The following is a 57,671-nucleotide window of genomic DNA, read 5'->3' as shown; positions in this document are numbered from 1 at the left end:
ATCTCGCGGTTACGCCATCGCCAGCAAAGACAAGCAAGTCATACGCTCTGTGGCAGACGTTAGCAAAGATGATAAAATTGCCATCCGAGTAGAAGACGGCACCATCACTGCGAGCGTTAGCTCTAAAAGAAGAAACAGAAAAGCCCTTTAAATGCCTTTAAACAAGCTCACTTTGGCTTTTAATTGTGTCATTTCATTCCCAATAGCTTCCGTTGCAATTCGGCTCTGGTTGAATAACGCTGTCGTATGCTGGCTCTGCTCCGACAGCATAGACAAGTGATTATTAATATCTTGCACCGCCACACTTTGATTGTCCGCTCGTTCGAGCACTTGCTCGTTCATATCAAACAACTGCTGCAAACAGTGATCCAATGACGATACCTTTTCATAGACTTTTTGTTGGCTCAAAAGGGTTTCCTCGCTGCGCTCGCAGGCGGTATCAATCTGATTCGTCACAAGGGAAGAGGCACTGCGTAATTGTGTAATAATCTCTTGAATTTCTGTGGTGGACTGACTGGTACGCTGAGACAACAAACGCACTTCGTCGGAAACAACGGCAAAGCCACGGCCATGCTCACCAGCACGCGCTGCTTCTATAGCGGCATTCAACGCTAACAAGTTTGTCTGCTCGGAGATCGAGGTAATAACATCCAAAACGGATAAAATTTTCTCGATATGCACATTCAACTCATTCAGGCTGCTCTTGCTTTCAGTCATATCCGTTTTGAGTGTCTGTAAATATTCAAGGCTGTGCTCTACTTCGCTATTGGCTTGTTTTAGTTCTTCATTCCCCTGATGGGATAGCTCGCCCGCTTTGGCCGCCAATTCCGATACCCCGGCACTTTGTTCCGTAATATTTTGCGTCGCTGTGTAGATTTGCTCAACGGACTTCTGCTCCTCTTCAGACGCCAAGGACAGTTCGTCCACCTGTTTATTTAACCCCTCAACCGAATCATCCGTTGTCTCGACGGCATGGTTTACCGTCGTCAACGAACTCTTAAGAGTGTTAAGTAAAGAATTAACAGCGTTGGCTAGCTCACCGACTTCTGCCTGGTCCTTGGTAAGCACTTTATGACTAAGGTTCAAGCTTTTCGACACCGCATGAATTTCTTTACTTATCAGTACTATCGGCTTAGTTAAAGAGCCGACGACGAAGTATAATGCCACTAAAGAAATGGCAATAAGCCCAATAACCAACAACAGCGCCGTGATAAGTTGTTGATAGATGGGGGATAATATTTGCTCAGAAGGCACTTCAATAACGATAAAACGATCCAGCATCGGCACCCACAACGCCCCCAGATAGTAATCTTTTCCTGAAATGCTTTTCTCGACTATTTGAACTTGGTTTTTATCCTGTAACAGGGAGGCAATATCAGTTTGTTTGATCAAGTCGATTGCAGGAGACTCGCCTTTAGCCTGAATAACACCTTGATCCGTCACTAGCATGGCTCGGCCGCTTTTCCCAATGGTCAGTTGTTTGACCATATCAATCAGCTTATCGACTTTAATCGCCAATCCTGCCACGACAAGGGGTTTGCCCGTTGTGGGATCCATTTCACGACTGCGATAGTTGATGTACAGTTTTTGATCGGCATACTGCAGATTCAGTTCGTAGTCTTTATTTTTTGCTAAGAAGTTAGGATAGAATTCTTTGTAAGGGTAATCAGCTAGAGGCGTGCGGAAAAATTTTTGATCGTAACCTAAGAATTCCAAGCCACTTTTCATATTGACCACATAAAATGTCGAGTCACTGCCGGATAACTGTTTAATACTATTCAGCTCTTCCGCTACTAAAGGTAATCTTGATTCGTCTGCTCCTTTTTTTACCCAGTCGGCAATAAAACGGTCATTCGTCATTAACTTAGAGGCATTAATCAATGGAGAAATTTGTTCACTTATACGAGAAGAGAGACTGTGCAGTCGATTGGGCAGCAACTCTTCTTTTAGTTGCTTAAGATCTGACTCCATTGTGGAACTGGCCCAAAGCCCTAATAACAGAGCCCCGATGGCAACCAACAATACAGATAACGCGATAAACATTCGACTTCGAATAGAAAGAACTTGCCAACTCATACACTATCCTTAAATACCTATATCCCTTAAACCTATTGAACCAAGTGATCACCCATTGATGAAACATCATCAGAGAGACTTGTTTTAACGATGTGATACAAACCATTACTCAGACCTATATGGTAATAGCAAAGAAATGTTCATTCGTCACCTAACTTAAAGAAATTAAGATAAAATCCAGTGTCCTATAAAATAAACGTTGCCACCACCTTAAACAGGCAAACTATTGACGTGGAACGGAACAAATAGTGACCACCTTCATACTCGAAGACTTTAGCAACACTCTCTGCAATAAAACGCCCCAAATATAGCCACAGCTCATTTCTAAAAAAAGCAAAGATATCTTAATAAATGAATAATTGTGTAAACCTTGATGACTCCCTACTATCAAGACTTAGCTAAATTAATTATAAAAATACTGCGGAGCCATATCCATGATGAATACGCATGTGGACGTTGATACCCCCCTCTCGAATAGAACAATCTCAGATAAGAAACTCGTCAAGTTGGTTGTTGCCTCTTCCATTGGTAATGCGTTGGAATGGTTTGATCTTATCGCTTATGCTTTTTTTGCACGTACCATTTCTAAGCTCTTCTTCCCCACAGACAATGCCACCCTATCATTGATGTTGGCCTTGTTTGCCTTTGCCATGTCGTATTTAATTCGCCCTCTTGGTGCCGTTGTCATTGGTAACTATGCCGATAAAGTTGGTCGTAAATCCGCGATGTTACTCACCATTTGGCTGATGATGGCAGGCACATTTTTGATCGCGGTAATGCCGACGTATCAAACCATTGGCCTGCTTGCACCAATCGGTATATTAGTCGCTCGTTTACTACAAGGTTTTTCCGCTGGGGGTGAGTTTGGTAGTGCAACGGCGATGTTGGTAGAACATTATCCTGAACGCAAAGGCTTTATTTCGAGCTTTATGTTTGCGAGCCAAGGGTTGAGTGGATTGTTAGGTGCAGGATTTGGGTTGCTATTAACCACCACACTGACCACAGATCAACTTGAAAGCTGGGGGTGGCGTGTTCCTTTTATTTTTGGCCTTTTAATCGGTCCAATTGGCTTGTATATTCGCCGACATATTGAAGAAGCTGGAGAGTTTTCACAAAGCAAAGAAGAGAAAATCCCTCTCGTTGAACTGTTTGCCTCCAACAAGCTTGGCATATTACTCAACATTGGTGCCATGGTTCTGTCTACATCCGTGACTTACTCCATCATTTTCATGCCGACTTATGCGACAAAATACCTTGGTCTAAGCAATTCTATTGGCTATGGTGGCACGCTAATCAGTTATACCGTACTTATGGTACTCACCCCTTTTGTGGGGATTTTATCAGACCGTATTGGCCGCACTCGCTTAATGATGGTCGCAGGCTTACTCTTTTTTGTTAGTGTTTGTCCTGTGTTTTTCTTACTGTCCCATCACCCAACATTGATTATGCTCGCAAGTGTTTTATTCTGGTTGAGTATTTTAAAGTCCCTGTATTTTGGCGGCTTGCCTGCCTTGATGTCAGAGCTTTTCCCTACTCGCGTTCGCGCGACGGGTATGTCGCTTAGCTATAACATCAGCACCACGATATTTGGCAGCTTTACGCCCTTTCTATTGGTCTGGACGATCAGCGCAACTGGAGATGAGCTAGCCCCCAGTTATTACTTGCTCTTCACCAGTTTTATTAGCTTGATGTCGCTTATGGCAATCCGTAAGTACTTTACAATACGCTAAGCCCATCATAAGGCGCCATAAAATAGGCGACGTCATAGTGAGGTCGCCTATTTTATGATGGTGCAGATATTGATATTTGTTATCTCTAATTAGGCCAGTGCTCACCAAGATCCCAAAACACCCCAGCGGCTGATAACAGCCCTTGTTTTACAATACTCTCCAGAAGATGTTCATCTGGCGCGTGCTGCTTACAGGAAGGATAAGAATGAGGCATCCAAACCGTCGGCAATGCTAATACATCGGCAAAGCAGTGATTCGGAATCGTGCCGCCCAAGTTGGGTAATACCGTGACCGTTTGCCCCAACGATGTCTCCATCGATGTTTTCACAAATCCGACCCAAGGATGAGCTGGGTCCAACCGTGTTGCATTGTAGCCTCCTTCATAAAGGACTTTCACATCCCCTAAGCCCTGCTCTTCAAGAAAAGCCGTCAAATTAGCCACCAAGTTTTGCCAATCGGTTCCGGGAACAATACGTAAATGACACACGGCTTCGGCGACATTTGGAATAACACCAATAGGCTTATTAATATCACCCGCCCCCAAAGCAATCACTTCAAGTGTATTGCAACCAAATAAACGCTCGCCGTCGCTTAATTGAGCCTCCCCCCATTGATCATTCAAAACAGGATCATTCGCACCACCACCAATGGTTAACTCGCGCATCATCTCTGCGGCAACACCATCAGGCAAAGGCGCCCGTAAACAGGTAGCGGTGAGGCGACCATCAGCGGTTGTTAAGCTGGCTAACGCATGCTGTAAACGTATGGCAGGGTTGGTAATAACACCACCCCAGTTTCCAGAATGACGATCACCGTTGCCCGTTTCACAACGCAATCGAAACTGACAAACACCACGGGAACCTAAAAATATCGTTGGTGTGTAGGCATTAAGACGGGGGCCATCAGACGCCAAAAACACATCGGCTTGCAACGCGTCTTTGTGCTCCCGACAAAAATGTTCCAATCCTTTTGAGCCAATTTCTTCGCTCATTTCGAACAGCACTTTGATGTTGTAACCCAGTTTACCTTGGCGCGCCTCAAGAACAGACGCTAGCGCCATAAGATTAATGGTATGCTGGCCTTTATTGTCCGCCGTGCCGCGACCAAAGATTTGCTCACCAATCTGCGACAATGTCCACGGATGCGTACCTGCTTGCCACAATTCCGCCTGCCCATTCGTGACGTCTCCGTGCCCGTAAGTTAATAGTGTTGGTAACGCATCGTCTTCGATACGCTTGGCAATCAATAAAGGCGGGCAAGATTCGATAGGATTCGGGTAAATCTCACAGTCAAAGCCCAGCGTCTCTAAAGTGGGTTGAATCTCTTCAATAAGGTAGCGATGCAAGTGACTACTGGCCTCAGGGTTTTGGCTTTCAGTAGGAAAACGAACACGGCGTGTTAACGTGTCGATAAAAAGCCCCTCTTCTAGCGTCTGTGCAGCGAGTTGCAATGCCAATTGTCGGCCTTGACTGGAAACATCACTCATTTTTTCTCCCAAAATATCGCTTTAAATACGACATTTAGCTTAAGATGGGAGAAGCTTTACAACAATTATTAATTATATAACCGAGGCTTCGATAAAGTAGAAAGCTGATGCACGATATATCACTCAAGTACTTTCATGCCGTCGCTAAAGCGGGCTCTCTGTCGGCCGCATCAGAAGAACTGCATGTGGCCGTTTCGGCCATTAGTCGCCAAATAACCCAGTTAGAAGAAAAGCTACAACTGCCACTTTTTGAACGCAAAGCCAGAGGTATGTCACTCACCACAGCAGGTGACATTCTATATACTTACTCGCTGCGTAATGCCTTGGAATTTAAAAACGTCTTGGCAGAAATGAAAGGTATTAATAATATTCAACAGCAGTCCATTGCGCTGGCATGCCCTGAAGGCATGGCATGGGACTTTTTACCCCATGCGGTTGCCCAGTTTCGCCATGCCTACCCAAGCGCTCGTTTTTCGATCCAAGTCGTCGGTTCCAGTAAAGCCACGCAACTGGTCAAAGAGGGGAAAGTGGATGCCGCCCTAACCTTCAGTTTACAACCTGAGCAGGGGGTAGAAGTCACATTACAATGCCCTTCCCCCGTGGTGGCATTATTATCGAACAATCATCCTTTGGCTGAAAAAGCCTTTCTTAACATCAAAGATTTAACCGAATATCCTTTGGCATCTTCAGAGCCCGGCACAACTTTAAGCTACTTACTGGATATAGCCTGTCACGTTGAAGGCATCCAAATGGCACCTGCACTTACCAGTAGCACAGTAGGAACAATTTATACCTTTGTCGCAGAAAGTAGCGACGCCATTGCCTTATGTGGTGAACTCACAGTGGCTCGTCGAGCCAAACACGATAACCTTGTTATTCGCCCCATACATGCTCCCTCACTAATGCAGAGGAGCTTACAGGTGCAAGTAATGTCACGCCGCAAACACTCTATCATTGTGCGCTACTTTTTAACCTATTTAAGTGATCTACTAACACAACAAACACAGTGATATAAATACACTACAAGCCATAGCGTTCAATTTTTTTTAGCAACCCTTGCCGTGATAATCCTAGCTGACGAGCAGCTTGACTGCGATTGTCATCACTCGCGTCTAGTGCTTGACGTATTAAACGAATTTCCAGTTCACGAACCTGCTCTTCTAACGTTTTGTCGTCCGGCAATAAATTATTGGCGATCGCTAATTGCTCCATGCTTTGCTGTGCAGACGCATCAGGATAAAGCAGTTGAATATCCTCTAAGGTAATGCGGCCTTGTGGACAGATGGATACCACGCTGTCTAATGTGTTTTTTAGCTCTCGTACGTTGCCGGGCCATTGTTGACGACGAAACCACTGCATCGCCTCGGTTGTAAGTTGTAACGCTTTTGACTGCTGGGACTGTAGGCGTTGTAAAAAAGCTTGCAACAGGATGGGGACATCTTCCAGCCGTTCCGCCAATGCCTGTGTTTCGATATTCACGCCCTTGATTCGATAATACAAATCCTCTCGAAAGGAGCCATCACGAACTTTTTCAACCAAATCCGCATTGGTTGCCGAGATCACTCGCACATCGATGTGTTTTTGTTCACGACCACCGACGGGGAAGAACGTCCCTTCTTGCAAGACTCGTAACAGTTTCACCTGCATAGGAAGCGGCATTTCACCAATTTCATCTAAGAACAAAGTGCCCTTATCCGCCAGCGCTAATAATCCCACCTTGTCTTTCTCCGCACCGGTAAAAGCCCCTTTCACATAGCCGAATAATTCACTTTCTAACAATTCAGCCGGGATCGCCCCACAATGCACTGAGATAAAAGCATGATTGGCTCGCAGGCTAGCATCGTGCAGCGCGCGGGAGATCACTTCTTTCCCAGTGCCAGAAGGCCCTGTCACCAAGACTCTTACATTGGTCGGTGCAATACGTTCAATCAAAGCCCGAACTTTCTGCGCGTTTGGGGAGAGGCCTAAATAACTGGCCGCTCCCGTCGGCTGCTGAGTAGACTGTTTAAGCTGGCTAATTTCACGTTCCAATGTGGTTTTCGTAATGGCTCGACGTACCACCACCGCCAGCATCTCAGGATCAATTGGCTTAGCGATAAAATCCCATGCACCAAGGGACACCGCTTTCAAAGCCAGCTCGCGATCCGCATTGCCAGTAATGATAATCACTGGGCGACCCTCAAAATCCGCCATGGACTCCAAAGTAAGTTGCGGATCAAAGTGTGGCGGCATGGAAAGATCCAACAGCACTAAATCGGCATCAAACGAGGCCAGCACCACACGGGCTTCATCCAACGTCCCCGCACCTTGAACCTCATAATCTTGCCTAGTCAACCAACGACCCGCTAATTCACGAAAAGCTGGTTCATCATCCACTAAAAGTATTTTATTGGTTGCCATAGATTCCATCCGTTGTTGATAGTGATTGTTTATTAGATTGGGAACAGGGAAGGCTGAGTTCAAATGTCACTGGCCAGCCGAGATCGTTTCTGTGTTGAATCTCACCATGATGCGCATCAATTATCCGTCGAACAATGGCGAGCCCCAGCCCACTCCCCCCCGCTCGTTTCGTCACAAATGGCTGAAATAAAGACGTTTGTAACGACGTATCTATCCCAGGCCCATTATTATGTACTCGTATCTGTACAAACTGCGCGTTCATCGTTTTCGCGGTAATCCGCAAGCGCGGATCCGGTTGGTTGCGCAAAAAAGACACCGCATTATCAATTAAATTGTTGAACACTTGTTGCAGCCGCTGGGGATCGGCTTCTAACACTAGGTTCTCTTCAATCTCCATATCCCATTGGATCCCTCCCAACTCGGTTTGCGCCAACATATCTTGGATCAAATTTCCTAGTGATATCGAAACGGGTTGCAGTGACAGTCCACCTGAATACACCAACATATCACTGACCAAACGGTCTGCACGTTTTAACTGCGTCTGGATATGTTGACGAATGTCGGAAGGCGTATCGTAAGCCGCCATGGCAATAATATTGAGGGGATTACGCAACTCATGGGCCATGGCTGCCGACAAGCCCCCAAGCTCCACTAAATGCTTCTCGTCTGAACGTTTTCGCTCGGCTTCGGCCAGAGCCAGTGAGCGCTCCAATAAGCCACAACTGGTCGAAAATAAAGAGCCAAACACCTCGGCGCTCAAGCGCATTCCTGGACTGGTATCACTCCATCCAACAAGGCTATAGTGCCAACTGTTCTCTCCTCGAGAGACAGCCAAAGCGAGCTCCCCTTCCGTCTGTGCATTGAGTTCAAGGAGAGAAGGAGTGTTTAAACGAATTAATACACGATGTCTTATTTGCATAGAGAGTAAGTGTTCACCAATTTTCACCAACTCATGCCAACCTTGGGCTTTGTTTAACTGGGTAGACCAAGTTTCTAAGACGGTTTCATTAAGCGCCGCACCTGGGTAAATCAAACGGGAGATAAGTTGACTCAGTGGTTGATAAAGCAGTGTGGCAAGCAGCACAACCACCAACGAATAGAGCCAAAGTTGCCAGCTAGGTACATTGGCTAACGCCTGTAATCCAAGGCGTCCGGACACTACACTGATGACGGCAATCAAGCATAAAATGACCAACATCATCGCGACCCAAAGCAAGGCTCGATTAGCAAAGGCATTCACGGCCAAAATTTGATAACGCACCACTGCATAGACTAGCAAGAGCAAATAAGTCGGCAGTAAGAGCATTGGGTAAGGAAACCAGCCAATACCAAACGAGGGGAAAACAAAACTGGTCGCAAGTAATAACCCCCAGGCACCAACGCCAAACATAGCTAAAATCGAGCGGCGCTTATTGCCTTTATGTCGATACCAGCCATATAACAAGACCCCATGGGCCAATACCCCCAATAACACAGTGTACACCAAGTTTCCAATGCCACTGCGGGTAAAAATGAAGAATGAATCCACTTGCAAGGTTTTGGTCGACGCACCGCCTTGTATCCACCAGCTCCATAGCACCACGACAACACTCGCCACATAAAACCACGGAATAGACTGCGACAAGCGCGTTAACCAAGGGGTTTGTGCTGGCCCTGAGTTCACAAAACGAATAGCAAAGTGCAAAAAGAAAGTCGGCATAAAGGGGTTGGCTAGGATGATACTCACCCCCAGCACGTCATAGCCTTGCAACATGGCCACATGACCAAAGCACCAAATGGCCATCATAATGGCAAATCCGGCTAGGGCTTGCAGATCGTGTTGCTTTCGAGCCCGCCATAATAACCATGCTCCGACCAAGAGGCCGCATACGCTGCATAACAACATGGCAATTTCGAGCATCAAAGAAAATGTCATTGTAAACCTCGTTTACACCCAAACAGAACAAAAATCGTAAACATTGTTTACACCCATATCAAGCATAAAATTTTTCTTCTTATATTTCATAAGGTTAAAGGCAATTCACAGACTGGCATGGGCTTTGCTCTATGCAGAACAAATAAATTGATTTATCTCAATACTTCTTTAACTAATAGGATAGCCACCATGAATAATGCTTCTTGTATGACCGAAATCATCGCTTTTTCCATCATCATTTGCTTGGCAATTGCGCCGCTTGCGATCAAAGAATTGTCTAATAAAAAGTCTTAATTCACCGTTCACATCCTAACGGATAAGCCAAGGCTTTAAGGGGCTTATCCTCCAGTTCACTGTTTTATTAGGTCAACATATGGAACATCTAAACACTGAGATGCTATCGCGAGTGCAGTTCGCCTTTACCGTTAGCTTCCATATTATATTTCCCAGCATCACCATAGGGTTAGCGACCTTGATTGCGATCTGGGAAGGGTTATGGCTTAAAACCCACGACCCTCGCTATTTGCAACTTGCCAAGTTTTGGATTAAGCCTTTCGCCATTACCTTTGGTATGGGCGTGGTTGGCGGCATTGTTATGTCTTACGAATTTGGTACCAACTTTTCCAAATTCTCTGAGATAGCGGGGCCGGTGCTTGGTCCACTCTTGGTATACGAAGTAATGACGGCCTTCTTCCTTGAAGCCGGTTTCTTAGGTGTCATGCTGTTTGGCTGGCAACGGGTTGGACCAAAAGTACATTTCATCTCGACCCTTGTTGTGGCAATTGGTACCTGGATATCCGCTACTTGGATCATGGCTGCCAATTCCTGGATGCAAACCCCAGCGGGCTATAAAATCGTCAATGGCGTGTTTCATGTAGATAGCTGGATGGATGTTATTTTCAATCCATCCTTCCCTTATCGCGTTACCCACATGTTGTTGGCTTCGTTTATCACCGCCTGCCTATTGGTTGCTGGTGTGAGTGCTTTTTACTTATTGAAAAAGCAACACACGAACTTCGCCAAAAAAGGCCTATCCATGACCATGTGGATGTTGCTGGTGTTGACACTGGTTCAAGTAGAAGTGGGCGACCAATCAGGGCTTGAAGTCAAAGAACATCAGCCTGCCAAACTCGCCGCTATAGAGGGAATTTGGGAAGCAAAAGAGAGCAACGTTCCTTTACTGCTCTTTGCCATCCCTAATATGAAAACCGAACAAAATGATTACCAAGTCGGCATCCCGCATTTGGGCAGTCTCATTCTAACGCACTCTTTTGACGGCGCCGTCACAGGTCTTAAAGCCTTCCCTAAAGAAGACCGACCATACGCCCCCTTGGTATTCTGGTCGTTCCGCGTCATGGTTGGTTTGGGCATTGGTATGGTATTGATTGCATTAGCGGCTTTGGTATTGCGTCGCAAAGGCAGATTGTATGAAAACAAATGGTTTCTACGTGCCGTGGCGTTTTTCACGCCAATGGGGGTCGTTTCTACCATTGCTGGCTGGTATGTTGCCGAAGTGGGACGTCAGCCCTGGGTGGTTTATAACCTAGTTCGTACCGTCGATGTGGTATCTCCATTGCCCGCACAGCGTGTCCTTTTTACCTTGATCGCCTTTGTTATTATCTACGGTTTATTGGGGCTTGTTTACTTGTACTTCATGCGCAAACTCATCCGCAAAGGGCCACCCAAAATGGCCACGCTTGAAAAGCAACTTATTGGTATGAATGCGCCAGGTTACGCCCTTGCTTGGGTAAAAAACCTTAAACATGAAGATCATCATCCGGAAGGAGAGAAATGATGGATTTACCCTTATTTTATTTCTTGGTTCTAGGCTTTGCTATCTTCATGTATGTCTCTCTAGATGGCTTTGATTTAGGCATTGGCATCTTATACCCCTGGTTCGATAAACCAGGGGAGAGGGATCATCTAATGCAGTCCATCTCACATGTCTGGGATGGCAACGAAACCTGGATGGTGATGGGCGGTGCGCTGTTATACGGCGTCTTTCCAGCAGTGTATGGCACATTACTATCAACCTTGTACATCCCTTTGATGTTGATGTTGTTTGCCTTGATCTTCCGGGGTGTCGCCTTTGAATATCGCTTCAAATCCGATCGTTCTCGTGCCTATTGGGATCTTTCCTTTAGCGCCGGTTCTGCGATTGCCGCTTTCTGCCAAGGACTCATACTGGGCACCGTGGTACAGGGTATTCCAGCAGACTCCAGTGCCTTTTCCAGTCTCCATTGGATCACGCCCTTTACGGTCTTCACAGGCTTTGCGGTCATGGCAGGCTACGCCATGTTAGCAGCCTGTTACTTATTTATGAAAAGTCGCCACGACATCCAAGCCCATGCGGCCAATATTGCCAAAACGCTATTGATCACCGTACTGATTGCCATGGTTGTTGTCAGTGTTTGGACTGTCCTTACCCAGCCTTATATTTATCAGCGCTGGTTCTCGGGTATGAACTTTGTTTATCTTGCACCTTTGCCTTTGCTCTGCCTTGTTGCTGGGGTGATCTCATGGAAAGACCTTCACAGTCATCGCCATGAGTCCCGCCCTTTCTGGTGTGGCATCTTGCTCTTCTTGCTTGGTTTAGCAGGCTTAGTTATTAGTATTTTCCCATACATGATTCCGCAGCAACTGACCTTATGGCAGGCGGTTTCTCCTCACTCAAGCTTGATGTTTATCTTACCTGGGGTGTGTATTTTTATTCCGATCATTTGCCTCTACACCCTGTGGGGATACCGCATCTTTTCAGGCAAAGTAGAGGATTATCAGGAGGGTTATTAATATGTTAAAAGCATTAAAAGCCAAAACCGATAAGCTAAAGCCTTGGCAGTGGTTTTGCCTGCTGTATTTAGGTGGTTTTATCGGCGTCGCCATACTGTCTCAAGTGATGAACTTGGCTATATTATTGTTTATTTAAAGATTTCGAAGGACGTAATGTATCGTTCGTTTTCAACCGCAAAGGCTGCCACTGGTAGCCTTTTTTATGATGAAGCCTTAATCTGTCTGTCACATTATTCGCCAATCTGTACATAGGCAAGTTCGTGGAAACATCGTAGAATCCCCCTCTATTTCTCATACCTGCTAAAGGGATTTACCGCATGACCCGTAAAGATATGCTGTTGGCACTGGCAATTATCGTTGCATGGGGCTTAAATTTCGTCGTCATCGCTTGGGGGCTAGATGGCCTGCCTCCCATGTTACTGGGCGGGTTGCGTTTTTTGATTGTCGCTGTGGTCGGCTCTTTCTTCTTCAAACGCCCCAAGACACCACTAAAATGGTGGTTTTGGTACGCTTTACCGATCAGTTTCGGACAATTTGCTCTATTGTTTACCGGTATGAAACTTGGCATGCCAGCAGGTCTCGCCTCTTTGGTTTTACAATCTCAGGCCATTTTCACCCTACTCTTTGCCGTGCTTTTCTTAAAAGAATCCGTTCGCCCCTATCAATTATTCGCCATTGCTATCTCTGCGGGTGGTTTGGCTTTTATCGCCCTATCGAACAGTCATCATGAAATGACGGCCATCGGTTTTGGTTTAACCATAGCTGCCGCCAGCTCTTGGGCGTTGGGCAATATCAGCACCAAGATCATTGGTCAAAAAGGCTATCACGCCAACGTTAACTTGGTCATTTGGAGTTGTTGGATTCCGCCCATCCCCTTCTTTCTCTGCTCTTGGTTTATCGACGGTCCAGAGGTGATCACACACAGCTTACTGAATATTAACTGGTCGACTGCAGCAACCTTAGCCTATTTGTCTATCTTCGCCACAGTGGGAGGTTATGGTTTATGGAGTTATTTGATGTCCCGTTATTCGGCAGCCACCATCGCACCACTCAGCTTAGGCGTGCCAATCGTTGGCTTAACGTCTTCGGCGATTTTATTAGGCGAAACCATTAGCCCCATGCAATGGATTGGCATCACCCTCGTACTATTTGGTTTGCTGATGAACACATTCGGTGGACGCTGGCTAAAGAAAATCAGTCAGCGTACCGCTTAAACGTCCTTTTGAAACAAAAGAGAAATCAACTCTTTCTAACTTGTTGCACGTCGATTTTATCCTTAAGGCGTGCAACGTAAGCCTGCCAATCGGCAATCTGAGTCACTAGGCTATTAAGCTACCGAACCACCCCAAGCTAAGGTCTACATAGAGGACATATCGAGTATATCCTTTAGTAACATCCCATCAGCTTTATAGTAGTGGTCGAGTACACTATAGTGATCTACATTAGGTACACTTGCATACTCAACGTCAAACCCCTTGCTCGATAAATGACTAGCATAAACCTTAGATTGACGATGAAACTCTTCAGACTCCAACGCCCCCACTCTGATTTTTACTGGAATAGGATAATTCGCTTCTAGATGAATAGGGCTTAAATCCTGTATGTCACGTTCAGACAATTGCAACACTGGCTGCAACCATGAGTACGGAAAAGGTCTTAAATCAAATAGCCCGCTGACCGCAAGCGCCCCTTTAATCACATCCCTTGGTAAGCCATACTCACCTTCCCAATCTGTCGCCAATAGCATCCCGACCAAATGTCCACCAGCCGAATGCCCAGAGATCGAAATGCGATTTCGATCAATATCCAGTCGGTCAGCGTTATGCCATGCCCAAGCCACTGCGGATCTCACCTGGCGAACAATCTCGGACATGCTCACTTTAGGACAAAGGGAATAATTAACGACCAGTGTCGTGACACCCGCCGGCACCAACTGACGAGCAACCAAGGCAAACTCTTTACTACTACAGGCTCTCCAGTACCCTCCATGGATAAAAATATGCAAACGAGCTTTTGACTCTTTTGCTTTAAATACCTCTAGGTGCTCATCTAAAGTAGGACCAAATGCTAGCGTTTCCGGTGCTCCCAATACATCACATGTGTCATCACTTTTTTTCGCAACACCGGCTAAAATAGAAGCGGCATCCTTACCTAACATAGGGTTATATTGCTCGTCTATTTCATGCTGACTGTTAAACTTTTGATACAACATTTGTCACTCCGAATATCGAACTAGGACATAAACTCAGTTCAACATTACCACTTAAAAATACGGAATCAGAGTCAAAGAAAGTGAAGGTATAAAGGTTATTAATAACAATCCATTCAGCTGACCACAGCGAAAGCCTGAATCCAAGTCCGCAGTGTGACACTTTTATTAGACGGAACCACCCGCTTGTACAATGGATTGGTATTATCCTCGTACTGCTTGGTCTACTGATGAACACATTGGGTGGGCATTGAATGACTCGTCGTCGAGCCAACCAACTATAAAACGATCTTTCTTTACTCTAACTCTGTGCTTTGCAAGCGGAGATAAGCGACGCTATCTTCTGTTGATGGGCTTGCTGCCATTCGGCTAAAGATTGCTCACTTTCTTTCGCCGTTTTGGCCTCAACTTTCGCTAATATCGCGTCCATCTCATCAGCTTTAATCACGACAATCCCCTCTTCGTCAGCGACGATGATGTCATCGTTATTGACGGTGATGCCACCGCACTGGATGGGTGTTTTCAGTTCCCCTAACTTGGCTTTTTTACCCGGCTTTGGAACGTTACCCCGAGCATAGACAGGGAACCCCATCTCACGAATCTCTGCCACATCGCGAATCACACCATCGATAATAAAACCGCTAATACCGCGCTCAGCCGCCGTCGCACAGACATTACCACCAGCAACCGCAAAGCGACTGACTGTCACCAGCGTCAACCACCAGTACCGAACCAGGCGGTGCTTGATAAATAGCGGCATGCACCATCAGATTATCACCAGGCTCACATTTGACAGTGAAAGCTCTGCCGACTAATCGTGGTGCCCCAGACCATAGCGGTTTTATGCCAAAGTCCATAAACGCATCGTCCGCAAGAAAATCAGCGTAGCTACAGGTAGAGAATGCCATTAACTTAGAGAGATCATCTATCATTTTATACGTCACCTTCTTCATAATTCGAGAGGTTTACAGGCCCTTCGTTACTTGTGCTCATCATTACCTTGCTGCGCGTCTAGCTTATCGGCTAGGCGTGATACTTGGGCTTGCAGTTGAGAGATCTGTTCCACCAGGGCTTGGTGGTTATTTTCTTGATTTTCCTGATCCTGTGCGGCGGTTTCTCGCGTCATGACATCCAAAACCACACCCACCATCATGTTTAAAAACACAAACGCGGTCAGAAAGATAAAGACAATATAGAAAATCCAGCTCAGTGGATAAACTTCCATTGTCTCGTACATGACATCCGTCCAGTCTTCGAACGTGGCAATACGAAATAAGGTCAGCATGGAGATCGCAATGTTCCCCCAAAGCTTATCATTCACTCCTTGAAAAAAGATCGACCCCACAGCACCGAATATATAAAAAATAATAAACATCAGCAATGCAATGTAGCCCATCTTCGGAATGGCTTTAAACAGAGCGTTAATAAGAAAACGCAGATCAGGAATGATGGAGACTAAACGTAATACCCGAAAGACTCTCAGCAACCGTGCAACCAACACCATGTCCGTGTCTGATATCGGTACCAAACTACCGACCACAATCACTATATCAAAAATATTCCAAGGCTCTTTGAAAAAGCGCACTTTGGATTCGCTAGCCAAAAAACGCAAACTGATTTCCAATAGGAAAAAGACGGTAATAAAGGTATCAAGATAGTTAATGGCTTTATCAATGCCATAGGGTAACGGGTAGGTTTTGGCGCCCACCGTCAACGCGGCAACAACAATAACACTGATGATAAAACCTTGAAAAACAACACTTCGTTCGACGCGTTTTATTGCGTCAAACCAGGAATGAGTACGACTGATTTCCATTGAATGCTCTACCTACTAGGCCCAAGAATACCTGTCTTAAAGACAAGCAAGGCCAGTGTAAGTTCATCAACATAAGAAGAAAAGAAGCGCTAGATAAAAAAAGCCCACCGTAGAGATGGGCCAAACCGCCGAGGGAGGAAACTGCATGCTTGAGTAGTGATTTTTTCAGTGCTTAGCCCCAACCCGCTGTCGATTTAATTTCAAGATAGTCGTGCAGTCCCCATTTACCATGCTCTCGACCATTACCTGATTGTTTATAGCCACCAAAAGGCGCTCTCGCATCCCAGGCTGCATTATTGATCCAAATTGATCCGACTCTTAAACGTCGTGCAATATAGCGTGCTTTTTCTAAGTCAGGACACTGAATGTAGCCAGACAGTCCGTATACCGTATCGTTGGCGATACGAATCGCCTCATCAGTATCTTGATACGAGATTAGCGTTATTACTGGCCCAAAGATTTCCTCACGCTCTATTAACATGCCGGGAACCACATCAGCAAAAACGGTGGGCTTGATATAGTAACCTGAATCCAAACCATCAGGTCGGCCCAGTCCTCCACTAACTAAGGTCGCACCTTCTTCAATGCCAGACTGAATCAAAGACTGTATGCGAGTAAACTGCAGTAGGTTAACAACGGGGCCAAGGCTCACATCTTGTTCTGGATGACCAACCGTATGCGCTTCAGCGGCTTCTTTGGCGTATAGCTTAGCTTGTTCCATTTTGTCAGCCGGGACCAATAAACGCCCCGGCGAACGACAAGCCTGACCACAGTTCACAAAACAAGCCCCGACCCCTTCGAATATCGCCGTTTTTAGGTCGGCTTCTGGGGTGACAATATTAGCCGATTTCCCCCCTAACTCCTGTGCAACTCGTTTTACTGTTTGTGCGGCGGTTGTCGCCACCGCAATACCTGCTCGGGTCGAGCCCGTAATAGAGATCATGTCGACATCAGGGTGCGCGGACAAGGCTTCACCAGCGACTTCTCCATAGCCTGTTATGTGGTTATAAACCCCAGCAGGGAATCCCGCTTCTTCAATAAGTTGGGCAAACAAAAGCGAGGATAACGGTGAATACTCCGATGGCTTTGCCACCACTGTACAACCGGCTGCCAAGGCCGGAGCGACCTTGACCACCAACTGATTCATCGGCCAGTTCCAAGGTGTGATCAAACCACATACACCAATTGCCTCGTAAGAGAACTGAGTATCGCCTTGCATAGTTTCCAGTTCTAATTCATCCAATGCATCAATCGCAGCTTCAAGATGAGCACGCCCCACCCAAGCCTGAGCATCTTTAGAAAAAGACAATACCGTCCCCATTTCTTTGGTCATCAGCGCAGCAATGTCGTCGTATCGCTCGTTATAGAGTGCTAATAATCGACGCAGAAGCGTCAGTCGTTCTGCTTTACTGGTTAATTGCCATGCATCAAACGCCTGTCGTGCGGCTTGAACAGCGGCATTCACATCCTGTTGATTAGCCATCGGAATGTCATAGAGAAAGCTTTCGTCTGCAGGATTAATGAGTTTATGCTTTTCCGTGCCATGCGGTGCTACCCAGTGACCATTAATATAAAATTTGTCGATATTGTTCATAGCAGTTTCCTTTTCAACGCAAAGACGTGGGTTTTAAGCCGAAACGCATCGACTCTTGCTGTAATTGCTCATAGGCATCAGGCATAGCATCTGGCCCCACCAATTTAAAGGTCAAGGCTGTCACCGGATGATCATTAATCAGTGTTGCCACTTGTTCAGAGACTTTTCCTTCAGGGTCGGAACCATTCAGGCGAGCAAACTTAATCGTCTGCACGTGTTGATATAAATCTTTACCTTTCGAGCTCACACTGTCTTTGCAAGCGTAACGGAGGCTCTCTTCATCTTGAGGATTCAATCCACTCCAACTGTAGGCAAGATATCTGGCCTGCTGTTCAAGCACAGGTAAGTAAGGGCCAATTTGCCCCCATAGGCCCATGAATGCTAAGTTCGGCACATCGGGATGGAAGGTATGGTTTGCTAAGGTAATGTGTTTACTGGACAGTTCTAGCTGCTGCCGTAATTCCATACTTAGAAATGGCAAGTTCAACTTATAACCCGTGCCAAAAATAATGCCGTCAAACTCTGCTTGACTGCCGTCCGTGAAATGGACGACTCGTCCTTCCACCTTGGCGATCCAAGGTTTGCAGGTAATCCTATTTTCTGCGATCAAATGCAAAAAATGCTGACTGCCCGTGGTACCTGCAACACGAACATCTTCATCAGGTTCTGGCGCACCATACCAAGCAGGGTTGCCAGAGTATTTCAGTATGAATTCACGGGTCTCTGCGGCCCACTCTTCAGCGCTTGCCTGTTCTTGCCAAAGTGCCGCACGACGAGTAAAGGCAAAACACTCAGTAGGTGTCCCCGTAATCAACTTAGGCATGACATAGCGCTGGCGGCGCATGGTCGTTGTCACACTTTCAGTTCCCAGCATGGCTAAATCTGAGGCAATTTCTAACGAAGAAATATTGCCACCAGCCACCAGTACTTTTTTCCCTCGGTAGCGCTCTGGATTGTCATAATGAAACGCGTGAATCACACCACAATCCCCTGAAAATTCAGCTAATCCCTCAATATTAGGGATGTCTGGATTGTTATAAGCCCCTGTTGCAATCACCACTTTATCAAAGGTCTTCTGTTCCACTTCACCATCATGATTGAGTTCAAGATGCCATGTACCATTCACTCGAAATAACGATGTAAGGCGCGTATTGATGTGAACCACGCCGGCTAAATCAAATACGTCCAAATACTCTTTTAAGTATTGCTGGATATCAGTGTTTTTCGGAAACAGGGAAATATCGTCTCCATGATCAAGATCAGAAAAACGCGTCACCATTCTCGCTGTATTAGTACGCATTTGAGGCCACACACCAGAATTAGGATTCATACAGGCCCACTGCCCACCAACTTCACTATGGCTTTCATAAATCACCGGGACGAAACCTTGAGATTTCAAATAGCGAGCAGCCACGATGCCACTTGGGCCTCCCCCAATAATTGCTACCGATTCCATAATGATCTCCTTAGTGAAAGTAAATCCCACCGCAAACATTCAGTGCTTGCCCGGTCACAAAAGAGCTTAGGTCAGAGGCAAAAAATACCACTGGGCCAACAATATCACTTGGCTCACCAAGGCGTTTAAGTGCTGCGACCTCCTTCCAATGATTAATCGCCTCCTCAGACCCCAGATTATTCTTACCCATTTCCGTTAAAATGATACCTGGGCAAATAGCATTGACGGTTATACCGTCCATGCCCGTTTCTTGAGCATAAACACGAGTTAAGGTGACCGCTGTCGCTTTCGTTGCAGCATAATGCCCTTGTGTTGGCACACCTTGTCGAGCCGCAATCGACGCAATATTGATAATCCGTCCATTCTTCCGTTGTCGCATCTGAGGCAAAACCGCATTGGTCACAAACAATAGGCCTTTGCCGTTAACAGCAAAATGCGCATCCCAATCGCTTTCGCTAAGCTCTTCCAACAATGACGGTTTAAGAATGCCAGCATTATTCACCAACACATCAATATGCCCTGCCTGCTTCGTCGCTTGGGCCACCATGTTCTCCACTGCACTCTTATCAGTAATATCAACGCCAAATAGACAACATTTACGACCTAGCTTTTCGATCGCAGACTGGACTTCACTTAAGCCTTTTGATTCACGCGGCAAATCGCAAATAATCACATCTGCCCCATGCTGAGCGACCCCTTCCGCAAGCGCTCGGCCTATTCCTCGACTGGCCCCTGTCACCAAAACGACTTTATTTGTTAAATCAGACATAACGAACCTCTTATTTTTGTTTTAAAAGTAGTCAACATTTAGTGCGATTCTGGTATTGCTAACACGGCGCTTTAAGCGTTTTTAATGGCCAGCTATTCATTGCATGCAAAGTATCATCAAAGGATATCAGCTTGCCATCAGACCCCAGCCCCATAGCCACTTTGGCCGCTACAGCACCAGCAAAACGGACACTCTCTTGCAGCGTCCAGCCTTTGGCTAATCCCACGATGACACCTGCGGAAAAACTATCGCCACACCCCGTGGTATCCACAACCTCAATGTCATGAGCCGCTAAGGAAAAGGGCAAACCTTGGTCTGGATCGACATATACGCCTTCCGACCCCATAGTTAAAATGACATTCTTCACGCCTCGTTCTTTAAACCACCTAGCAACCTCAATAGGCGATGCCAAGCCAGCCATAGCCGAGGCTTCTTCTATAGAAGGAATGAAATAATCAATATAAGAAAGTAAGGGGAGAACCAGTGCGGTGGTTTCCGGTGTCGCTTGGATTAAATCGAATGTGGTGATACGGCCAAGTGCTTTCGCTTTTTGCATAAAATTCAACGTGTTGACGCCATCGAATGTTTGCAGTAACCCTGTACCACCAATATGAATAATGTTAGCGTCCAGCGCCGCTTCCATATCTTCTTCAGCCACATCAAACGTTGCCGCAGTTCCAGGTACATGTAATGCTGGACGCTCACCATTCGGCCGAACCGGTAAAATGGTTGCGGATGTTTGTACGCTGTCGTCACGTCTAACCAATGCTGTATCAAGACCAAACAGGTTCATCTTATTGATCAAGAAATCGCCCATTTCGTCGGTACCAACGGTACTCACCATGCGCGTATTTAACCCCAAAATGGCACAGTCAACAGCGGTCGCGGCGGCGGTCCCCGCCACGGTCATTCGTATTTGCTCGATAAAATCAGCGTGTCCACCTTCGGGAATACGACTCACTGGGTAACCTAAAATATCAAGAACAGCAAAACCCACAGAACTCACGTCAAAACTTGGCATTTTATTCCCCTTATTCCGTACGTTTACGAAGACCAAAAGACAGACCCAACACGATGAATACCAGTACACCGATGCCCACTTGTTGCCAGAAGAAATTCCAGCCAACCAGTAACAACCCATTTCTCAACATCGCTAAAAGCAACACACCTAAAATCGTTCCGAAGACAGAAGGCTTGCGCTCTTTACTAATCGCAGTTCCGATGAAGGTAGCCCCAATGGCATCAAGCAAAAACGCGCCGCCAGCCAACGGGACGTAAGAACGAACCGTCGAAGAGAGCAAAATCCCTGCAATACCGCAAAGTACAGAGCATGAGACAAACACTAAGGTAAGTTGCAGCGGCACACGAATACCGGAATATTTAGCCACACCGGCTTGAGCTCCTAAGGCATTCACATAACGACCAAATTTCCCTCTGTGTAACGCTAAATACACTGCCACAATACAGACGACAAGCACCCAAACAGGTGTAGGAATACCAAACAAAGATGTGCCAGTAATCGCATCAAACGGTGCCGAAAAAGCGCCTGTTGTCAGATAGATGGGGGATCCGCCATGCGTGGCTAGTTGCTGTACGGACTTACCAATAAACAACACACCTAATGTTGCTAAGAAAGGGTCGATTTTGAGTTTATTTATCAACAGGGAGTTGGTTAGCCCGACACAAGCCGCTACCAAAATGCCGACAATGACAGCCAAGACGGCGTTAAAACCAGCTCCAATCATCATGATAAATGCCATTGAAGCAAGGTCAATGGAAACGCCCACCGACAAGTCAATGCCACCAGAAGCAATCACAATAGTCATTCCCAATGATACGATAGCTAGCAGTACCACTTTATTTGCGATCAAATTCGCAAAGTTATCAATGCTTAAAAAACCATTAGCCACCACTGAAAACACAACAAATATACAAATAAAAGCGACATAAACAGAATAATTTGAAAGCAACTCTACTGAGAGTTTTGGGGCAAAATTCTTATTATTAACAGTCATATTGTTTCCCCTATGATTTTTTAGCAAATGAAGTCATGGCGACCACCACCAGAATAAGGGCACCCTGAACGCCGCTCACCCAATAGGAAGAAATCCCCAAAAGTTGGAAGCCATTCGATAAAGCACCAATGAAAAGCACCGCTAATAAAGTACCGCCAATGGTAGGTACAAAGCGTCTTGAAAAGACTGTGCCCAACAATGCGGCAGCCAATACAGGAAGCAATAACAAACCAGTCCCTGGCGTTGAGGAACTTAATCGCGAGACAATTAATATCGAGGCGGCACCAGCCGCAAACCCAGAGAACAAATAACTTCCATATATGTAGCGACCAGTATGAATTCCCACGGATTTTGCGGCTTCGAGGTTTCCCCCAACCGAGTAGAGTCGCAACCCCAAAGGACTAAAATGAATAATGCAAACCATCAAAATGGAGCCAATAATGAGACACCAAGCTAACGCACTAATCCCCAGAAATTTATCAAAAGCAAGCATATCTAAAACAGGAGAAGAGGCTCCAATAACGGTATTTTGCGTGACGACCAGCTCTAAACCTGCGGCGATATTCATAACTGCAAGCGTACTTAATAACGGCATAATACGCAGTGTCACCACCGCAAAACCATTCAGAAAGCCGATGCCCAGGCCTGTTACAATGGCTGCCGGAATCGCGACACTATCACCATATCCCCCTTCTAATAGCACGGAGTAAACAGCAGTACACAACCCAGCATTAGCAGCGATAGAAAGATCAATACCTCCTTTTTGTACATCCGTACCCGTACCAATAAACACCACGGTAATACCAAAAGCTAAAAAGCCTAGAATCGCAGATTGCTCAACAATGTTTAGAATGTTGTAACTAGACGTAAAACCTCTCGCCGTTGCGGCAAAAAAGATCATGATGCCTAGAAAGGCGGCAAATGCGCCCAACCGTATCGCCATTTTTTGTAGGGTATATCCATTTGAACTCGTGTCAGTTTTATCGGTTTGGAGTTTCATAGGGCACTCCTATTTATGGTTATTTTTTTACCGGATACAGCGGCAAGTAGTTGCTCAGCATCAATCTCTCCACCCTTGTATTCACCAATCATTTCACCTTTATAAATCACCAAAATGCGATCACACATTTCAGCCACTTCTTCAAAGTCTGATGAGACAAAAACAATGGCTTTTCCCTCTGAAGCTAAACGATTAATCAAACCATAAATTTCAATCTTAGAACCAACATCAACGGCTACAGTCGGCTCATCTAATAAGTAGACTCGGCTATCACAAGATAACCATTTTGCTACAACCACTTTCTGTTGATTCCCACCAGAAAGATTACTCACCAACATATTTCCACTTGGCGTTTTGATACCCAATTCTTCAATTAAAGCATTAACCGACTGAGCCTCTTGCCGTCGATTAATAAAACCACCCTTAGAGATGTTGTTCACTGAGGCTAATGAGATGTTTTCAGCAATGGAAAGACTAACCGCAACACCGTGAGCTCGCCGATCTTCAGGTATCATAGCAATGCCATTTTCAACAGCATTAACCGAGCTATTTAACTGATGAGTCGTTCCATCTATAGCGATTGAACCACTGTCAGGAGGTGTTAAGCCAAATAAGCTCTGTAAAACTTCTTTATCACCAGAACCTAATAATCCTGCAATGCCAACAATTTCCCCAGCGCCCACGTTAAAAGACACATCTTGATAATGATTTTTGAGGCATAAGTTGTTCACTTCCAAGACAGGAGACCCTACTTTAATGCTTCGTTTAGGGTACATTTCTGAAGTATCCCGATTAGTCATCATAGTAACGATTCTTTCAATGCCCACTTGTTTAGGAGAGACTTGTCCCACATTTTCACCATTACGTAGCACGGTCACCGTGTCACAAATATTTTCAATCTCTGACATGTAGTGGGAAATGAAAACAATGGCGATACCCTCTTCTTTAAGACGACGTAATACCGTAAATAAGCGATCCACTTCTTTCGTCACCAACGCGGCGGTTGGCTCATCAAGCACCAGTACTTTGGCCTGTTGGCTCAATGATCGGGTAATCTGCACAATTTTTTGTTGTGCTGTAGAAAGGTCAGCAATCAACGTACTAGGATCGAGATCCAAATCGAAATACTGCTTTAACAGCTCAGCGGCTTGAGCATTCATTTTGCGATGATTGATGAAAGGACCAAATCTTGGTTCGTTACGCAAGAAAATCGCTTCTGCAACTGTGGCGGTGCTTACTAATAAACGATCTTGGTGGATAAAATGAACGCCGCACTCTTCAATCGATTTCGGTGTAATACTTTTTAGTTCTTTCCCACCAACAAACACGGAACCCTCATCGTGACGATAGATCCCCGCCAACACTTTAATAATAGTGGACTTACCCGCGCCATTCTGCCCAACAATGCCATGGATAGTGCCATACTCAATAATCAGTGATGCCTGATTTAGCGCTTTGACTGGCCCAAATACCTTGGATACACTTCGCATTTCTACTGCGATTGAATTCATGTGCTTCCCCCTAGAAATCAGCGATTAAACATGACTCGATATCCTCCAGGCATGTTTAATCAAACGGCTATTCTGTTGCGGACTCAGTCACGCTATTTTTTGCCAGCTTTTGTAATTAATACGGATGGCACCAAAGTGAATGAAGGGACTGAGCCACCATTCAGATAGGTGGCAACGTTTTTAGCGGCTTGCTTACCGATTTCATAGGGTTGTTGAGCGACCACGGCTGCTGCGGGTGATTTTGGATTGCGCACCATGGCCACATACTCAGGACTGCCATCTATTCCATAAGTTTTTACATCCGTGCGTTTAGCCGCTTCAATTGCCTGAGTGGCACCAATCATAGGCACATCCCAGCAAGCAACAACCGCTTTTAGTCCAGAGCCAGGGCCATACTTAGTCAGCATATCCGACATATCAGAATAAGCTTGCTGCACTGTGTTTGGGATAACATCGCGTAACTCTGGCTTGATAATTTTGATGCCAGGATACGACTTAAATACATAACGAATTTCATCTAAACGAATCTTGCAAACAGGTACAGACGAAAAACCATTGAACATCACAACCTTACCGACGCCATGCATGTCCTTCACCATTTGCAGAGCCAGTTCAGAACCAATACTGTAATTATTCGAAGTCGTATTATTGATCGCATAAGGCGTTTCCGTATCGATAGTAAACAACGGAATACCGGCTTGCTTAATTCGCTTCAACCATGGATTAAGCACCTTCAGATTACCCAATTGTTCAATAATTGCATCGGGGCGTTGCGCAATCAGAGTTTGAATCTGACTGACCTGAGTCTGGTCGTTACGATTCGCATCCAATGCAATCACCTTTGCTCCTAATGCTTTTAATTCATTGATCTGACCTTGATAGGCTTTTAGATCAAAGTCATGATCAGTACCAATAATCGTAACGCCCACGGTTTTACCAGATAACGGCAGCTTATCTGCCGCCATTGCGTAGAAGCTTGCTGCTAAAGCAAGGGAGAAAATAGCAGTGGTTATCATTGTGCGATTTTTGTTTTTATTTGATTGCATCTTGATTGTCCTATGTTGTGGATAAATGCTGGTTCAGCAACAAATGCGACTCAGCCAATTTCACTATCATCAGTCCGCATGACCATAACCAGACATACGATTGATGACAGTCTGAATTTCTTCTTCTGATAACAAAGGCGGCTCCCCCATGGGCAAGCAACCTAAATACTGTTTCGCGAGCGTCTCTACTTCTACGGCCAACCACATGGCTTTATCTAATGATGTCGCCGTGGCAATCATTCCATGGTGGGCAAGTAAGCAAGCGGAACGCCCTTCTAAGGCTTTCAATGCATTTTTTGATAACTGGCTTACTCCATAGGTTGCATATGGCGCGCAGCGAATGTCATGGCCACCACAGACAGCAACCATGTAATGAATGGCCGGAATGCCTTTTTCCATAATGGATAAGGTTGTGCAGGCGGTAGGATGAGCATGGACGACCGCGTTGGATTCCGTCTTATGTCTCATGATTTCCATATGGAAATTCCACTCAGAGGAAGGCGTTCTGGTGCCAATAATTTGTCCGTCGAATCCCATCCAGACAATGTCTTCAGGTGTCATTTTGTTATATGGCATCGACGTCGGTGTGATCAGAATCCCTTCACCGAAACGCACCGAAATATTACCCGACGTTCCTTGGTTAATTTGCGAAGCATTCATGGCAATACACGCATCAATAATACTTTGACGTATTTCGATTTCCGTTTGTTCTGTTATGTTTTTCATTATGTCCCTCATGTTTAAAGACAGGTATCAGCGTCGATAAACACGACGGCCCCTGTTAAATAAGTAGATGCATCTGATCCAAGAAATAGAGTCAGCTCAGCGATTTCTGAATAGGATGTAATTCTGATTGAGTATTGATCAAGAAGGGGATGCTTTAGCGATTCTAGAGATGAGTCATTGAGATCCATGAACGCCAAATTAGCACCGCAAGCAGCAAAAGCTGAGGATTCAAGTCTAATACCACTGGCAGCACCGGTAATAGCAACGACTTTTTTTGATAGATCAAAAATATCTGGATAGTTCATGTCGATCTCATTTTTCTATTTATTATTATCAACGAATCACCAATTGAGTCTGAGTTCAGACTGTCTAAAACCACTATAGTGTATAAAATTCGACCGTGTCAATCTGGTAATGACCAGAAATTGAATTATTTTTGGTTATTACTAGAAATTAGCTAATATATGAAGAGTAAAAGGCCCGGTTAATCAGCTAAAAATAAAAGTTTAGGCTTGGTAGGAGAGGGAAAGACGCTCTTATATGGAAGTCTAAAATAGTGCTTTTAAGGAATAAAAAAACCTTTGTTTTTCGCTAAAACAAAGGTCATAGATGAGTATGGTAAGACACAGCCATTGTGGTGGAGTATTTAACTAACGTCAGAAGCAGTATTGTTTGTCGACACATGGATACGAGCCACAGCAGAGTTATAGTAAGCTCGATAGAACTCCAATGGCATATCATTCGTGTCATAGGCAATAGATTCGATAGCAATCACTGGTTGATCGCCACTTAAAGCTAGCCTTTCACATACTTCCACCGACGGCATCGCTGCGGTGAACCAACGCTCAGCCCGCTTAGCCACTAAACCATAACGGTCTTTTAAAAGCTGAAACATAGATTTATCTTCTATGTCTAAATTTTCAAAATCAGGCACCTTGTAGCCAGGCAAAGAAATAATGGTATGAGTAATGGGTGCCCCATCCGAATAATAAATTCGCCCAATACGCACCACGGTGCCATCTTTTGGAAGATTAAACACGCGTATTTCAGCATCATCAGCCTGTACTCGATTAAATTCAAATGTCTTCGAGGTAACCTTGTAACCACGGGCTTCTAAATCGGCGTGAACAGACATATTGGACGTCAGGAAGTTCGTTTCCATACGTGGCTGAGCAACAAAAACGCCCGTTCTCGCCACTTTGTAAAGCAACCCTTCTGTCGCTAAGCTTCCTAACGCCATTCTAACCACAGAACGAGAAACACTAAAAATCTCACAAATGGTTTGCTCAGAAGGAAGACGCATATCAGGTAATAAAACCTGACAATGAATTCTGTCTGCTAGCGCGTTTTTAAACTGCACCCACAGAGGAGTATGGGATTTCCGATCAAAAAAAGCACGGTCTTCTGCCATGTGGCGTAATGCTTTCGCTGCGGGACTATTATTGTCATCATTTTTAGGTCGCCCTCTGCTTCGCCGATCCACTTCACTGCCATTCATCTATTTTACTGTCCTTATAACCTATTGAGTTCTTCAATATTTCATTATGCCTGTTTGTTACAATCCAGTAAAAATATGCTTTATATTTTTTATTCAATGCTTTTTACTTAGCTCCTGCCGCTAATCTTCCCGCATCTGGTAGTGTCCGTAATAACCCCATTGCGACAATACCAATCATTGGTCCCGGAACTAATATCAAAAAGACCCATTGCCAACTGCCTAATGCATTCGCCAGAATGGGTAATATGGAAATAGCGACTACGGTAAGAGCAAAGCCAACGCCTAGCTGCAATGCCAATGCGGTACCGACAAAATCCTTATCCGCTAATTCGGTTACGGCAGCCGAAAACTGCGCACTGTCACCAATGATGCTAATTCCCCAAACCACTGCAACGATGGCCAATAGCCAACCTGGGCCATCGAAAACGAACCCCATTAGCAGAGCACAACAACCAGAAACCAACATCATGCCTATCGTGGTATAACAACGACCAAAACGATCTGACAACACTCCACCTAAAACGCACCCAATACTGCCTGATGCCACCACAGTAAAACAAAACATGGATGGCGAACCAAAAGGAAAAGATATCAAATGATGGGATGCAGCATTAGCATAGGCTAACAGCCAAGCCCACATGGCATAAAGCTCCCACATGTGACCAAAATACCCCATATTAACCAAAAATAAAGGCTTAGATGTGAAGACTTTCAGACATTGCTTAGGGTCGAATAACGCTTTACCAAACGCATAAGGGCCTTCCCTGACCTTCCAAACAAACAATGTCGCCGCCAATAGCGAGGTTGTCGACGATACTAATACCACCCACTGCCATTGAATATGGTCGGTAACAGCACGAAATAAATGAGGAGCAGATGAACCGATAGTCAGGGCACCAATCAAAAAACCCAGCGCTAACCCTCTGCCTTTAGTAAACCAAGTTGCCATTAACTTAAGCGCTGCGGGATAAACACCAGCCAAAAACATGCCCGTTAAAAAACGCAATAGGATCGCTATTTCTATCGACGGGTTGGCCAACAACAAACCATTCGCTACCGCCGCCAATAACGCTGATAAGGCCATTAATCGATTCAGGCGAATAATATCCGGCAAATTCACTAAAGAAGCAGATAAGGCTCCTATGACAAACCCCAATTGCACAGCATTGGTTAACCAAGACGCGTCACCATTGGATAAGTGCCACACCTTGACTAATTCAGGAATGATGGCCGTTGCAGAGAACCAAGTTGCCAACACCCCTACCACACCAATACATATCACCATCAGGGCGGACCATCGGCCTGCAGCTTGGTCTGACATTATTAAAGATCCTTCAATGGCATAGTATAAGTCGTAGCGGTTCCTTCAATGCACACATCGCCTTCACTATCCAAGACCGTAGTTTTCAACTGACAGATAGGTTTATCGTCTCGAACGCTCGTCACCTCAATACGACCTGTAATCGTTTCATTGACACCCACTGCTTTCTTAAAGTTCCATTGAACACCTAGAAACACGGTTCCCGGCCCAGGTAAGCGTTCTGCGACCACCGCGTTCAATATGCCGGAAGACACGCCACCTTGCACAATAATTTTGCCAAATGGCGTTTTTTCCGCAAGCGCTTTGTCATAATGAACTGGGTTATGATCGCCTGTCATTTGGGTAAAGGCAGTAATGTCCTCCGCACAAGTCGTTCTGCTGATTTCGGCAATGTCTCCCACTGCTGGCTGAGCATGCATCGTATTGGTCCAAGCGTTATTTTTATTTGTCATGGTATTGATCCTCAGGGATGGTAAAGGCAGGCATCATTTGACCGCCCAAATTTATGGTTTTAAAACTCACAGGCAAACCAATTTCTAATTGCTCTCGCTCTAATAACAATAACGCCAGCATACTTGGTCCTTCTGCTAATTGAATGACCCCCACAGTGTAAGGTGTCACTGCTGCCCAACTGGGATGGCCTGGCTTCCAGATGGTGGTGTAAGTTTTTATCTTTGCCTGTCCAGACAGCTGACACCAGGTCAGTTGGTTACTCCAGCAAAAGGGGCACACTTCTCGCGGATAAAACACATACGAATGACAACGTTCACAATATTGTGTGTGTAACTCACCTTTTGCCGCCGCTTGCCAAAACGGTTCCGTAAGGGGAGTTTTAGTCGGCCCAGGCACTTTTAAGTTTGCGAAATGGGTATATTTCATCGGCCCACTCCAGGCTTTCCTAGTACGACACTTGCACTACCGAGTACCAGCGCCACCGCTTCCGATAAGGTGGCACCATTTCCTGTAACAAGGGCGTATTTGGCTGAAGGTATCTGCCGCCCCGTTGCAGACTCTCTCAGCTGATGAACAGCTTCGACCACATGAGTCATGCCTCCCGCTAAATCTGGCTGCCCGAATCCAAGCTGACCACCGTGCGTATTCAAAGGACAGCTACCATCGTATCCAAGGGTGTTGCTACGTATGAAGTCACCAAATTTTCCAGCAGGACAAATGCCACTGTCTTCTAAGGTAAGCGCCACCATGATGGTGTAGCAGTCATACAGCGACAGTAAACTCATATCAAAAACCGAAGTATTGGATTGCTTGAAAGCGTGCGCCATAGCAGGCTTCAACGGACCAGAAGTCAGATCAGGTGCTTGTGATAATGCTCGATGCGTTACTTTTTCCCCCGCCCCTAATAAATACGCAGCGGGGTTATTTATGGTTTGTGCCCGCGTCACCGATGTTACAATTACCGCCTCGGCTCCCGCCACTGGCATGACGATCTCGTACAAATGCAAGGGTTCAGCTATGAGGGGGGACTGTAACACGTCGTTGGCATCACACGGTTTGCCATTAAAAATAGCATGGTGGTGATGCTGAGCATTATGGCGAGCCCACTGGGTAATTAAAGCAAAGTCTTCATCTTTCGATTGATACTTTGCCATATGCGCTTGCTTTAATTGTGCATAGGTCGCATTAGCGCCTGACGCGCCAAACGGAACATCAAATTCACGAATGGGGTTACGATTAGGGCTTCTTAGTGCATCTTGATTACGATGGTTCCCTAACACACACAGTACGGTGTGACACATTCCCGCTTCAATAGCGGCCGCTGCGCGCCAAATCATACCCGGACCAGAAGCCCCTCCTAAATCTACAACATTTGCCATGCTAGGTTGTAGACCAAGATATTCGGCTACGGTAGCTGGAACATGCTGGGGCGTCTCTCCTACTTGAGGACCAACTAATAATCCGTCAATATCCGCTTTATCGATGCCCGCATCGTGCAATGCTAAAACAGATGCCTGCGCCAACATACCTAACGTACTTGCACCGTCAGTTACTCGACAAGGTTTTAATTCTCCCACACCAATAATGGCTGCCTTTGGACGGCTCATAAGGCACTCTCCTGGGCAAGGTGTTTATATTGCTCAAGGCATTGGGGATTTTGCAACGAAGCTACATTAGTAACAGGCTTACCCAATAAGGAAGACTGAGCGGCACCCTCAACACGCTTACCATTTAATGTATAAGGTACCTCATCCACTAAATAGATGGCAGCCGGGACATGGCGGGGAGAACAAGCGGTTCGAATGCTTTTGCGTATGAAATGAACCAAATCATTATTGAATAACGCGCCTTCTCTTAACTGAATGCACAGTACAATCTCTTCATCTCCCTCAATCGGACGACCAAACACGACACAGTCTTCGATCTCTTTTATGCCATCACACGCATTATAAATATCAGCGGTACCTATTCTGACGCCACCGGGATTTAAAGTATTATCGGAACGACCGTATATTACCGCCGTGCCATCTGCATTCAATTGGGCATGATCCCCATGAACCCAAATTTCCTGTCTATCAGCGAAATAAGTTTTTTTATAACGCGCTAAACCATCATCGCCCCAGAAAGATATGGGCATGGAAGGAAAAGGTTCAGTGCACACAAGGTCCCCTTGGCGACCAATCACCGGTGCTCCCCGATTATCAAGAACATTAACGGCCATACCGAGAGCTTTTGTTGTCAAGGTGCCTTTTCGCAAAACGTGCCAAGGCGAGCCAAGCAAGAAGCAACCCATCAATTCCGTACCACCAGAAATGGACGCAAAGCCAACTTGCTTTGAAACGGCACCATAGATCCAATCATATTGATTCGGCGCAACAGGACTGCCAGCTGACAACAGCCAACGTAAAGAAGTTAGGTTAAAATTCTGCTTTGGCTCAAAGCCTGCCTCTGTAAGCGTTCCAAGATATTTTGGTGAAATCCCCAAATGAGTGAGTTTTTCTTGCTCGACAACGCGCCATAAAGGTGCGCAATCCAGTCTGTCCTTTTGCTTTAAAATAGGCGCTCCATCATAGAGAACTAACACCGCATGACAGCCAAGTGCCGCAACGATCCAGTGGTACATCATCCAAGCGGTATTGGTATACCACAATACACGATCGTCCTCGCGAACATCATTATGCAGAAGATGCTCTTTCAATTGTTGTAGCAATACCCCACCGGTACGATGAATGATCGCCTTCGGAGCCCCCGTTGTGCCTGATGTATACAGAATATAGGCTGGGTCATTAAATCCAACACGAGTGAAATGCAGGTCCGCTTGTCTGCCAAAATCGGTCCAATGTATGAAATTATCTTGTGTCGTTAAACTGTGTTCACCGACAATAATCAGTTGCTCAACGCTGTCGATACGCTGCGCTAGTATGAGAGCCGATTGAGAAATGTCGTGCTGTTTACCAGCATATTGAAAGCTTGTTTCTACGAAAAGTAATATGGGGTTTACCTGACCGATACGGTCAATAATGGCTTCTACACCAAAATCTGGGGAGCAAGAAGTCCACACTCCACCGACCGCTAATGTAGCCAAATGTGTAACTAAACACGACAATTTATTGGGCATTACGACTGCCACACGGTCACCCGGTTTAATGCCTGCTTGTCTCAAGCCTTGCGCAACACGGGCTACTTCTTCGCGCACGTCATCAGCGCTATAGACATGGCGTTCGCCTGATTCATTGGTTTCAATAACAAGAGGAGCGCTACCCGTTCTTCTCAGTAGGTTCTCTGCCAGATTCAGTCGAGCGGAAGGAAAAAACTGCGATTCCGTCATCCATTGTTCAGTATTAGGAATAAATACGTCGTGGCCCTTTTCGCCAATAACACCTGCGAAGTCCCATAGCTGAGACCAAAAGCCCGTTAGATCACTGATTGACCAACGATGCAACGCATCATAATCCTGTGTTGGTATGCCTGCCTGCTGAGCAAAACGCGTTAAAGCACAATCTTCTTTCATTGATTGTGTCGGTGACCACAGTGGCTTTTTCACATGCCATACCTCTTAGCAATGTGCTTAATACGCACGATTTATTGTTATTTTTGTATTTACCTCATAATTAAGATTATTCTAAGTATACCTAGAAATCAACATTCTGGTTATACTTAGATATTAAATAAAACAATAACAATCAATATATACAGGTTGATATTATGAAAGAGGTCTACATTGTGGCGGGTAAACGATCTCCTATAGCCAAGCTTTCAGGAGGATTAGCAAGCATGAACGCGGCGGAAATCGGTGCCCAGGTTATCGCGCACTTAATAAGGGATGTAGACCTAGATCCAACCCTGCTGGATGAGGTCATCATCGGCCAAGTGTTGGCTGGCGGAGCAGGTCAGAATCCCGCTAGACAAGCCACACTGCTCGCAGGACTGCCAAGCAATACCTGTGCATTCACTGTCAACAAAGTCTGTGGTGCCGGTCAAAAATCTATCCACCTTGCTGCTCAAGCAATTAAAGCGGGAGATGCCAACCTCATTATCGCTGGTGGACAAGATTCCATGAGTAATGCGCCTCAACTGATTTTGACTAATCAGATTGCGGCAAGACAACGTCCGCTAACCGTTCAGGACAGCATGATCACAGACGGCTTATGGGATGCTTTTCATAATATTCACATGGGAGAGACAGTCGAACACATTATTACACGGTGGAAAATATCACGAGAAGAACAGGATCAGTTCGCCCATCAATCACAAATAAAAGCCAATAATGCTCTATTATCCAATCGCTTTAACTCTGAGCTAACCTCGATCAGACTCCCGTCCAAACGGGAAGAGGCCTACTTCACTAAAGATGAGCATCCTTATCTTTCTTCGTTGGAAAAGCTGGCTAAGCTTAAGCCCGCTTTTTCGGAAACAGGAACCATCACCGTAGGCAATGCATCGGGGCTAAACGATGGTGCGGCTGCGGTTCTCGTGGCGAGTAAACACGCATTATTAGAGGCAAAATTAGACCCTATTGTACGTATCGCCTCTTATTCCTCTTTCGCATTAGCCCCCATGGACATGGGGCTAGGTCCGATAGGAGCATCAAAAAAAGCACTAAAACTCGCTGGATGGAACATTCAACAAATAGAGTTGGCAGAAATCAATGAAGCCTTCGCTGGACAATCAATCATCGTCTTAAGAGAACTCGGCATTGCAGAAGAAATCGTCAATGTAAATGGCGGAGCCATTGCCCTCGGCCACCCTTTAGCTGGGTCTGGCTGTCGCATTGTCGTTTCTTTACTGCACGAAATGCAGCGTCGATCAGCAAAAAAAGGTCTTGCGACATTATGTATTGGCGGTGGAATGGGCGTAGCGATTTGCCTTGAGTTATGCTGAAAGTCAAATCATTAAGCTTTTGACTAAGTCCGTTTTACTCGAACGACTTTCATAATTTCCATGGAAATACCAGCCACTACCTCTTGCGTTGGGTAGTAGGTCAGGTTAACACGGGATCCGCGCAACGTACGGTATTTTCCTTGTCGCTTAAAACGGAAGGGGACATCGTAGCCTTCGATCATCAAAGTATGTAAAACCCAATCTTCCTGCGGTCTTTGCACATGGGATTTGACTTTTAGCGCGTCCGAATGAACCAGCTTATCATTTTGCTGTAATAAATTTTTTGGGTCAGATTGCATATCAAACTCTCCGTATGAGGTACGAGAGCGTTTTATTATGACATAAAATACACCAAAAATTAAAAAATTGACTATTTTTTACTCAAACCTTCCATATAGGACCGCCGACCGTCCGTGTCACAACCATGGTGAGGGGATTTGAAGACTGTAAGACAATGGCTTAAGGTTTTTTTGGCAGGGGATTATCGGATACTGTTTGAGGGCGATCTTTTCCTCCATCGTCCATACGCTCTTTCATCGCCCGAGCAGCGGCCTCATTATCAAAACGTACCACAGGTTTTTGTAAAATTAAGCTGTTTGGGTACGTCACAATATCACCAGAAAAACGACGAATAATGACATGAAAGCTTGATATATCAGTAATCTGGCCAAGTACGTCTTCATCTTTTTCGGCCACACGAATCCAATCACCAACACGATATGGGAAAGCAAAAAAGATAATCAAACTGGCAGTAATATTACTTAGAATCGACCATTGGGCAAACAAAGCCACACCGACTACAGCAAACACAGAGGAAAAAAATACCGCCAGCTGACCGTATCCAACCCCCATCACAATGCAAGCCAGCATAATAAACAAAGCGGTCAAACTAAGCTGCATCATTTTGGTCACATAGCGCAAGCGAACCTCACTTGTACCATTTTTATGACCCAGCAATTCCACACTGCTCCGCATAATACGATTGATTACAATATAACCAACAACCAGCAAAGCAACTAAACCAATTTGCACCATGATCTTCATCACTCTAAATACCTTTTAAGCCTGCGCGCAATAAAATAAGCGAGAACCATTTCTCAGAGATTCTCGCATATCATGGCATGAAATAACCGATTATTGTGTCTTTGGAAGGGGCTTTTCCACTAAAACAGAAGGAATTTGAATAAAACGCTGGGGCACAGGTCGTCCTTCAAGCAGAGCAAGACCAATTTCAACCGCTTTGGCAGCCATCTCTTTCGGACGCTGAACCGCCGTTGCCACCCATTGGTTCTCTTGGTGAATCATCTTTTCAGCAAACGTAGCGCCATCCACTGAGGCAATAATAAAATCCTTACGGCTGGCTTGTTGTGCCGCTTGAAGCGCCCCTAGTGCGGTAGGATCATTAATGGCAAATACGGCATCGATATGGGGGTATTTTTCCATCAAATAGGTCATGACTTCCATTCCTCCATCAACGCTACCACTGCCATTCATACGGTAACTTAACAGAGAGATGTTCGGGTATTTACTCAACACCGATTTGCAGCCAGCCACACGTTCCACTACTGACGACACTAAGACACCGTTAATAATAACAAAGTTGCCTTTATAGTGAATTTGCTTGGCAAGTCGTTCACACGCCTCCATTCCTGCTTGCACATTATCCGTGGTAATGGTCGCGTCTGCCCCTTGGGCATTCACATCCACAGCAATGACTTTAATGCCAGCCCGCTGAGCTTTTGCCACCACAGGAGCAATTTTGTATGGATCCGCAGCCGTTAGAATAATCAGATCGACACCCGCTTTAATAAATTCATTCACTTGCTTGATTTGACGATCTAAATCATAGGCATCGGAATGAATTAACATTTTTACTGGGCCGCCTGTCAGTTCTTTAGCTGTGGCGGCGGTCGCATCAATTAATTTGACAAAATAAGGGTTACCAAGGTCAGAGACACTAATACCGATCGACTTCAACACTGACGCATTTTTCGCCTCTATCGAACTTGATGGCACGGGGGTTGCGGCAAACAACGCGGTGGCAAATAACGCGAACACTAAACAGGAAAGTAATCGTCCTCTAAAAAAATGTAAACGCGAAAAACGCCCATAGGATTTCAATACTGCGACGCGACGCATGGAGCAGAACCTCTACTTGGAGAAAAAAACGGCTCCAAGTATTGAGAGCCGTTTTTCCATCGAGCAACACAGAAGACATAGACGCTCTGTGTGTATCTATGAATGAACATTAAGCGGCTTGTGGGTCGCTTTTTACCTCTAACGCTCCAGTCATAATGGCTACCGCCTCAGACATAGAATGGGATTGCGGCGTGATGACAGCAGCACGTCTACCCAAGCGATGAATATGAATACGATCCGCTACTTCAAAAACGTGAGGCATGTTATGGCTGATCAAAATAATTGGCAAGCCTCGGTCTCGAACTTCCTTGATCAAATTCAAAACCCGACGCGATTCTTTCACACCTAATGCAGCGGTAGGCTCATCCATGATCACGACTTTGGTTCCAAATAAGGCTGAGCGCGCCACGGCCACCCCTTGGCGCTGACCTCCCGACAAAGACTCCACCGCTTGGCTAATGTTTTGAATGGTCATTAAACCGAGCTCTGTCATTTTGTCTTTGGCTTTTTGTTCCATGGCTTTCTTGTCTAACATACGGAAAACCGAGCCTAAGATTCCGGGTTTGCGAATTTCGCGTCCCAAAAATAGGTTATCCGCAATGTTGAGCGCTGGGGAAACCGCCAAATTTTGATAGACCGTTTCAATGCCCAAAGCACGCGCTTCCATCGGCGAGCTAAAGTTTACTGGCTGACCATCCAGTAGAATCTCCCCTTCATCTGGTACTAGAGCACCAGATAAGGCCTTAATCAAGGAAGATTTACCCGCACCATTGTCGCCAATAATCGCTAAGATCTCGCCCGGATATAACTCAAAATCCGCATGGTCAATAGCCGTTACACTGCCGTAACGTTTCACTAAACTCTTGGTTTGCAGAATTGGGGTTTGGTTTGTATTGGTTGTCATTATGCTGTTCCTTTTCTGATCCACTGGTCAACACCGACGGCAACAATAATCAAGATACCAACAGTGAACTCTTGCCAAAGTACATCAACACCGGCTAGGGCTAAGCCATTGCGGAAAATGCCCACAACCAATGCACCAATTAACGTGCCGAAGATTGAACCTCGCCCACCAAACAAACTACAACCACCAATGACTACGGCAGTAATACTGTCCAAGTTCGTGGTATAACCAGCCTGAGGACTGATGGAACCGATACGACCAATCAATACCCAAGCACCCAATGCGCAAACAATCCCCGCTAAAATATACACAGAGAGTAAAATACGGTCGGTACGAATACCGGCTAACTTCGCCGCCGCCGGATCATCACCCGTGGCATAAACATGTCGCCCCCATGCGGTCCAGTTCAAGGCGTACCAAATCACCACAAACATAGCCAACATTAACAAGGAACCGTAGGTTAACTGAGCACCAAACACATCAATCGTGTTGCCTAACCATTGTAAAAGCGGAGCGGTATTCGAGATGTCTTCTGCTCTAATGGTCTCACTATTGGAGTACCATAAATTCAATGCGAAGAAGACGTTCCATGTGCCCAATGTAGCAATAAAAGGTGGCAATTTCAGACGTGTAATTAATGAACCATTAATAAAACCGGCGACAGCACCAACGGCGATTCCCACACATAATGCCAACCAAGGATCAAGACCATAATCGATCGCCATACGGCCCATTACCACGGATGCCAATACCATAATGGCACCCACAGACAAGTCGATCCCTGCGGTTAAAATAATCAGCGTTTGAGCAATCCCTACCATGCCGATGATGGTCACCTGTTGTAACACCAACGACAAGTTAAAAGCCGATAAAAAACGGCCGCCAACAATCAGGCTAAAACAGAAAATAGCCAGTAACAATACAATACTGGGGGCAGCAACGGGATAATGATGAAGAAACTTTTTAAAACGCTGCACAAGCGTTTCTTTATGCTCAAAACGGGCCTCGTAAACCTGAGCTTGATCTGCCACTTTATCGTGATCAAGCACTGCAGTTGAGTTTTTTTGTTCGGTTGAACTCATAGAGTCACTCCAAGAAGGAAAACAACCGCTGACAAAAATCCCCCGCCAGCGGTAAAAACATAGCTTTCTAAATCGTTTGGACTAGACGACTTGCCTGTCATCCATTGTCATAACAGGCAAGTGTTGATATTAACCCCAGCACATCGCCAAACCTGTTTTCGCCGTGACAGATTTCACGCCTTTGACAGGTTCATTAGTGATCAACTGAACACCTGTGTTGAAGTAATCCAAGCCTTTCGTCGCTGTAGGACGAGTACCTGTTTTGGCAAATTCTGAAATGGCATCTACGCCATCAATCGCCATTTTGATAGGGAATTGCATTGCGGTTGCATCCAAGATGCCTTCTTGAATGTTTTTCACACCTGGGCAGCCACCATCAATGGACACAATCATCACGTTTTTCTCTAAACCAAAAGATTTAAGGGCTTGATAGGCCCCTGCTGCTGCAGGTTCGTTGATGGTGTAAACCAAGTTGATACTTGGATCTTTTTGCAACAGGTTTTCCATGGCACGACGGCCACCTTCAGCGGAACCTTGAGTTACATCATGACCTACAATACGCGGATCGGTTTCATCACCGATACGGTTGGGGTTTTTGATATCAATACCGAAACCTTTTAAGAAACCTTGGTCACGAGCGACATCAACGGTCACTTGGCTGGTACTCAGATCTAACATGGCAATTTTAGCGTCTTTTGCTTTAGCACCCATTTTTTCTCTTGCCCATTTACCAATCAATTCACCCGCTTGGAAGTTATTGGTGGCAAATGTCATGTCAGCGGCACTCACTGGGTTAAATTTGGTATCTAAAGCAATGACCAATAAACCCGCCTTACGTGCCTTTTCAACCGTAGGAACAATCGCTGCTGGATCACTTGGAGTAATCAAAATACCCTTAGCGCCCGCCGCAATTAAATTCTCAATAGCATCGACTTGGGATTGATTATCTCCGTCATAACGACCAGAAAACGTACGCAAATCAAGACCAAGCTTTTTCGCTTCTTTTTCTGCACCTTGCTTCATGGTAACAAAATAGGGGTTGGTATTGGTCTTAGTGATTAGACCGATGATAGGTTCATCTGCCAGAGCGACAGTCGAGAGAGAGCCAGCGGCGACTAGGCAAGCTAGTTTACGGTAAGGAAATTTCATTGTATTGGTAACTCCAGTTTTGTTTTTATTATCAGCAGAGACGCTGTTGAATCAGACCCGAGTTCAATCTGTTGGAGATCTGCTTCTAGGCGCACTTTGCAGTATAAAAGCTAATGGAAAATTTCACCGGGAATTTTTTTTTGTAATATTTGTAACTTTTTAGCGATCTATATAAAAAACTTCAAATAACTCTTTGATATTAAATGGTTTTGAAATAAACAAATCGGATTCATTAAGTGCGTATTTTTTTCTTATTTCATCGTAAGGTAGGCCAGACATGATCACAACGGGGCCATGAAAGAGTACATTTGACGTCTTATCACTCATCTGACTCGGTTTTAAACTGTGCGCAAGCTCCACCCCATTCATCGTCCCTGCCAAGTTAACATCCGACACAATCACATCCGGTAACATGGCTTGTTTTAACGCGCTCAGTACTGCTTCAGCACGATCAAAGCACTGCACAATAAAGCCCATTTTTTGTAACTGTTCACGCATAGCGCTTTGCACTTCCATATCGTCTTCCACCAGCCACAACAAGCTATCGGCAGGTAACGGAATGGGCTTATGACGTTCAATAGTAACGTTAGGCTCTATCTCTTTTCCACGAACTTGTTCAGGTAAAAACAAACACACTCGAGTCCATTTACCCGGCTCAGATGTCACTTTGATCTCCCCTCCACTTTGCTTCACAAACCCATAAATCATACTTAGGCCAAGGCCACTGCCTTTACCTACGGGTTTCGTGGTAAAAAAGGGCTCAAATATACGCCCTAGCACGTCTTCTGAAATGCCTTCACCAGAATCTTCTACCTTGATACGAATACCGGGCTTCGTACTGTCTGGCAACATGGCATATTTGGTTGAAAAGGATAAATGACCACCGTCCGGCATAGCCCCAGCACTATTTAAGGCAAGATTAAGCAAGGCATTTTCTAGCTGAGAAGGGTCTATCAGGCTCACAAAGTCTGGACACCCTAAATGACAAGACACACTAATATGGGAACCCACACTGTATTCCACTAAATCCAGCATGCCCTCAATAAGGTCATCGATTTTGGTGGGAACCGGAAACAATTGCTGACGACGGCTAAAGGCCAACAAACGCTGTACCAAATTACTGCTTTTCTCTGACACCGCCAAGGCTCGCTCAATATATCGCGTTTGATCTGCCGTTTGTGGGGAAGAGTCGGATAACATCTGCAGATTTCCCATGATGGCCGCTAACAGATTGTTGAAATCATGGGCAACCCCTCCCGTCAGCTGGCCCAGCATTTCCATTTTCTGCGCCTGACGAAGCTGGCTTTCCACACTTTTACGGTCCGTTAAATCCGTATACAGGGTCACAAAGCCCCCTTCTGGCATGGGTTTGGAGCGAAACTCAATGATTTTGCCCGAATCAAAATGACGCTCAAAACTTTGACTGCGCAAATGACGGGAAATATTTATTTCGTCCATATGAACCTGCTGATTTTCTAAATTCAGCGTTTTTTGCTGGCCCTTGTTAATTAACGATTGAACCTTTTCAATGGACATCCCCGCCTTTAACTCATCAGGAGATAAGTCAAACAAGGTTTCATAACTGGGATTCCAAGCAACCAATTCTCCTTTGCCCGAAAACACACTCAGCCCATCGTTCATATTATCGAAAATGGTTTCCAACAATTTTTTCTGGGCCGATAATTCCGCAGTCACTTCCACTCGTCTTATTGCGTCATAACGAAACACTTCAAACGCATCGGCCAAGGTACCAATTTCATCATTACGTTTAATCTTCGGACGATCTGAGTCCATATGCCCCATCGACAACTCTTCCATGTCTTTGGTCACCGCTTGCAAATCCCTCGTCATACGCTGGCTCTGCCAATATAAACGAATCAGACCAATCATCAAAAAGATGGAAATACCAAAAATCCAATGCTGACCATTAGACACATATTTCGACACGGCCTCTCGCTGACGGGCCACTTTCTTTTGCAATGCGCCAACAAACTGACTCACCTGTGCACTAAGCTCTTCTGACTTGGCGCGAATCAAGGTCAGTAGATATTGTTTTCGTAACTGGATTTTTGCTAAGCGACGGTGGGCTTTCAATAAGGCGCTGGCAATATTTTGTGCCTCTTTGCCTTTTGTATTGAGCGTCAACTGGGTCACAATACTGTCAGGCACCACATGCGGAGATTCCAAGAGTTTTAATAACCAATCCAAGCCTTGTTGGGCGCTGATGACGTGAGTCGTATCATTATCAGGCTTGATTTGACGAATCTTAAACTGCAATGCATAGCTGTCTTCGCGAATATATAACTCCTCACGAACCAGAGACACCAATTCCTCTAAAGTCTTTTGCAAATCATCCAAGCGACCATTGACGGTGTCCCGAAAGGCCGGATCCGTCAAACTATTGGCAACGCTTCGTAGCGCCGCAATACTCCGATTGATACGTTGAGATTCCGCCTGTAATTGAAAAGGTCGTCCTGATCCTGCCGTATAAGGTGCCGTCGCCGCTAATTGCGCGACCCCTTCGGCTAACGTCAGAGAGGTACTGATTTCGGGTAAGGTCTGAGCTTCGAATTCAGAAAGCGAGTCTTCACTCACTCGCATAGATTGCCAACCAATGCCTACCATACAAAATGCGACAACACTCACCGTCAGAATGGCGAAGGAGACTTTTTGACGAATGCTGATAAAGCGCATTTAGTTTTTCCACTCTAGTTTTTACGAACTGGCCCTTGGAAAAAATACCCCAGCCCACGCTGCGTTTTAATAAATTGCGGGGTTTTAGGGTTACTTTCAATTTTACGGCGCAATCTTAAAATCAAAACATCGACAGTGCGGTCAAAGACTTCCGCTTCCAAACCTCGACTTTGATCAATTAACTGTTCCCGTGAAAAAATACGGTCAGGGTGATGAACCAACACTTCTAATAAGGAGAATTCCCCCAGTGTCAGTACCACTTGTTCACCCTCCTGGTTCATTAATTGACGGGCCGTCAGGTCTAAAACCCAGTTACCAAAGTATAAACACTCATGAGGGTCTTCAAGGGTATTTAGCACAGGTGCTGGTGCCAGTTGTATCGCACGTCGCAGCAAAGCATGTATTCGGGCCATCAGTTCCCGTAGATTAAACGGCTTCATCATGTAATCGTCTGCGGCTAATTCCAGCCCCAAAATACGATCCGTTTCATCACCTTTCCCTGTTAACATCATGATAGGCATCGTAAAAAGGTTACGAACATCTCGCGCTAAATGTAATCCGTCTTCTTCACGGAGATACAAATCCATCAAGATGAGATCGACCTGTGTTCGCTCTAAATGCGCCCACATTTGTGCACCACTGTCCGCTTCTAAGACTTGGTAACCTTTTTGCGACAGTACATCACACAACAACTGACGAATATCTTGGTCATCATCAACGATCAGTAAGGTTTTTTTATTTGGCTCGATCATCGTTACGAGTTTAATCCTATGTCTCTAATTAGGCGTTTTCGTTTTACCATTCAAAATTAAGTGATTTGGTAAGATTAGAAGAGAAAAACCAACTTAGAATGTATCATGCTAAAATCCATCCCATATTAACAGCTGCTGACCTCGAATATGAATAATAAACGCATTTCTCTGCAACAAGAGACCTCTGAACATCATTTTTACGCTGCAGAGGAATCTATTATTCTAGAAGTCTTAATTCGTCATTGCGTGCCCATTAAACACGCTTGCCAAAATGGCACTTGTGGCATTTGTCTCACGCCTTTAATCACTGGCGAAATAGACTATGGCCCACGCCAGCCAAGAGGCCTGAGTGACAAAGAACAAGCGACAGGGTATTTTTTACCTTGTATTGCCAAATGCAAAACCGATATTCGCATCGGCCCTCCGAAAGTCAAGGTTCACCGATAAAGCCGAAACGTTAATCATCGACACAGCCAAAAAGAGTCTGTTATGTCCATCGCACTGCCCATTTACAACCTGATACCAGCTCTTAAACAACAACTGAACACGGCCCATGAGGCCATTTTAGAAGCGGCTCCAGGGGCGGGGAAAACCACTGTTGTGCCACTGGAGCTGATGAACGAAGCTTGGCTTGATGGCAAACAGATCATCATGCTCGAACCAAGACGCTTAGCCGCAAAAGCCGCCGCCAAACGCCTCGCCGACACCTTAAACGAACCATTGGGCCGGCGCATCGGTTATCGTATTCGTCACGAAGGGGCAGAAAGCCAAAACACGCAGGTATTGGTTGTCACCGAAGGCGTGCTAACACGTATGCTGCAGGACGACCCGAGCCTTGCCTCCGTCGCGCTCGTCATTTTTGATGAATTCCACGAACGCAATATCCACTCAGACCTCGCTCTCGCCTTGTGTTTGCAGGCCAGAGAACTGTTTCGTGACGATACCCCACTAAAACTGCTTATCATGTCTGCCACGTTAGACACCGCCATATTAGAAGAACGCCTCGGCTGTAAGACCTTAGTGAGCGAAGGGCGAAACTTTCCGGTTGCCATTCGTTATGCCAATAAACGCTTAAAAACCCTTGAAGTAGTCGACGAGGTCGTCAGACAAACACTCCAAGCGTATCAAGAAGAAGACGGTAGCCTATTGGTTTTTTTACCAGGACAAAAAGAAATTCGTTATGTGGCAAGCCAGCTTAGCCAAGCGCTAAAACAAGATCCTCATGCGATGATTTTACCCTTGTATGGCGAGTTGAGCCTAAAGGAACAAGAGGCCGTAATTCACCCTATTGCGCCCCCCCATCGTAAAATCGTTCTAGCTACCGCCATTGCACAGACCAGCTTAACCATTGAAGGCATTCGTATTGTCATCGATTCTGGCCTAAGCCGTGAAGCCCAATTCGATGCCAATACCGCCACCACACGCTTACATACCCGTCGCGCCACGCAAGCCGAAACCACTCAACGAATGGGGCGAGCAGGGAGAAGAGAAGCAGGTATATGTTATCGCTGGTGGAGTGAAGAGCAACAACATCAACTTGCTCCCCAAGCATCACCACAAATAGAATGTGTTGACTTAAGTGCTCTCACTTTAGAGGTCGCCAAATGGGGGATACAAGATCGACTTGAACTGGCTTGGATCACCCCACCACCGCTGGGCCATTGGCAACAATCTGTCGAGTTACTGAGTACTCTAGGTGCCCTCGATCCAGAGCATTTCACCCTAACGCCTCATGGGGAAGCCATGGCTCTGCTTGGTCTAGCCCCTCGCCTAGCGAACCTACTCATCAAAGGCGTTCAACAAGGTCAGCCAATACTCGCCTGTCAGATCTGCGCACTGTTGTCCGAAGGCGATCCCTTCGTCAATCAAAATAGCGATTTTTTGAGCCGCTTACAGTGGTTTAAAGGAGAGCATAACCAACCAGCTCGACGCCCCAAAAGCGTCTATCAAACCTCTTTCAAGCAATGGCAACAACGCAGTCAAGGGCTTAATCTCTCTCCCCCCATTGTTGATAGAAACACAGCGCCAGACCAAGCATTAGCCAACCTCCTAGCCTGTGCTTTTGCTGATCGACTCGCAAAGCGACTGGGCGAACAAGCGAACAGCGTGCGCTATAAACTCTCAAATGGTCGTATTGCGCTGCTGGATATAAGCGACACGAATGCAAAGGCGGATTATCTTGTCATATTGGACCTTGGCGGTCATCAGGGACTTAGTGAGGATCGTATTTTCCTAGCGCACCCATTTGATATCGAGCACTTACAGCGCGAGCACCCAAGCCTCTTCTCTCAGCAGGATCATGTAGCTTGGTCTAAAAAAGACAATCGATTAATTTACGAGTCACAAACCTGGTTAGGTAAACTCTGCGTCCATCGTAGGCAAGCCAGTAAACCATCGGATGATGCCATCCGCTCCGCCATGTGCACTTATATTCGTCGTGAAGGCATCGACGCGCTGTCTTGGGACGATAACAGCTCACAACTCAAGGCCAGACTCGCCTTTGCCCACCAGCAAGACACCAATTTTCTCACCAGCCAACGAGAAAGCTGGCCCGATATGTCGGATGAGGCCTTGCTAAAATCATTGGAAAGTTGGTTAGGACCCTACCTTGGCAACATCACGAATCAAGCACAGCTCAACAAACTCAACTTAAAACAAATCCTCCTAGATAGCTTACCCTGGGAATTACAACAGCGTCTTAACGATAAAGTACCAGAGCGATTATGCGTTGCCTCAGGCAGCCATCATAAAGTGGATTATTCGCAGCCTACGCCAACACTGCGAGTCAAACTACAGGAAATGTTTGGCACCATGCAAAACCCAACCATCTTAGGTATGAGCGTCAAAATAGAGCTGCTCTCCCCTGCACAACGCCCACTAGCGGTTACCCAAGATCTGCCCTTCTTCTGGAAAGAAGCTTATCCAGACGTTAAAAAAGAAATGCGCGGACGCTATCCAAAGCATCCTTGGCCAGACGATCCGATGAGCGCCATCGCCACAGCAAAAACAAAACGAGCCTTAGAGCGATAGTCTTTCTTCCATGAGCGTGACGGATTGGTTTCCCAAGACGGTCCGTTACCCTGCAGCATTATTAGCCTACCTACCATTATGAATGGGACTCTAAATGGTCTAGTTTTTGATCACTTTCACGCCTTTTTCTATACAAAAATTTACATAAAACAAGAACTTTGTAAATTGATATGATTTATTAGACATATTCTTTGCTTATAATGAGCAATATTTTACGTAATCAACCAATAAAGACCCTCTTAAGAAAAGCAAAACTATCATTTGTTGATGGGATAGCTGATCAATAAGAACCATCACTCATAGCGGATAGTTTATGGAATCCAATACAAAGCTTTCGAACGACAAGTTGTTTAAAATAGGTGTCAGACTGGTTAAAATCGCGTGGGGTGTGGAAATACTTGCGGTTAGTATCGGTTTTCTTATCTCTATCATCGTCTCTTTTTCTGTGTATGCTCAACTCGATAAAACAGACAGAGCACTCGATTTCGGTGACTATAGCAATATTCTGGTTGCCGCCTTACCTTTTGTCCTTGTTGCGGTCGTTGAAGCCTCCAAAATACCAATGGCCACCGCATTAATGTACGCCAAACATACGGCTTGGCGTATTCTGTTTTTCGTTGTTCTTGTTATGCTAGCCACCATTACTTTTGAAACCATGCTTAATGGTTTTGAACGTAACTTCTCCGGCCTTAACATCGCGATTGATGATCGAAAAGACGCCGCCTTACTGCTGCAGAACAAAATTGACGTTCTGAATCGCCGTAAGCAAGACATTGATATCATCGATCCACAAAAAGTCGATTCGGATTATCAAAAAAACATCCAAAGAGCCAATGCTGCCTATTACCACTCTTTGGAAAAAGAGCGTGAGTACATCAATCACGAAATTGCCAAACTCAGTTCTAATAACCAGTTAATCCAACAGTATCAAGCGGATATTAACGATCTTAACAAGAAAGAAAGTGAAATATACGATGCTTGGGATAAGGAGCGGAACAGATTAAAAACACGCTACTACGGTCGATTAAATAATTATGTTGAAGGTTCTGAGAGCGATAAGAAAAAGTTGCAAAGAGAACTGGACCAGTTAAAAGCTGAACAAAAGAAGGCTCTTGACGATGCCAACTTTTTCACTCGCCCTTCCGTTGAGAAAAAGTACAGCAAACTGATTTCCGAAAAAGAAGACCGTTTATACAAAATTGATGATCGAATTAATGGCGATGATGGCCTAAATACACAAAACCAAAGTGAGCAACAACTGCAAGCTCAATTACAAGCCTTAGCGGATGATTATCAGAATCGCATCAAGTTAGGTCGAGCTCGTATGGCCTACCTTGAAGGACAAATAGCGGCTCAGACAAAAGACATGAAAACGAAGCAACTCAATTATCGCAATGGCTATAATGAGTTTGCTCAACAAGCAAGCCAAAATCGTAATAGTGTTGTGTCGCGGGCCGCGAAAGAAAAAGCGAAACTACTAGATCAATATGATGAGATTCAAGTGGAAGTCAAAGCCATCGATAATGAGATTTATGGTATTCAGCAAAAACAAACCATCATTAAAAACGAAGTGAATCGTTTGGTAAACCAAAACCAGTTCTATCGCCTTGCGGCTTATATTACCAATAAAAAAGAAGCCATTGACGTCCCCAAATCAACCGTTGGCTTAGTGGCCTTGGTTTGGTATTCATCGTTGGCTTTCATTAGTGCGGTGACAGGTGTGTTACTTGCTATTGCAGGGCTTTATATACAGCGTATCTATGCCAAAAATGAAGATGTTGATACCTCGGCTCGCCCTCCCGCGCCCAGTATTCATCACAGTACTCCAAACGAATAAGCCTGCTACGAGCAAAGAACCAGCGACAATACTCGCTGGTTCTTTGGGAAGCAGACAAATACTCGCCACTTCAGCATACCATTCGTGTCGACTCCCCCACATCTAATGAAATTCGGGGGTAAACACAGGAACCTTCTGACCATTGTCACTTGCAACAAACACCACTTTTACTGACTGTCCGATTTTAATCTGATTAAAATCATCAGTCATTATATTGGTGAGTATGATAGGCCCTTCTTCCAGCTCAACATAGGCAATGCAATAAGCGGGCGTTGCTCGAGTCATGACGCTATAAGAGTAAATCACCCCCTTACCACTGGCTTCGAACCATTCACAATGATTTCGTCCAGAAAATGGGCTGTGCTCTCGCGGATAAAAAAACGCCTTGCCGGTATCCAGACAACGCTGAATCATTAGTTTGTCTTCATTGGCAGCCTGCCAAAAAGTCTGAGTCTCTGGACACGGTTGCGGTGATGTAGGAATACGATGTTCCATAATCAGCCCTCTCTTTCTAGAATTAACGTGGCACTGCCATGGCGTGCCCCCAGTTGCCCACCCGTGCCATGCACTAATGCTAGAGTACAATTGTCCACCTGTACGGCAGGATGAGCTTCACCACGCAGCTGACGCATGGCCTCAATCAGTTTTGTCATCCCCCCACGATTTCCCGGATGATTGTTACATAACCCCCCACCATCGGTATTAAACGGCAAGCGCCCTACCCCAGAGATCAAGCCACCATCGGCGACAAAACGCCCCCCTTGACCAGGCTCACAAAAACCAAGATTCTCCAGTTGAATCAAGACAGTAATCGTAAAGCTATCATACAAAGAGGCATACTGAATGTCCTGAGGTGTCACACCAGCTTCAGCAAACGCTTCTTTACCCGTTTGCACGGCACCGGACTCAAGGATATTGAAGTAACCGCCGTTAAGATGTTTCACCGTAAAGCCCGATCCAATGGGTCGAATCAACGGACGCTTAAGCTGACGAGCAACATCGGGATGAGCAATCACCAATGCCCCACCACCATCACTTATCACACAGCAGTCCAAGCGATGCAGTGGTGTCGAGACAATCGGCGAGGCAATCACCTCCTCAACCGTCACCACCTTAGGTAACATCGCATTAGGGTTATGTTGAGCATGGTGGGATGCTGCCACCTTAATCCAAGCTAACTGTTCGGCGGTTGTGCCATATTCGTACATATGACGCGCGGCACACATCCCATACATATTGGTGACCACTGGTCCGTATGGTAGCTCGAACGGAGATTCCGCTGTTGATTGTGTCTGTTTGAGATGGCTCTCGACGGGGGAAAACTTTTCCGCCCTTGGCCGACCCGCTTGGGTAATCAGAGCAACGCGGCATTTACCCGCCTGGATGGCTTGGACAGCGTGCTCCACATGATTGATATAAGACGATCCCCACGTTTCAGAGGTATCGAAATGGCGTAATCTCAGCCCCAAATACTCGACCACGGACAATGGGCCAACGCCAGGAGACTCCCAACCAGGCACATCACCCGCACAGAAATAACCATCCACATCATCGACCGTCAAACCCGCATCCTGCAGAGCCCCCATTGCCACGTCAGCATGTAACTGACCCAGCGACCTATCTACAGCATGGCGTGTTGGATGTTCGTAAGCGCCCACCACATAGGCTTGCCCTTTAAGCCCCATGATGTTTCTCCTCATAAAAATAGTTTAGTATGCGCTGCTTACGACTACTCGGTAGTTGCTACACCACGTAGGCAGCTCACGTTACTCATACTCCATCGATGCTTAATCAATAACCATAAGTACGTCTTGGGCAACCACTCCCTGACCTGTCGCGAAAGCCACCAATGGGTTAATGTCGATTTCAGTGATCTCTGGACGCTCGCTCATGAGTTGTCCCACTGTCGCCACCACATCAGCCACTGCCTCCAGATCAACGGCAGGCTCACCACGGAAGCCATTCAGCAGTTTCTTACTTTTTAGACTATTTAACTTGGCGATAATCGCTTCTTTTGGTAATTGAGGTGGCATCAATTGCACATCACCTAATACTTCCACCCACACACCACCTAAACCAACCATGAGGATAGGTCCCCATTGCGGATCACGACTTGCTCCTACCAACAGTTCAAGGCCTTTTTGACCCATTTTTTCTACCAGCACACCATCCAACGTCAAATCTGGTCGTGCTTTATTAACATTGTCATAAAGTTTGCTCCAAGCAACGCGTAATGCGTCTTCATCCTTAATGTTTAGTAAGACACCACCGGCATCACTTTTATGAGTCAGATCGGCAGACTGAGCCTTAATCACCACGGGATAGCCAATTTCATTAGCGATATGGATGGCTTCATCAAACGTCGTGGCAAGCGATCCAGTTGGTGTAGGAATAGACAGTTGCTCAAGAATTTTCTTGCCAACCCACTCAGGCTGCGTCCCTTTATTCAGGGTTAAGCTAGCAATAGCCTCTTTCTTGTCCAAGGTATTCTGTTGCTGTTGCAGCGCCTGTTGACGACCAAAACGGGTGACATTGGCTAAGGCGCGCATGGCACGCTCAGGAGAGCGCATGATAATGGCGCGGTGTTTACGAGCTTCTTCAATAAACTCTGGTGACAATGGTACATCTTCGTTTTGCATCACATAGATAGCGGGCTTATTACTGCCTTTAGTCGCTTCAAGGTAATAGCCTAACCACACAAGAGACGCTTCCTTAGTTGGCAAAGGCATGGAGACTAACACACTGCCGATGGATGGATCCGCCAGTAATGCCTTCACACCCTTTTCAATCAAATCCGGCTGATAACTCGATAATGTGCCTAAGTCCAGAGGATTACGAGGAGGTAAAAATTCGGGTAAATGCTCTTTCAGTGCCTTGACCTGCTCTGCTGATAATGGCGGCATTTCTAAATTGAGCTGTTCAATATAGTCCTGAGCCAAACCACAAATAGCACCAGAGGCGGTAACTAAACCTAGTCCGCCGTCTGGCGCAATCGGATAGCGCAACAGCAGCTGCGTGGTATCGATCGCTTCTTCCAAGCTATTCGCGATGGTTACACCAGAATACTCTGTTATCAACTGCATGGCAGCGTGGTTACCAGAAAGTGCCCCTGTATGTGACTTAGCCGCTTCTTGGGAACGCTCGCTTCGCCCTGAATGCAATAGAACGACACCTTTACCGTGGTGACGGGCTTCCTTCACGGCATCAATAAATTCACTAGCAGAACGGATTTGCTCTGCGTACACGACGATAGCCCCTGTATGCTCATCCGTCGCATAATAACGGATCATATCAGACAGGCCAGTCTGTGCTTCATTCCCCGTGGTCACCATATAAGAAAGAGGTACACCACGCGCTTTCAGTGATGCCGCGATATGAGCACCAATACCACCACTTTGTGCTACCACCGCCACTGCTGGCCCATTATTAGGATCAAGACGAGTCGGTAGCTCCAACTCGACCATCATGACATAGAAACCATTAACGTAGTTGAAATAACCCACGGTATTAGGACCCAGCAGAGACATATTGCCCGAGTTCGCGATGTCAGCCATCTCAAGCTGCAAATGACGACCCTCTTGACCCATTTCAGCAAAACCAGATGCAAAACACACCGCACTACGCACGCCTCGGGAGACACATGCTTTAATCGCATCCAGTACAGCGGACGACGGCAACATTAAAATGACCAATTCGATCCCTTCGGGCAACTGAGCGATTTCCGTCAGGACCTGACGACCATCAATCTGCCCCCCGCTACGACCTACCAGGTAAATTTCTCCATTGAACCCACCGTCTAACAAATTGTTCAGAACCACTCTACCAGCGGAACCTGGTTTGCTAGACATGCCAACAATGGCAACGGTTTTGGGATTAAGAATCGGACGAATGTCCTTGTTAAATTGGCTTTCGATAGACGAACTGGCATCGCCTTCATGATTAAATGTACTCATAACAACCTCTTATTTTTATAATTAAAGTGTCTTTGCTAGAAGTAAAATTAACGGGACTATCATTAATCAGGCGTAATTTTATTCGCCCGTTTTTGTAAGAATGCGTTTACTCTATCTTTCGCTTCTGGTGCATCTTGCGTAATGGCGGCCATCAAAGACTCAGTCATCAAACCATGGGACATGGGCTGTTCCGCAATCAAAGGTAATGCTTTAAGAATGGCGAAATTAGACATGGGTAAGTTACTGGCAACTTTCTCCGCTAACTCCCTGGCTTTACGCATCCCTTCGCCTTTTTTCACAACGTAATGAGCAAGGCCTATTTGATGGGCTTCTGTTGCATCGACAACGTGGCCTGTTAGCATCATTTCAGCAACGCGAGAAAAGCCAATCAGCTTAGTAATTCGAACCGAGCCACCACCGCCTAAGAAAATCCCCCGCTGCCCTTCTGGCAAGCCGAAATAGGCATCACTTTCAGCAATGCGGACGTGAAGGGCTGAGGCCAATTCTAGACCACCGCCGACCACCGCCCCCTGCATTACCACAATCACAGGGACTCGACCAAATTGTATTTTGCCAAAGGCCTCATACCACAACATAGAACCTTCAATATTTTCAGAAGAGGAAGACTCCTTCAGTTCTGACAGGTCCAACCCTGCACTGAAATGCTCTCCAGCACCAGACAGAATCACGGCTCTCACGCTCTTGGGTAAGGACGAGAATACATCCATTAATTCCTCAACCATCGCCATACTCAGTGCATTACGCTTTTCAGGTCGATTTAACGTCACCATGGCAATGGCACCTTCAATAGAGAGCGTCACAAGTGGCGCACTATTAGTATCAAGCTCTTTCATTATTTTTATCTCCTCAATACGAATCAGCACTTGTATCTGATACCGATGTTAACCCACACCAATGCATTGATCAGTGTTAGTATAAAAACATATTGTAAACCAAACATAATGTTAACCTAGTTAACATATTGTCATGATATTATGCAAACATCAAGCGGTCATAAAAAGCTTGGGCAACGACTTCACATCCCGTCTAATAGACAGACATCAGGGTTCGGCTTTGGTATATGCTTCGGCATTAAAATGAAAACAAAGGACAAACTAGGAATGAGATCAGGCAAAAAAACGCCGAAAGATGGCCTATACAGCAATGAGATGAAAATAGATCCTCTGGACCTGGTATCTAAAGCGCTGGGATACTCAATAAAGCGCGCACAAGTACACGCATACGAACTTTTCTTTGAATTTCTTGGTGACAATGCCATCTCACCTGCTCGGATGACCGCATTATCGATAATTGGCACCCACCCAGGAATCACCCAATCCGCTTTGGCCAAAAAGCTTGGCATCAGCCGAGCCGGTATTGTCAAAGTCGTCGATTGGCTGGAATCACTCAATTTAGTAGAGCGTCGTAGCAAACAAAGTGATCGACGCAGCAACCTACTCTACCTAACGGACTCAGGACAAGATGAACTAAGCTGGTTAGCCGAACAGTCAAAAGAGTATGAAAAAATACTCGCTTCAAAACTCACGGACGAAGAACGCGACCAGCTTATTAGACTACTGGAAAAAGTCACCCTGTCGCGGTGCGACAAACAAGCCACTCGTAAAACGCCCCAATAAGACCTCATTCAAGTAACAGAGAGGGCTGATTATCGGTTTTTCAGAGAAATAAACCAGCCTGTTTTGCGGACTCATTCAGCCCGCGAAACAGGTGGGGGGATTGAGTGGTGAGGATTTAGTGTTAAGAGACATCAATGATGTCTGGCACGATTGAATCGGAATGAAAAGAAGCTAATGCCGAATGGCGTCTTTTTTGGTGGGAAAACTTAAGTTAAGGGTAAAATTTATCACCATCGACTATCTTAATGATGCTTAATAATTCTATTCAAATACAGATCTCCAACAGGGAAGACCATTGTGTAGTCATCCCAGTTGAGATTACCATCCTCAATGTTGAATGTAAGAAACTTATCAACATTTTTATACGGCTCATAGTCAGAATGCCCAACACTAAAAATAAATAGAGCAAAATCAACCACGGACTGATGACCATCACTGAATGTAATTTCAAGAATATGGCCAGTAAGATGACGTGTACCAACCAGCGACAATTCGGACATTTCTCACTAATATTCCTAGAAAAAATTTTGTACCAATAGATTAAAGTCGTTAATTACTCAGGGACGACTACGTAAGCTACTGAAGTGGCTTTATTACGCCCCATATTTTGGGTCATTTTTAAGTCGATTATGGCTGAAAATAATTTTTCCAACGGAAAGAGATAAAAATAGCATGGCTCTTCTTGCTTGAAACCTCATTATTCAGGGACGACTAATTATTGAGCTCTACAGCCCCCATCTACCTTCATTTTACCAACGCCAAGGTAACGGGCCGCTTTGGAGCATAGTGGAAAATTGTTCCGCGTGCTTGCGTTTGTTAGGCATGGATTGCCAGCTTTTTTTGAAGAACTTGATCATCAATACTCATAAGCTCCTGTTTCGTAATAATGCAAACTAAATCTTTTCCTTTTCGACCTTCAGACTCTCCAGCCAGCCGATTTATTAACTGATTATACTTTTCTTCATTGTAAGCCTCCGAATCCATAACAATGAGGAGAAGTGTATTAGGTAGTCTGTCTGTCACCTGTGAATATACACTCTTTGCATATATATTTTTCAAATATACTTCGCGAAGCCAGCCGAAGTTAAACCCCTTCCTTATATACTTAACTTCAACTATATAGTCTTTGGTTAACATGGTCTTACCACGAAGCAATATATCCAATTCAACGTTCGCCACCATTTTATTGTGACTAACGTCAAACTTATTTCCATACACCTTTGATAACTTGCCGTAGACAAATTCTTCCACTTTTGAGTATTGCGACCTGAACGAATTAACAATGTAGGAATCAGAGTTTCCAGACTCTGCAACCTGAAGACTCTCATATTCTGACGTTTCTTTTTCTTCTATTTCATCTTTAGTTGCATCGCGAAGTGATTGCTTCTTTATTTCGACATCGAGCCTTGTTTGCTCGTCAAGATGGAGCTGGTTTTTCCTCCAGTTTTTCAGGCCTATGAAGATGAATATCATCCCGATAGTAGAACCGATAGAGGAGAACCATGGAATAAAGCTAACGATAAATGAAACTGTATACTGTCTTTTAATTACCACCGCCTTAGCCGCATCTGACAGTGCGTTTATCTCTGACTCTGGTCGGAACAAATCGAAAGGTTCCCTAAGAAACATCCAAGGAGCCAAAATAGATAGGGTTATCAATACTACACCTAGAGATACTATAAATTTATATAGATCTCCAAATTCAAACTTCATTCTCGCTCCTTCTAATGCCTAACACCGCCAACACGCTTGGATTTGCAGTGGAGGCGAAGCCGTAACGGAAAGCCGTCGCTGTACCTAGCTGTGTTAAATTTTACCCACTTCAGGCGAAAATATTACACACTGTCCATCTTCACCATAATGAACATGTCCGCCAATCCTCTTTACTCGTAACTCCTCTAGCCCCGCATCTATTTCGTTGATTTTTTCGGGATTTGACTTGTAGAGTGTATTCTTGGTTTTCTCTAGCGTCGCATTCATGATCTCTGTCATTAAATCCAAATGCTCATTGATACCAGAGAGCAGTCCTACGGACTTTTGGGAAAAGTCATTATTATTGATGTAGTTTAAATGAAACCCACTCATGTCAAATCTTATCGGGACAAAAGACAGTACGTCTTCTTTATGCTTGTCAATATAGTCTACACTATGTGCACCTAGCTTATGTCGAATATCACGGATTTCTAAATTCTCTAACTTGCTGCGAAAATTCGGCTGCTCCGAAATTTGACATAGTTTGCATAGCTTGAACACAGCTTCTTGCTGTATGTATGTCGAATTTAAAACCCCATATAGGCGAAGGTACTTTTCTCCAACATCGTTGTATCTGGATACGCCCTCTAAGCCGAACCGGAGAAAATGGTCTATAGATAGGGAAGTATCGCCAATGAGATCCATCCCTGAACAAATGAATTTCCAATCCTTCTCACTGTTTAGTTTAAGTGCACGCTTGACATATTCAGGAAATGACTCATTCCCTTTGGGACCTTTCGCAAGGCGCCCATTTACAAGCTCCCTGAAGAAAGCCACATGATCGTAGAGCGCTTTCGCTTTAAGACTGTACACATACTCTCCTTAAAATTTAACCGTTTAACGGTGCGCATGCGTGTTTACAAACATTGTCATACAAATATATTTATAAAACACTGACTCTAAAGGCATTCATACAGATACTAACAAAACCGAATACCGGAATGACGCGCATGCGTGTTATTCCCTATCTTTTTAGGAAAAGCACAGCACGTTATTTCGGCTATGAATTTGTTTAATGATTGATCTTAGAGCATATTTTCAATTTTCGCTAAAGAAAACGAGAAAGTTTTATCGACAAATCAAGCACATCGGCTGTGATTTATAACAATAACCATGGATTTTAGTCACCTTGGTGTTTGATTCGCGTAGACGCGTTGAGCCTGCGAAACAGGCGCAAGCGAATTGAATGGCAAGGTGAGCTGGTATAGACTAGTGGACTTTTTAGATAGCGAGAAGACCCCCTCCCAACCTCCCCCTTGGCAAGGGGGAGGAGTCTCTTCCCTCCCCTCTTTTAAGGGGAGGGATTGTGTTTTCTTGCAACGAAAAAAAAGCCCTGACAGCATAGCTATCAGGGCTTTCTCAAATTAAATCTTGATAACGACCTACTCTCACATGGCTTTCTAATTCAACCAAGCCCACACTACCTCGGCGATGGCAAGCGCCTGCGGCGAATAAAGTGCCTCTTCTGAGTTCCGAGATGGGATCAGGTGCTTCAACCCGGCTGATGGTTTAAAACGTTTCTTGAGACGAAAAAAAAGCCCTGACAGCATAGCTATCAGGGCTTTCTAAATTAAAGCTTGACGGCGACCTACTCTCACATGACTTTCTAATTCAATCAAGCCAACACTACCATCGGCGATGGCAAGCGCCTGCGGCGAAAAAAGAGTCACTTCTGAGTACCGAGATGGGATCAGGTGGTTCAACCCGGCTGATGGTTTAAAACGTTTCTTGAGACGAAAAAAAACCTGACAGCATAAGCTATCAGAGCTTTCTTAAATTAAATCTTTATAACGACCTACTCTCACATGACTTTTTAATTCAACCAAGCCCACACTACCATCGGCGATGGCAAGCGCCTGCGGCGAAAAAAGAGTCACTTCTGAGTACCGAGATGGGATCAGGTGGTTCAACCCGGCTGATAGTTTAAAACGTTTATTAAGACGAAAAAAAGCCCTGACAGCATAAGCTATCAGGGCCTTCTTAAATTAAAGCTTGACGGCGACCTACTCTCACATGGGATCTCCCACACTACCATCGGCGATGGCGCTTT

General features: G+C 45.4%; 48 protein-coding genes and 2 pseudogenes (1 of these 50 running past the window's edge). 12 read left to right on the top strand and 38 right to left on the bottom strand.

The window, feature by feature from the left end:
* Positions 1-151 carry the 3' portion of an exodeoxyribonuclease VII large subunit gene (gene xseA / locus JHD45_RS19435; protein ID WP_199478135.1) on the top strand. The gene continues 1,211 nt to the left of window position 1, outside the view, so only the last 151 of its 1,362 coding nucleotides appear in the window; its start codon lies off the left edge, out of view; the stop codon is at positions 149-151.
* Here the strand turns inward: xseA and JHD45_RS19430 are convergent.
* The gene (locus JHD45_RS19430; RefSeq protein WP_199478134.1) at positions 148-2,076 is read right to left on the bottom strand and encodes a methyl-accepting chemotaxis protein; all 1,929 of its coding nucleotides are present in this window, start codon (positions 2,074-2,076) and stop codon (positions 148-150) included. The genes xseA and JHD45_RS19430 overlap by 4 nt on opposite strands.
* Positions 2,077-2,510: 434 nt before the next feature.
* Between JHD45_RS19430 and JHD45_RS19425 the strand changes: the two genes are divergently transcribed.
* On the top strand, positions 2,511-3,806 hold the full coding sequence (locus JHD45_RS19425) for an MFS transporter (RefSeq protein ID WP_199478133.1): 1,296 nt from the start codon (positions 2,511-2,513) through the stop codon (positions 3,804-3,806).
* An 85-nt stretch (positions 3,807-3,891) separates the two neighbouring features.
* Here JHD45_RS19425 and JHD45_RS19420 read toward each other — a convergent pair whose 3' ends face one another.
* Complete coding sequence (locus JHD45_RS19420; RefSeq protein ID WP_199478132.1) at positions 3,892-5,292, bottom strand: M20 family metallopeptidase; 1,401 nt, start codon at positions 5,290-5,292, stop codon at positions 3,892-3,894.
* A gap of 107 nt (positions 5,293-5,399) precedes the next feature.
* Between JHD45_RS19420 and JHD45_RS19415 the strand changes: the two genes are divergently transcribed.
* Entirely contained in the window at positions 5,400-6,302 is a 903-nt protein-coding gene (locus tag JHD45_RS19415) for a LysR family transcriptional regulator (protein WP_199478131.1), read from the top strand.
* Between the two features lie 10 nt (positions 6,303-6,312).
* Here JHD45_RS19415 and JHD45_RS19410 read toward each other — a convergent pair whose 3' ends face one another.
* The gene (locus JHD45_RS19410) at positions 6,313-7,692 is read right to left on the bottom strand and encodes a sigma-54-dependent transcriptional regulator (protein ID WP_199478130.1); all 1,380 of its coding nucleotides are present in this window, start codon (positions 7,690-7,692) and stop codon (positions 6,313-6,315) included.
* Positions 7,679-9,607 (bottom strand): sensor histidine kinase, encoded by a 1,929-nt coding sequence (locus tag JHD45_RS19405; RefSeq protein ID WP_233407948.1) that lies wholly within the window; start codon positions 9,605-9,607, stop codon positions 7,679-7,681. Before JHD45_RS19405 ends, JHD45_RS19410 begins: the two co-directional genes overlap by 14 nt.
* Before the next feature lie 373 nt (positions 9,608-9,980).
* On the opposite strand from JHD45_RS19405, the gene JHD45_RS19400 reads away from it, so the two are divergent.
* The 4 genes from JHD45_RS19400 to JHD45_RS19390 all read left to right on the top strand — a co-directional run bounded on the left by JHD45_RS19400 (position 9,981) and on the right by JHD45_RS19390 (position 13,611).
* A complete protein-coding gene (locus tag JHD45_RS19400; protein WP_067341975.1) occupies positions 9,981-11,402 on the top strand; it encodes a cytochrome ubiquinol oxidase subunit I in 1,422 nt (473 codons plus the stop codon).
* Entirely contained in the window at positions 11,399-12,397 is a 999-nt protein-coding gene (cydB, locus tag JHD45_RS19395; RefSeq protein ID WP_233407947.1) for a cytochrome d ubiquinol oxidase subunit II, read from the top strand. The genes JHD45_RS19400 and cydB overlap by 4 nt, the downstream gene beginning before the upstream one ends.
* A 1-nt stretch (position 12,398) precedes the next feature.
* Positions 12,399-12,533 carry a hypothetical protein gene (locus JHD45_RS22455; RefSeq protein WP_267905994.1) on the top strand — a complete coding sequence of 45 codons (135 nt, stop codon included), beginning with the start codon at positions 12,399-12,401 and terminating at the stop codon, positions 12,531-12,533.
* A 181-nt stretch (positions 12,534-12,714) separates the two neighbouring features.
* Entirely contained in the window at positions 12,715-13,611 is an 897-nt protein-coding gene (locus JHD45_RS19390; protein ID WP_199478129.1) for an EamA family transporter, read from the top strand.
* Between the two features lie 143 nt (positions 13,612-13,754).
* Here the strand turns inward: JHD45_RS19390 and JHD45_RS19385 are convergent, their stop codons facing one another.
* The 19 genes and pseudogenes from JHD45_RS19385 to JHD45_RS19295 form a co-directional block, all read right to left on the bottom strand.
* Positions 13,755-14,609: an alpha/beta hydrolase gene (locus JHD45_RS19385; protein ID WP_199478128.1), complete on the bottom strand. Its 855-nt coding sequence runs from the start codon at positions 14,607-14,609 to the stop codon at positions 13,755-13,757.
* A 298-nt stretch (positions 14,610-14,907) separates the two neighbouring features.
* Positions 14,908-15,463, bottom strand: a pseudogene (locus tag JHD45_RS19380) (RraA family protein).
* Positions 15,464-15,585: 122 nt separating this feature from the next.
* Positions 15,586-16,422, bottom strand: coding sequence for an ion transporter (locus tag JHD45_RS19375; RefSeq protein ID WP_199478127.1), 837 nt, complete (start codon positions 16,420-16,422; stop codon positions 15,586-15,588).
* Between the two features lie 172 nt (positions 16,423-16,594).
* Positions 16,595-18,016 carry an aldehyde dehydrogenase family protein gene (locus JHD45_RS19370; protein ID WP_199478126.1) on the bottom strand — a complete coding sequence of 474 codons (1,422 nt, stop codon included), beginning with the start codon at positions 18,014-18,016 and terminating at the stop codon, positions 16,595-16,597.
* 13 nt (positions 18,017-18,029) lie between these two features.
* Positions 18,030-19,472, bottom strand: coding sequence for a flavin-containing monooxygenase (locus JHD45_RS19365; RefSeq protein ID WP_199478125.1), 1,443 nt, complete (start codon positions 19,470-19,472; stop codon positions 18,030-18,032).
* Between the two features lie 10 nt (positions 19,473-19,482).
* Complete coding sequence (locus JHD45_RS19360; RefSeq protein WP_199478124.1) at positions 19,483-20,241, bottom strand: SDR family NAD(P)-dependent oxidoreductase; 759 nt, start codon at positions 20,239-20,241, stop codon at positions 19,483-19,485.
* Positions 20,242-20,299: 58 nt separating this feature from the next.
* Complete coding sequence (locus tag JHD45_RS19355) at positions 20,300-21,262, bottom strand: carbohydrate kinase family protein (protein ID WP_199478123.1); 963 nt, start codon at positions 21,260-21,262, stop codon at positions 20,300-20,302.
* A 10-nt stretch (positions 21,263-21,272) separates the two neighbouring features.
* Positions 21,273-22,256 (bottom strand): ABC transporter permease, encoded by a 984-nt coding sequence (locus JHD45_RS19350; protein WP_199478122.1) that lies wholly within the window; start codon positions 22,254-22,256, stop codon positions 21,273-21,275.
* A 10-nt stretch (positions 22,257-22,266) separates the two neighbouring features.
* Positions 22,267-23,256 (bottom strand): ABC transporter permease, encoded by a 990-nt coding sequence (locus JHD45_RS19345; protein WP_199478121.1) that lies wholly within the window; start codon positions 23,254-23,256, stop codon positions 22,267-22,269.
* On the bottom strand, positions 23,253-24,767 hold the full coding sequence (locus tag JHD45_RS19340) for a sugar ABC transporter ATP-binding protein (protein ID WP_199478120.1): 1,515 nt from the start codon (positions 24,765-24,767) through the stop codon (positions 23,253-23,255). The genes JHD45_RS19345 and JHD45_RS19340 overlap by 4 nt, the downstream gene beginning before the upstream one ends.
* A gap of 92 nt (positions 24,768-24,859) precedes the next feature.
* Entirely contained in the window at positions 24,860-25,813 is a 954-nt protein-coding gene (locus tag JHD45_RS19335) for a sugar ABC transporter substrate-binding protein (protein ID WP_199478119.1), read from the bottom strand.
* A 69-nt stretch (positions 25,814-25,882) separates the two neighbouring features.
* Positions 25,883-26,539, bottom strand: coding sequence for a class II aldolase/adducin family protein (locus JHD45_RS19330; protein ID WP_199478118.1), 657 nt, complete (start codon positions 26,537-26,539; stop codon positions 25,883-25,885).
* 14 nt (positions 26,540-26,553) lie between these two features.
* Entirely contained in the window at positions 26,554-26,844 is a 291-nt protein-coding gene (locus JHD45_RS19325) for a hypothetical protein (protein WP_199478117.1), read from the bottom strand.
* Between the two features lie 341 nt (positions 26,845-27,185).
* Positions 27,186-28,037, bottom strand: coding sequence for a GntR family transcriptional regulator (locus JHD45_RS19320; protein ID WP_199478116.1), 852 nt, complete (start codon positions 28,035-28,037; stop codon positions 27,186-27,188).
* 103 nt (positions 28,038-28,140) lie between these two features.
* The gene (locus JHD45_RS19315) at positions 28,141-29,358 is read right to left on the bottom strand and encodes an MFS transporter (protein ID WP_199478115.1); all 1,218 of its coding nucleotides are present in this window, start codon (positions 29,356-29,358) and stop codon (positions 28,141-28,143) included.
* Positions 29,359-29,360: 2 nt separating this feature from the next.
* Positions 29,361-29,810: a MaoC family dehydratase gene (locus JHD45_RS19310; protein WP_199478114.1), complete on the bottom strand. Its 450-nt coding sequence runs from the start codon at positions 29,808-29,810 to the stop codon at positions 29,361-29,363.
* On the bottom strand, positions 29,800-30,237 hold the full coding sequence (locus JHD45_RS19305) for a Zn-ribbon domain-containing OB-fold protein (RefSeq protein WP_199478113.1): 438 nt from the start codon (positions 30,235-30,237) through the stop codon (positions 29,800-29,802). The genes JHD45_RS19310 and JHD45_RS19305 overlap by 11 nt, the downstream gene beginning before the upstream one ends.
* Positions 30,234-31,418: a thiolase family protein gene (locus JHD45_RS19300; protein ID WP_199478112.1), complete on the bottom strand. Its 1,185-nt coding sequence runs from the start codon at positions 31,416-31,418 to the stop codon at positions 30,234-30,236. Before JHD45_RS19300 ends, JHD45_RS19305 begins: the two co-directional genes overlap by 4 nt.
* Entirely contained in the window at positions 31,415-33,355 is a 1,941-nt protein-coding gene (locus JHD45_RS19295; RefSeq protein WP_199478111.1) for an acetoacetate--CoA ligase, read from the bottom strand. The genes JHD45_RS19300 and JHD45_RS19295 overlap by 4 nt, the downstream gene beginning before the upstream one ends.
* Positions 33,356-33,516: 161 nt before the next feature.
* On the opposite strand from JHD45_RS19295, the gene JHD45_RS19290 reads away from it, so the two are divergent.
* Positions 33,517-34,692, top strand: a complete 1,176-nt coding sequence (locus JHD45_RS19290) for a thiolase family protein (protein ID WP_199478110.1) — start codon at positions 33,517-33,519, stop codon at positions 34,690-34,692.
* A 23-nt stretch (positions 34,693-34,715) separates the two neighbouring features.
* On the opposite strand, the gene JHD45_RS19285 is transcribed toward JHD45_RS19290, so the two are convergent.
* From JHD45_RS19285 to JHD45_RS19250, 8 genes are all read right to left on the bottom strand, one after another.
* A complete protein-coding gene (locus JHD45_RS19285; protein ID WP_199478109.1) occupies positions 34,716-34,991 on the bottom strand; it encodes a hypothetical protein in 276 nt (91 codons plus the stop codon).
* Between the two features lie 160 nt (positions 34,992-35,151).
* Positions 35,152-35,736, bottom strand: a complete 585-nt coding sequence (locus tag JHD45_RS19280; protein WP_233407949.1) for a mechanosensitive ion channel domain-containing protein — start codon at positions 35,734-35,736, stop codon at positions 35,152-35,154.
* 90 nt (positions 35,737-35,826) lie between these two features.
* Positions 35,827-36,831: a substrate-binding domain-containing protein gene (locus JHD45_RS19275; RefSeq protein WP_199478108.1), complete on the bottom strand. Its 1,005-nt coding sequence runs from the start codon at positions 36,829-36,831 to the stop codon at positions 35,827-35,829.
* 109 nt (positions 36,832-36,940) lie between these two features.
* Positions 36,941-37,735, bottom strand: a complete 795-nt coding sequence (locus JHD45_RS19270) for an ATP-binding cassette domain-containing protein (RefSeq protein ID WP_199478107.1) — start codon at positions 37,733-37,735, stop codon at positions 36,941-36,943.
* On the bottom strand, positions 37,735-38,817 hold the full coding sequence (locus JHD45_RS19265; RefSeq protein WP_199478106.1) for an ABC transporter permease: 1,083 nt from the start codon (positions 38,815-38,817) through the stop codon (positions 37,735-37,737). The genes JHD45_RS19270 and JHD45_RS19265 overlap by 1 nt, the downstream gene beginning before the upstream one ends.
* A 129-nt stretch (positions 38,818-38,946) precedes the next feature.
* Entirely contained in the window at positions 38,947-39,966 is a 1,020-nt protein-coding gene (locus JHD45_RS19260) for a sugar ABC transporter substrate-binding protein (protein WP_199478105.1), read from the bottom strand.
* A gap of 159 nt (positions 39,967-40,125) precedes the next feature.
* Positions 40,126-42,660 carry a PAS-domain containing protein gene (locus JHD45_RS19255; protein WP_199478104.1) on the bottom strand — a complete coding sequence of 845 codons (2,535 nt, stop codon included), beginning with the start codon at positions 42,658-42,660 and terminating at the stop codon, positions 40,126-40,128.
* 14 nt (positions 42,661-42,674) lie between these two features.
* Positions 42,675-43,412: a response regulator gene (locus tag JHD45_RS19250; RefSeq protein ID WP_199478103.1), complete on the bottom strand. Its 738-nt coding sequence runs from the start codon at positions 43,410-43,412 to the stop codon at positions 42,675-42,677.
* A gap of 147 nt (positions 43,413-43,559) precedes the next feature.
* Between JHD45_RS19250 and JHD45_RS19245 the strand changes: the two genes are divergently transcribed.
* From JHD45_RS19245 to JHD45_RS19235, 3 genes and pseudogenes are all read left to right on the top strand, one after another.
* A complete protein-coding gene (locus JHD45_RS19245) occupies positions 43,560-43,859 on the top strand; it encodes a 2Fe-2S iron-sulfur cluster-binding protein (RefSeq protein ID WP_199478102.1) in 300 nt (99 codons plus the stop codon).
* A 30-nt stretch (positions 43,860-43,889) separates the two neighbouring features.
* A pseudogene (gene hrpB / locus JHD45_RS19240) lies at positions 43,890-46,442 on the top strand (ATP-dependent helicase HrpB); the annotation flags it as partial.
* Positions 46,443-46,755: 313 nt separating this feature from the next.
* A complete protein-coding gene (locus JHD45_RS19235; protein ID WP_199478100.1) occupies positions 46,756-48,279 on the top strand; it encodes a hypothetical protein in 1,524 nt (507 codons plus the stop codon).
* 102 nt (positions 48,280-48,381) lie between these two features.
* Here the strand turns inward: JHD45_RS19235 and JHD45_RS19230 are convergent, their stop codons facing one another.
* The 4 genes from JHD45_RS19230 to JHD45_RS19215 form a co-directional block, all read right to left on the bottom strand.
* Positions 48,382-48,774 carry a Zn-ribbon domain-containing OB-fold protein gene (locus tag JHD45_RS19230; protein WP_199478099.1) on the bottom strand — a complete coding sequence of 131 codons (393 nt, stop codon included), beginning with the start codon at positions 48,772-48,774 and terminating at the stop codon, positions 48,382-48,384.
* Between the two features lie 2 nt (positions 48,775-48,776).
* Positions 48,777-49,964: a thiolase domain-containing protein gene (locus JHD45_RS19225; RefSeq protein WP_199478098.1), complete on the bottom strand. Its 1,188-nt coding sequence runs from the start codon at positions 49,962-49,964 to the stop codon at positions 48,777-48,779.
* Between the two features lie 102 nt (positions 49,965-50,066).
* The gene (locus JHD45_RS19220; RefSeq protein ID WP_199478097.1) at positions 50,067-52,232 is read right to left on the bottom strand and encodes an acetate--CoA ligase family protein; all 2,166 of its coding nucleotides are present in this window, start codon (positions 52,230-52,232) and stop codon (positions 50,067-50,069) included.
* A gap of 62 nt (positions 52,233-52,294) precedes the next feature.
* Positions 52,295-53,086, bottom strand: coding sequence for a crotonase/enoyl-CoA hydratase family protein (locus JHD45_RS19215; RefSeq protein WP_199478096.1), 792 nt, complete (start codon positions 53,084-53,086; stop codon positions 52,295-52,297).
* Between the two features lie 267 nt (positions 53,087-53,353).
* Here JHD45_RS19215 and JHD45_RS19210 point away from each other — a divergent pair, with 267 nt between their 5' ends.
* Positions 53,354-53,869, top strand: coding sequence for a MarR family winged helix-turn-helix transcriptional regulator (locus tag JHD45_RS19210; protein WP_199478095.1), 516 nt, complete (start codon positions 53,354-53,356; stop codon positions 53,867-53,869).
* Positions 53,870-54,111: 242 nt separating this feature from the next.
* Here JHD45_RS19210 and JHD45_RS19205 read toward each other — a convergent pair whose 3' ends face one another.
* The 3 genes from JHD45_RS19205 to JHD45_RS19195 form a co-directional block, all read right to left on the bottom strand.
* A complete protein-coding gene (locus JHD45_RS19205) occupies positions 54,112-54,369 on the bottom strand; it encodes a DUF2442 domain-containing protein (RefSeq protein ID WP_199478094.1) in 258 nt (85 codons plus the stop codon).
* Positions 54,370-54,685: 316 nt separating this feature from the next.
* A complete protein-coding gene (locus tag JHD45_RS19200) occupies positions 54,686-55,582 on the bottom strand; it encodes a hypothetical protein (RefSeq protein ID WP_199478093.1) in 897 nt (298 codons plus the stop codon).
* 93 nt (positions 55,583-55,675) lie between these two features.
* Entirely contained in the window at positions 55,676-56,434 is a 759-nt protein-coding gene (locus JHD45_RS19195; RefSeq protein WP_199478092.1) for a hypothetical protein, read from the bottom strand.
* Positions 56,435-57,671: the final 1,237 nt, after the last annotated feature.

Source organism: Marinomonas spartinae (genome assembly GCF_016461715.1).
Lineage (GTDB): Bacteria > Pseudomonadota > Gammaproteobacteria > Pseudomonadales > Marinomonadaceae > Marinomonas > Marinomonas spartinae_A.
The sequence above is the reverse complement of the archived record's forward strand: the minus strand, read 5'-3'. Positions and strand labels throughout refer to the sequence as shown.

What these genes read in the sequence shown, in the direction of transcription:
- JHD45_RS19430 (WP_199478134.1), bottom strand. Translation starts at nt 2,076, where the DNA reads ATGAGTTGGCAAGTTCTTTCTATTCGAAGTCGAATGTTTATCGCGTTA.
- JHD45_RS19425 (WP_199478133.1), top strand. Translation starts at nt 2,511, where the DNA reads ATGATGAATACGCATGTGGACGTTGATACCCCCCTCTCGAATAGAACA.
- JHD45_RS19420 (WP_199478132.1), bottom strand. Translation starts at nt 5,292, where the DNA reads ATGAGTGATGTTTCCAGTCAAGGCCGACAATTGGCATTGCAACTCGCT.
- JHD45_RS19415 (WP_199478131.1), top strand. Translation starts at nt 5,400, where the DNA reads ATGCACGATATATCACTCAAGTACTTTCATGCCGTCGCTAAAGCGGGC.
- JHD45_RS19410 (WP_199478130.1), bottom strand. Translation starts at nt 7,692, where the DNA reads ATGGCAACCAATAAAATACTTTTAGTGGATGATGAACCAGCTTTTCGT.
- JHD45_RS19405 (WP_233407948.1), bottom strand. Translation starts at nt 9,607, where the DNA reads ATGACATTTTCTTTGATGCTCGAAATTGCCATGTTGTTATGCAGCGTA.
- JHD45_RS19400 (WP_067341975.1), top strand. Translation starts at nt 9,981, where the DNA reads ATGGAACATCTAAACACTGAGATGCTATCGCGAGTGCAGTTCGCCTTT.
- cydB (WP_233407947.1), top strand. Translation starts at nt 11,399, where the DNA reads ATGATGGATTTACCCTTATTTTATTTCTTGGTTCTAGGCTTTGCTATC.
- JHD45_RS22455 (WP_267905994.1), top strand. Translation starts at nt 12,399, where the DNA reads ATGTTAAAAGCATTAAAAGCCAAAACCGATAAGCTAAAGCCTTGGCAG.
- JHD45_RS19390 (WP_199478129.1), top strand. Translation starts at nt 12,715, where the DNA reads ATGACCCGTAAAGATATGCTGTTGGCACTGGCAATTATCGTTGCATGG.
- JHD45_RS19385 (WP_199478128.1), bottom strand. Translation starts at nt 14,609, where the DNA reads ATGTTGTATCAAAAGTTTAACAGTCAGCATGAAATAGACGAGCAATAT.
- JHD45_RS19375 (WP_199478127.1), bottom strand. Translation starts at nt 16,422, where the DNA reads ATGGAAATCAGTCGTACTCATTCCTGGTTTGACGCAATAAAACGCGTC.
- JHD45_RS19370 (WP_199478126.1), bottom strand. Translation starts at nt 18,016, where the DNA reads ATGAACAATATCGACAAATTTTATATTAATGGTCACTGGGTAGCACCG.
- JHD45_RS19365 (WP_199478125.1), bottom strand. Translation starts at nt 19,472, where the DNA reads ATGGAATCGGTAGCAATTATTGGGGGAGGCCCAAGTGGCATCGTGGCT.
- JHD45_RS19360 (WP_199478124.1), bottom strand. Translation starts at nt 20,241, where the DNA reads ATGTCTGATTTAACAAATAAAGTCGTTTTGGTGACAGGGGCCAGTCGA.
- JHD45_RS19355 (WP_199478123.1), bottom strand. Translation starts at nt 21,262, where the DNA reads ATGCCAAGTTTTGACGTGAGTTCTGTGGGTTTTGCTGTTCTTGATATT.
- JHD45_RS19350 (WP_199478122.1), bottom strand. Translation starts at nt 22,256, where the DNA reads ATGACTGTTAATAATAAGAATTTTGCCCCAAAACTCTCAGTAGAGTTG.
- JHD45_RS19345 (WP_199478121.1), bottom strand. Translation starts at nt 23,256, where the DNA reads ATGAAACTCCAAACCGATAAAACTGACACGAGTTCAAATGGATATACC.
- JHD45_RS19340 (WP_199478120.1), bottom strand. Translation starts at nt 24,767, where the DNA reads ATGAATTCAATCGCAGTAGAAATGCGAAGTGTATCCAAGGTATTTGGG.
- JHD45_RS19335 (WP_199478119.1), bottom strand. Translation starts at nt 25,813, where the DNA reads ATGCAATCAAATAAAAACAAAAATCGCACAATGATAACCACTGCTATT.
- JHD45_RS19330 (WP_199478118.1), bottom strand. Translation starts at nt 26,539, where the DNA reads ATGAAAAACATAACAGAACAAACGGAAATCGAAATACGTCAAAGTATT.
- JHD45_RS19325 (WP_199478117.1), bottom strand. Translation starts at nt 26,844, where the DNA reads ATGAACTATCCAGATATTTTTGATCTATCAAAAAAAGTCGTTGCTATT.
- JHD45_RS19320 (WP_199478116.1), bottom strand. Translation starts at nt 28,037, where the DNA reads ATGAATGGCAGTGAAGTGGATCGGCGAAGCAGAGGGCGACCTAAAAAT.
- JHD45_RS19315 (WP_199478115.1), bottom strand. Translation starts at nt 29,358, where the DNA reads ATGTCAGACCAAGCTGCAGGCCGATGGTCCGCCCTGATGGTGATATGT.
- JHD45_RS19310 (WP_199478114.1), bottom strand. Translation starts at nt 29,810, where the DNA reads ATGACAAATAAAAATAACGCTTGGACCAATACGATGCATGCTCAGCCA.
- JHD45_RS19305 (WP_199478113.1), bottom strand. Translation starts at nt 30,237, where the DNA reads ATGAAATATACCCATTTCGCAAACTTAAAAGTGCCTGGGCCGACTAAA.
- JHD45_RS19300 (WP_199478112.1), bottom strand. Translation starts at nt 31,418, where the DNA reads ATGAGCCGTCCAAAGGCAGCCATTATTGGTGTGGGAGAATTAAAACCT.
- JHD45_RS19290 (WP_199478110.1), top strand. Translation starts at nt 33,517, where the DNA reads ATGAAAGAGGTCTACATTGTGGCGGGTAAACGATCTCCTATAGCCAAG.
- JHD45_RS19285 (WP_199478109.1), bottom strand. Translation starts at nt 34,991, where the DNA reads ATGCAATCTGACCCAAAAAATTTATTACAGCAAAATGATAAGCTGGTT.
- JHD45_RS19280 (WP_233407949.1), bottom strand. Translation starts at nt 35,736, where the DNA reads ATGAAGATCATGGTGCAAATTGGTTTAGTTGCTTTGCTGGTTGTTGGT.
- JHD45_RS19275 (WP_199478108.1), bottom strand. Translation starts at nt 36,831, where the DNA reads ATGCGTCGCGTCGCAGTATTGAAATCCTATGGGCGTTTTTCGCGTTTA.
- JHD45_RS19270 (WP_199478107.1), bottom strand. Translation starts at nt 37,735, where the DNA reads ATGACAACCAATACAAACCAAACCCCAATTCTGCAAACCAAGAGTTTA.
- JHD45_RS19265 (WP_199478106.1), bottom strand. Translation starts at nt 38,817, where the DNA reads ATGAGTTCAACCGAACAAAAAAACTCAACTGCAGTGCTTGATCACGAT.
- JHD45_RS19260 (WP_199478105.1), bottom strand. Translation starts at nt 39,966, where the DNA reads ATGAAATTTCCTTACCGTAAACTAGCTTGCCTAGTCGCCGCTGGCTCT.
- JHD45_RS19255 (WP_199478104.1), bottom strand. Translation starts at nt 42,660, where the DNA reads ATGCGCTTTATCAGCATTCGTCAAAAAGTCTCCTTCGCCATTCTGACG.
- JHD45_RS19250 (WP_199478103.1), bottom strand. Translation starts at nt 43,412, where the DNA reads ATGATCGAGCCAAATAAAAAAACCTTACTGATCGTTGATGATGACCAA.
- JHD45_RS19245 (WP_199478102.1), top strand. Translation starts at nt 43,560, where the DNA reads ATGAATAATAAACGCATTTCTCTGCAACAAGAGACCTCTGAACATCAT.
- JHD45_RS19235 (WP_199478100.1), top strand. Translation starts at nt 46,756, where the DNA reads ATGGAATCCAATACAAAGCTTTCGAACGACAAGTTGTTTAAAATAGGT.
- JHD45_RS19230 (WP_199478099.1), bottom strand. Translation starts at nt 48,774, where the DNA reads ATGGAACATCGTATTCCTACATCACCGCAACCGTGTCCAGAGACTCAG.
- JHD45_RS19225 (WP_199478098.1), bottom strand. Translation starts at nt 49,964, where the DNA reads ATGGGGCTTAAAGGGCAAGCCTATGTGGTGGGCGCTTACGAACATCCA.
- JHD45_RS19220 (WP_199478097.1), bottom strand. Translation starts at nt 52,232, where the DNA reads ATGAGTACATTTAATCATGAAGGCGATGCCAGTTCGTCTATCGAAAGC.
- JHD45_RS19215 (WP_199478096.1), bottom strand. Translation starts at nt 53,086, where the DNA reads ATGAAAGAGCTTGATACTAATAGTGCGCCACTTGTGACGCTCTCTATT.
- JHD45_RS19210 (WP_199478095.1), top strand. Translation starts at nt 53,354, where the DNA reads ATGAGATCAGGCAAAAAAACGCCGAAAGATGGCCTATACAGCAATGAG.
- JHD45_RS19205 (WP_199478094.1), bottom strand. Translation starts at nt 54,369, where the DNA reads ATGTCCGAATTGTCGCTGGTTGGTACACGTCATCTTACTGGCCATATT.
- JHD45_RS19200 (WP_199478093.1), bottom strand. Translation starts at nt 55,582, where the DNA reads ATGAAGTTTGAATTTGGAGATCTATATAAATTTATAGTATCTCTAGGT.